This window comes from Psychromonas sp. SR45-3 (genome assembly GCF_014163575.1).
GTDB classification, from domain to species: domain Bacteria; phylum Pseudomonadota; class Gammaproteobacteria; order Enterobacterales; family Psychromonadaceae; genus Psychromonas; species Psychromonas arctica.
This window is the reverse complement of the sequence record NZ_JACJDP010000009.1, coordinates 1-57,671: the sequence shown is the minus strand read 5'-3', so window position 1 is coordinate 57,671 and position 57,671 is coordinate 1. Positions and strand designations below refer to the sequence as shown.

The following is a 57,671-nucleotide window of genomic DNA, read 5'->3' as shown; positions in this document are numbered from 1 at the left end:
GTTTTAGTGGGCGCAGAAGATGGTGTTAAAACTCTAAAATAGTTAAATATATTGCTCTCTTTTGCTGAAAAATCAAAACAGAGAGCAGTAATGATCTAAATAGTAATAAGTTGTTTCAATTTTTCATATACGAAATAACAGTCTCAGATTCACAATTACAACTATTTTTGCTATTTTACGAACACTAAAATTATTCTTTATATTGCTGTTCCACATACCTCCATAAGGCCCAAGGAAATACAATGACCAAGTTTTCACTCAACAAAGATAAAATTAAAATTCTTCTTCTAGAAGGTTTACACCAAAGTTCAGTTGATACTTTTACTCAAGCTGGTTACAACAACATCGAAAGTATTAAAACGTCATTAAGTGAAGAAGACTTAATCGAGAAAATTAAAGATGCACATTTTATCGGGATTCGTTCTCGCTCTAACCTATCTGCAAAAGTATTAGACGCAGCAGAAAAATTAGTCGCGATTGGTTGTTTTTGTATTGGTACAAACCAAGTTGATTTAGACGCAGCACAAGCAAAAGGAATCGCAGTTTTTAATGCACCTTTCTCAAACACTCGCAGTGTAGCTGAGTTAGTACTTGGACAAGCTTTATTATTATTACGTGGCGTTCCTGAGCGTAATGCTAAAGCGCACCGCGGTGAATGGGATAAATCAGCAACGGCTTCATACGAAGCGCGTGGCAAAAACTTAGGTATCATTGGTTACGGCCATATCGGTACACAGTTTGGTATTCTTGCAGAAGGCCTAGGCTTTAACGTTTCTTTCTATGATATTGAAAGTAAACTAACATTAGGAAATGCAACTCAAGTTGCTACTTTAAAAGAGCTATTAGAAAAATCTGATGTTATTAGCTTGCATGTACCTGAAGTTGATTCAACTAAAAACATGATGGGTGCAAATGAATTTGCTCAAATGAAAGATGGCGCCATCTTTATGAATGCAGCACGAGGCACTGTGGTTGATATTCCTGCTTTATGTGATGCATTACGTAGCAAAAAATTATCAGGCGCGGCAGTGGATGTATTCCCTACTGAGCCAAAATCAAACAATGAAGAATTTGAATCTCCATTACGTGAATTTGACAACGTTATTTTGACTCCACATGTTGGTGGCAGCACACAAGAAGCACAGGAAAATATTGGCTACGAAGTAGCAGGCAAATTAGTGAAGTACTCTGATAACGGTTCTACACTGTCATCTAAAAACTTCCCTGAAGTATCTTTACCGCTTCATAAAGATGCAAGTCGTCTGTTACACATTCACCGTAACCAACCAGGTATTCTTACTAAAATAAACTTGGCATTTGCTGATAACAATATCAACATTGCAGCACAATACTTACAAACAAATGAAAATATTGGTTATGTAGTTATTGATGTAAACAGTGAAGATGCAGATACAGCCTTAGACAAGTTAAAAGAGATTGAAGGTACTATTCGAGCGCGTTTATTAAAATAATAACGCTATCAAACACTAAAATAGGACTCATTGAGTCCTATTTTTTTGTCTTATTTTTCATATAATGAATTCTGCTAAATACCAATATCATTCTTGTTGGTTAAAATACATCACTTCTGCGTTAGCAATAATGATATTGGTATAAATCATGTTTACAAGACGCCCTACTTCTAATGTTAAGCTTATTACTACACTCTTATTAGTTAAAGCTATCTACCGATTTGCGCTAAGTGCTCCATCTAAATATATACCCGTTACCATTCAAGATGCAAAGTTCAGCAAGTTGTGAGGTGAGTAGCTTCTAGGCAGGAAGTTGAAGATCTAACTAGTTCAATCAATACTTTCTAACAACGAAGATGCTTGCCTCACAACTTGCCCTGTGGGTCGTTAGCTCGAAAAGCAATTCAGCGTTGCAACATTCGATAAGGACTAGCCATTGTCATCATCTTACGCCTTGCCTTGCTGTCCAAGCTAATGACTGAATAAAGCATCTCGATTGATAACGGGTATAACGAGCTTTAGTGAGTTAATTTAGTGGGAGCTGTCCATTAGCCTTTCGTTTTACCCACCTAAATGTTTAATCAAGACCGCTAATATCTACCACTTTATTGATATACAACAATAAAGTGATAGTCAAGCCACGCAAACATTAATTCCCTATCTATAGTTAATTAACTTTAACCAAAAGATCCTAGGAAATGCCAATGGCCATTAAATTTACTATCAAAGCAAAACTGATCACCACCTTATGTGTACCACTACTCATTATGGCCTCATTTTTTATCTATTCACTAATAAAAACTGAAAATGTTGTACTTGAAAAAGAAAAAGAAAATATTCAAGCACAACTAGCTGAAATGCTCGATCAAAACCTCAGAGGCCAAGTTGATACCATCGCCTTCGCCATTTCAGATTATTATGAATCTTCTAAAATTGAAAATATAAAGAAAAACTTGGCCACTGAAATGTCTGATTTCAAGACTACTGTGACAAAGATATATGAAAATAGCACTTCATATAGAGAAGCAGAAATGAGTGTTTATGCTTTTCTACAGCAGCATCGTTGGAATAACGGGCGCTATTTTTTTGCCTATGACGCAACCTCATTTATCAATAAAGCTTATGGTAGCGATGTTACACAGATTGAAGACAATGGTTACGACAAAGTCGATGCTAACGGTAAATTTTTTGTAAGAGATGTTGTTGCTGCGGCGCAAAAGGAAGATATAGGGTTTAGTGAATACTCATTTTTAAACCCAACCACCGAAACTGTAGAAGACAAAATTACAGCTTCATTTTATTTCAAGCCATTAAATTTAGTGATAGCCAGTGGTGAATACGTTAGCACACTGAGAAAAGATAATATTGAGGCAGCTATAAATGCAGTTACCGTGGCTAAATATGGGCTTAATGGCTATTTTTGGATCCAAGATGAGGAGGGAACCTTTATCGCTCATCCAAAAACAGAACTCATTGGCACTAAAATCGACAATACGAAATTGATAGCCAAACACATTCAAGGAAAACAAGAGTCAACGGTTGACATCGTTTATGAAAACCCGGTCACCAAAAAAAGTGAAAATAAAATAGCTTATAGCCGAAAAATATTCCCAGAGTGGGGCTGGATACTTTCTACCGGCGCTTATGAAAACGATATTATTGCTGTTCAAGACAATTTAACAGACGCCACTCAGCTTATTTTTGATGACCAAGTAGCCTCAATGATCACTTCTTCAGCAGTATTAATCATAGTATCGCTCATACTCATTATTTGGATCATTACAGCGATAGTTAAAAACCTATACACTTTGAAACAACGTATTGATACTTTATCTACAGGTGAAGCAGATTTAACATCACGCCTCACTATTACTAACGATGATGAGCTAGGTGATATTAGTCATTCAGTGAACAACTTTATTATGTACTTACAATCTATGATGCTTGATATTTCGCAGGCATCAGCGCATATAACCACCAGCACGGAGCAACTTAATCAGCAATCGATGCAGGCAAATAGTGCTTTAATTGCACATGCGAGCGAAACAGAGCAAGTTGTAAGTGCAATAACAGAAATGAGCAGTACATCTGAAACGGTAGCTCAAAATGCTGCTGATACTGCATTTAATACCCAACAAGCAAATGATGAAGCCATTTTATCAAAAACCATTGTGAGTGAGGCATCGAACAGTGTTTTAGCCTTAGTAGATGAAGTCGATTCGGCATCCGCAAGTATTAATACCATGAGTAATAATACGCAAGAAATTATTAAAGCACTGAGTGTTATTGGTGATATAGCAGACCAAACTAATTTATTAGCATTAAATGCGGCAATAGAAGCAGCGCGAGCAGGCGAACAAGGTAGAGGCTTTTCTGTGGTAGCAGATGAAGTGCGTTCACTTGCTGCGCGTACACAAACCAGTACGGCAGAAATTAATCAAATATTAAACACCTTAAGCAGTGATGCGACCAACGCAGTATCTACAATGGATGCCACAAGAACAAGCTGTCAACTTGCTGCTGAAAACACCGCACGAGTTACCGATAGCTTGGATAATATGACTAACTTTATTATTCAAATTAACGATCTAAGTACGCAGATTGCAACAGCATCTGAAGAGCAAAGTAGTGTCACCGAAGAGGTGAGTCGAAATATGACCAACATAAATGAAATGGTACAAGAGCTAACTAAAAATGGTCAAGCAACAGTGGATAGTACACAAACGCTGGCATCTGCTAATACACAATTAGATGCATTGGTGAAAAAGTTTAAATTACAATAAAAGTAATAATCATCTTAATCTCAAGGTTTGATTAAGATGATTTAAATTCTGCTGTTAATTCAATACTTATGACTTTTACTATGCAATAACAAAAAGAAGAATAAAAATAGAAAGTATTTTGATCCGCAACGGGATTGTATAACTTATCACTGAGTTTTTACTTTTTATTAGAGTGAGAGAGTTGTAATAACAAGACATTACAACTCTCTTTTTATGATAGCTATTTAGCTTCAGTATTTTACTTACCCGTACAATATTGAGTTCACTAATTACTGAACTAATATCATTTAAATAGATTTAAATTACCGTCAGCTCTTTAGCAATATTGCCACGTGTTGCATTTGAATACGGGCAAACCAAATCAGCTTTTTCAACTAAAGCCTGTGCCTGCGCTTTATCCATATCACCCAGTGATACAGCAAGTTTAACAGCTATCCCAAAACCACCTTCAATTGGGCCGATAGCAACTTCAGAGTTAATGTAGATATCACTTGAAAGTTTTACTTTTTCAGACGCTGCAACATGTTTCAATGCACCGATAAAACAGGCTGCATAACCTGCAGCAAATAATTGTTCAGGATTAGTCCCCTGCCCATCATCACCGCCTAAGGCTTTAGGTGTAGACAATTTAATATCTAAACGAGCATCATCAGATTTAGCGATACCTTCACGGCCACCAGTTGCTGTTGCTTTAGCTGTGTAAGCGATTTCTTGTAATACATTCATAGTAAACTCCAAAGTTAGATCAAAAAAAATATTTTATTTTGCATGCAAAATAATAGTAACGAAGGTAAATAACAATTGCAAATACTTTGCGTGCAAATTAAAATCATAAAAAAGCAAGGAGTGACAATGTCATTTGAACAATTAAAGCTAAAAAATCAGTTATGCCACCGTTTATACATGGCTTCAAACAGTATTGCTCGATCCTATAGAGCCCCATTAGCTGAAATAAACTTAACCTACCCTCAGTATGTAGTGATGATGGCCTTATGGGAAAAGGATAAGATAACTATTGCAGAACTCATTGATAAAACAGCAATTGATGGCAGTGCTTTGACGCAAATTTTAAAGAAAATGACAGATAAAAAACTACTTGCAGTGATTAAGGGTGAACAAGACAAACGTAAGCGTCACATCCAACTTACTCATGATGGACAAGCATTAAAACTAAAAGCAGCACATATTCCAACCGAAATTCGCTGTAAGTTTGATAGTATCGATGCAACTCACTCATTACAACTAATGCAAGCTTTAGACTTAGTCATTAACGATTTAAAATCAGATAATAAAAAATGAAGCATAGGGAGTATTAAAAGTACTAAGTAGATAGTTAAGTAAATGGTTAAGTAGATGAAGTAACTAAATAGCTAATTAAGAGCCTAAAACCCTAAATAACTAGGTGACTGAGCAGATAAGTGTGCGGTTACGTAGTTAACCGGCAATATGTAATACTAGATAATAATAAAAGTGCCACTAAAAGCTTTAAAATAAGCGCTTTGAACTAACGATTTAACAACCACCTTGACTCACTGATTACATAACTAAGTATTTAATACTACATAACAGAATACTTAAAGTTACATGGATTTATTTTTAGTAAGCACATACTGTTCAAATTCATCTGCAGGTAGCGGTTTACTAAAATAAAAACCTTGTATCACATCACATCCAATTCCCTTAAGAAATTCTAACTGCTCACTATTTTCGATGCCTTCTGCAACAACAGATAATTCGAGACTATGTGCCATGGCAACAATCGCTCTAACAATGGCACAGTCATCTCGCTTCTCAGGGACATCGATGATAAATGCCCGATCCACTTTTAGCTCATTTAAAGGGAAGCGTTTTAAGTAACTTAATGAAGAGTAACCAGTACCAAAATCATCAATGGATAACAACGGCCCTTGTTTTCTAATTTCTTTCATTACCTCAATAGCACGTTCTTCATCGCCCATTAACATACCTTCGGTAATTTCTATAATAAGATACTGCATATCCATACCTGAAGAAATTGCAGCTTCCATGGTCTTTTCAATATGCTTTGCATTAAACTGTTGAGGCGATACATTGACTGATATTGTAAAGTGCCCTAGACCTTGATCTTGCCACTCTTTATTTTGTCGACAGGCTTCATGAATAACCCATTCACCGATCGCAGGGATTAGTCCAGATTTCTCTGCAATTTCAATAAAGTAAAAAGGAGATAACAAACCTTTTACTGGATGTTGCCAGCGCACCAATGCTTCCATTCCTGTAACGAGAGCGGTTTGTGTATTTATTTTTGGTTGATAATGAACAACAAACTCTTCTTTTTCAATCGCTCGCCTAAGCTCAGACTCTATCAGCAAACGTTCCTTAGCTTTGTTATTAATATCTTTTGAATAAAATTGGTAATTATCTCGTCCTTTATGCTTAGCGTACTCAGTGGCCGCACTCGTATTCTTCATCAAAGTATCTGCCGTTTCTGCATCATTGGGATAAACAGCAATACCAATACTAGCCGTCACAAAGATATCATGGCCATTGATAAAAAAGACGTCTTTCATGACCTCCAATAAGCGCTTCGCAATATAAGCTGCATCTTCAGCGACTGAGCCACCTGGTAACAATAAGGTAAACTCATCGCCACTAATTCGCGCCATATTCTGCCATAAGTCATCCCGCCCAGTATGACTAATAACGTCACTAAACCGAACTGCACCCGATAACCTATCTGCAACCTGCTGCAGTAATAAATCACCTGATTTTGGCCCTAAAGTATCATTAATTTCTTTAAAACGATCCACACTTAAATTCATCACGGCTACTGAATGCTTGTAGCGAATAGCATTCATTAAAGCCCAATCTAAACGGTCCATAAATCGTGCGCGATTAGGTAAACCCGTTAACGTATCATAAAATGCGAGCTGATCTTGATATGCCTTTACAGTCAGAGTGTTACGCAAACGTAACCCTAACTCACTAGCATCGACTGGTTTTGCTAAAAAATCCGTAGCTCCCAACTCAAGCGCTTTTAACTTTGTTGCCGCATCAGATGCAGAGGTCAGGACAATAACGGGGATACGTTTCAATAAATCATGGGCACGCACTTCTTTTAAAATATCAAACCCATTCACAATCGGCATTTTAAGGTCAAGCAATAAAATATCAGGTTGATCGAGTTTCAACCGTTCCATTGCTAATGTTGAATCTTCAATATTAATAAAATTCTGATAGCCTTCATCTTCAAGAAAACTTTGTAGGATTTCCATCAAAATAGGCTCATCATCAACCATCATAATCACAGCATTTTTTAGCTGTGTATGAAGGTTATCAACGCAAGCGCTTGGCTTACCGAGTTTATCTGTACTCAGATTGTTCAATTTTTTCCCCTAAGCTTATTTTGCCCATGCCTAACAACTACTTAAAAATTTCACGAGTATTATTTTTATCGGGTGTATCGGACAAGTCTATGTTATTTGCCATCTGCCTTATCGCTTCAAGTAAATGCTTTGCATTATCGGTATTATTTTCATTTGCCGATGCTTCAAGTTTTATTGCAGGTTCGGTAAAATCATGAAAGCCTATCGTACCCGCGGAGCCCTTAAGCCAGTGTGCTAAATCAGCTAGTGTTGCAAAATCTTCCTGACTTAATGAATCATTCATCAATATAATCTTTTCATCTAGTCTCAATACAAACTTTTCAGCAATCGGCTTTAATTTAGGTGTACTCGCTAGTAGCGTTGACCGGATTACTGCTCCAGAAAATATTGTATCCTGTTCGATAGCTAGTTGCTCAGTTTCTTGCTTAATCTTTTCTTCCGTAAGTGTTTCTAGCTTAACTGTTTCTTGCTTAATCTTTTCTTCCGTAAGTGTTTCTAGCTTAACTGTTTCTTGCTTAATAGTTTGGTGATCATTACTGATTTCTATACGTGAAATTAAATCTTTAATTTCTTCGACTTTTTTATCTATAGCGGCTCGATCTTTTGCTATTGCATAGGTCTCTAGCGATTCTGCTGGCTCAGTAAAATCATGAAAACCGACAGAACCTGCTGAGCCTTTTAACCAATGAGCTAAGTCAGCTAATTGTTCATAATTAGCAATTGAAGCAGCTTGCTCTATGAGGATAAACTGTTCATGTAAACGAAGAATGAAACGTTCTATCAAGCTTTGATATTTCTTAGCACCACTAGGTAAAGATGAATAAATAGCAGGTTTAGGAGCTTTGCTGATTTGCTTTTTATCGTTCACCGCTTCTTCTACCATCAGTGATGTTTTACTTACTTCTATTGCTTCGTGCGTAGTGGTTGCAATTTTTCCACCCAACTCATTTGCTAAGCATTTAAGTAATTTATCAATATCGATTGGTTTAGTCATATAACCTGAATAGCCGGCAGCTAAACACTGACTTTCAACTCCCTTCATCGCATGAGCGGTCAAGGCGATAACAGGAATGGTAATACCATTTTCACGCATCAAACGAACTGCAGTGTAACCATCCATTAAAGGCATCTGAACATCCATTAAAATAAGATCATAAGACCTAGCTAATGCCATATCTAGACCTTGCTTACCATTCACTCCAGTCTCAATACTCAAGCCGGCATCACTCAATACCACTTCTAGTAAATCTCTATTTTCATCACCATCATCAATTACTAAGATATTAGCTTCAGGGAAAACCCAGGTAATTTGCTGTTCAGAAACATTGGATGTTACTTCTTGCATTACTTCAGTTGCAGAAAGTAGCTTTGCTTGAGGTGCTGCTTCAACTTCAATATCAACGATAAAACAACTACCTTTACCCGTTTCACTGGTCACCATAATGTCACCACCCAAAGCTTCAGCAAAACGTTTACTAATAGTGAGACCCAAACCGGTACCGCCAAAACGTCGAGTTATCGAACTATCTGCTTGCACAAAAGGTTTAAAAATCGTTTCAGCTTGGTCTTGTGTCATCCCAATGCCGGTATCTGACACCTCAATAACCAACCTCGATTTATTCTTTTCTGACTGATATCGCGTTGTCAGTTTAACACTACCTATTTCAGTAAATTTTATCGAGTTACCCACTAAGTTCGTTAATATTTGTCTAATTTTACCCGCATCTGTTAACACAAGATCCGGCATACTATCAATAGCGATAAATTCAAGACTGATACCTTTTTCTTTCGCTTTTACCCCCATCACTTTCACTACTTCCTGAACGATTTGATGCGCGGCACAAGGTAAGGTTTCAATTTCAATTTTTCCCGCTTCAACCTTTGATAAATCTAAAATATCATTAATCAAACCCAGTAGGTGTTTACCGCTAGAAGCAATCGTCCCTAAGTAACGTTTACTTTCCACAGGGTCATTACCATGACCACGCATAAGTACTTCAGTAAAACCTAGAATAGCATTCATTGGTGTACGTATTTCGTGACTCATATTGGATAAAAAATCACTTTTTGCACGGTTTGCCGTTTCTGCTTCTTCCTTAGAGCGACGTAACTCAATCTCTTTTTCTTCTAACGCAGTAATATCATCAAAGCTCACCATCATACCGGCTACTTTGCCATTTTGGCCCAATACAGGCGAACAGTTAACCATGAAGGTATATCGCGTATTCTCATCTATTTCCAAATACAACATATGGCTCATTTGTAACGAACTAGATGCTAAGGCGATTTCCCATGGATACTTTTGTTGAACATTTAAAAGAGTATTTTTCTCCCTGTTAAGATCTGTCACTTGATTCCAGGAAAACTTTCCGATACTTCGCCCCATTAATGCTTCCGGTGTTTCGCCGACTAAAACAGAAAAGGCTTCATTTGCTAAAACAATATTTTGTTTAGTATCGAGTACTAATAATCCCTCGGCCATGGTATCTAATGCAGAACGCACTCGGCCAGGAATTGCTTGTGAAGGGTCCAGCTGTTTAAGCACTTTTCCTAAGTAGAATTTGAAAAAAATAAAACTAAAAAAGGAAACAAACATAATAAACTGAGCTAAAGGCTCAAAGAAAAAAGCGAACAGGCCCGGATGCTTTAAAGGCTTAAATCTAAGCTCAATATGCCCCCATTGTGTATTACCTTCCCATATTGGCACCACTAGCTGTGATTCAGTAGATGTCCCTTCTTCCATCGGCAACCATTGAGACTCATGCTCTCCAATAATAGCAACAGCCTTGCCTTCCAGAGGTTTAACGGCAGCAGACAAGATTTCATCATTTCGAGAGACTAAAATATTTAAGTTAGCTTCCATTCGACGAATATCACGTCGAGTAATAAAAACCGAGCTATTAACAGCGACTATTTCAGCAATTGCAGCTCTGCCCGCTAATATCGCTCCATACCTGTCCGGGAATAATCCTAGAAAAGAAGCGCCGATGCTAACGCAGACCACTATACTGACGAGCCCTAATGCGATTCGAGTCTTTGCACTTTGTCCTTTAAATATTCTACCTATCAAATTGCATTCCTTTAATTTATAACATCACGACAATAAGCTCGTTGTTTTATTCATTTTTATGACCGGCTCTATTCTTGCTCGGCTTCCGTACCATCAGCAACAATCGACTCTAAAGATTCACTATCTTCACCTAAAACACCTCTAGCTTGATTTAGCACCGGAAGCGGATCAACAAAGCGCCACACAGGTAAGGTTCCCATAACACTACCTAATAGCACCCCACTTCGTGCTAACCAAGCGACATATCCAGCAGAAACTCCCGCAGAAACAGCTAAAGTACTCCCAACGGTCGTTTTATTAAAAACAATATCGTGGTCAAGCTCTTGTCGCATCTCATTCAATCCGCTAATAAAATTATTTGTCTGTATTAACAAGAGAGGATCATCTTTCATTAAAAAACTATCAATATCACTTTGAAGCTGAGATTGTTGCTCCTCGATCGTATTTTTTTGCAATGTTTTCAATACAGTGGCGGTATTAATATTATTGGAGGTTTGATTTTTCTCCTCAAGAGAAGTATTAGCAGGGTTGATTACTTGCTGTTGTTCCTGAAATACATTTTGTTCAAGGTTTCTAATCTGTTCGGGCTCCCCACCTTCCAAGTCTTCTTCAGTGCTTTCTTCTATTTCCTCTTGTATTGCTTCTTCAACTCCTTCTTCTAGCGTTACTTCAAGCTCTGAAGCGTCTGGTTCTGACTCAATACTCTCGAGTGGAATAAAAATCGGGGCATCAACGACACTAACTCTTTCTTCAGTAATCTCTGTATTATCTACAATATCTACTTTTATGGTAGGTACTTTTTGAGGCTGGCTATTAACGCTCTCAAGCGTTCCTTGACTATCAATATAGCTCACATTGACTGAAATATTAGTACCGATGTCACCCGCTTGTAGCACATAAGTTGAAGTCGTGGCGGCAGGTATTTCATTACCATTTTGCAGCCACTGAAAAGCAAACTCACCAAGGCCATCTTCATCAGAAATTAATGAAGTATCTGCGACCAATACTTCACCATCACTTAAAGTACCAGTTACTACAACTTTACCGAGTGCAAGGTCATTAACATTAGTGACCAACAAATTAAAACTATCGACAGCATTTGAGCCACCATTGCCATCACCAGCTATAACTTCAACCGTTATTGAACCGACATCAGCATTTAAAGGTGTTCCGGTAAAGGTACGCGTTGCCGTATCAAAACTTAACCAAGAGGGTAATGCTAAGCCATTAGTCAACTGTGCGCTATAGGTTAAGCTATCACCACTATCGACATCGCCAAATGTATTCGCTGCTAAGGTGAAATTGAACGCGCTATCTTCGATAGCTGATTGATCTGCTATTGCATTGTTTAAAGTGGGATCGTCATTGGTATTCGTGATCACCAGCTCAAAACTGGCAGTTGCAGGGATGCCACCTTGACCATCATCAGCAGTGACTTCAATGTTGATTGTTCCCACATCACTATTCAAAGGTGTGCCAGTAAATGTGCGAGTATTCGCATCAAAACTTAACCAAGTTGGTAATGCTGAACCAGTAGTCAACTCTGCACTGTAGGTTAAGCTATCACCACTATCGACATCGCCAAATGTAGTCGCTGCTAAGGTGAAATTGAAAACTACGTCTTCCGTCGCAGATTGGTCTGCAATCACATTGTTTAAAGTCGGATCATTATTAATATTCGATATCACCAGCTCAAAACTAGCAGTTGCAGGGATGCCACCTTGGCCATCATCAGCAGTAACTTCGATGTTGATCGTTCCTATATCCCCATTCAAAGGCGTTCCACTAAATGTGCGAGTATTTGCATCAAAACTTAACCACGAAGGTAGTATATCGCCACTTAGTAATTGTACGCTGTAGTTTAAGCTATCACCGCTATCCACATCGCCAAATGTAGTCGCTGCGAAGGTGAAATTGAACCCATTACCTTCGGTTGCTGATTGATTTACTATTGCATTGTTTAAAGTGGGATCATCATTGGTATTCGTGATCACCAGCTCAAAGCGGTCTGTTGCAGGAATGCCGCCTTGGCCATCATCAGCAGTGACTTCAATGTTGATCGCCCCCACATCACCATTCAACGGAGTGCCGCTAAATGTGCGAGTATTCGCATCAAAACTTAACCACGAAGGTAATGCATCGCCACCTACTAATTGTGCACTGTAGGTTAAGCTATCACCGTTATCCACATCGCCAAATGTAGTCGCTGCTAAGGTGAAATTAAACGCGCTATCTTCGATAGTTGATTGATCTGCTATTGCATTGTTTAAAGTGGGATCGTCATTGGTATTCGTGATCACCAGCTCAAAACTGGCAGTTGCAGGGATGCCACCTTGTCCATCATCAGCAGTGACTTCGATATTGATCACCCCCACATCACCATTCAACGGTGTACCACTAAATGTGCGACTACTCGCATCAAAATTTAACCAAGTTGGTAACGGTATGCTTCCTACTAACTGTGCGCTATAAGTTAAACTTGCCCCATTATCAACATCATTAAAACTGTTTTCATTGAAGGTGAAATTAAACGTAGTATCCTCAATCGCCACTTGGTCTAGTAAAAGGTTATCTAATGTTGGGTCATCATTCACTGCGTTGACAACTAAGTTAATAATCCCATCACTCGGTCCAGCACCGAGTGCATCTTGTATATGTGTTGTCACATTAACATCGCGATCATTGTTTGTACTTGGGAGGAATTCAACATTGGCCAACGCGTCATTCACATCAGTTACTGAACCACTCACCGTCCATATACCCGATACACTGTTGTAAATGCTAGCTGAATTCCCAAACAGCCCTGTGCTCAATGAACCTGATGTGATATCCGATAAAACCAGTGTTGCGGTGATAGTCTCACCCATATCTACATCTGTTACCACGATATTATCGAAGGCAACACTGCTGTCTCCTTCATTATAACTTTTAACTTGGGTTTGATTAGTTGCAGTAGGCGCATCATTAATATTAATCACTTCTGCTGTTTCAGCACTGGTTATACTTTCGTTAGTGCCTCGTGCATCAGTAAAACTGATCATGACACTTACCTTACTACCAATATCTTCCTCTGAAAGGATAAAAGTATTACTCGTTTCACCACTAATATTGGTCCCATCTCTTAACCATTGATAATTGAATACACCGAGCCCATCTTGATCTGTGATGCTACTCGTATCAGCGGATAATAGATCCCCTTCGGCGGTGGTTCCACTAATAATGACACTGCCCACAGGAGCATCATTGATATTATTTGTAGTCAAAGTAAAACTGTCGCTGGCGGTCGTACCTCCTTGTCCATCATCAGCACTAACTCTGATATCGAGACTACCAACGTTGTCGTTGAGTGGTGTGCCGCTGAAAGTACGTGTCTCACTATTGAACGTCAACCAACTTGGTAATGCATCTCCCCCCACAAGCTGTGCTGAATAAACTAACGAAGAGCCCGCTTCCAAGTCATTAAATGTATTGGCAGCAAAGGTAAAACTAAACACAGTATCTTCAGCACTAAACTGATCGGGTATTCCATATTCCAGTGTTGGGTCATCATTAATTGCGGTGACCATTAGGGCAATAGAGCCATCAGTTGGGCCAGCTGATGATGCATCTTCAATATGTGTTGTAATAGAAGTATCAATATCGTAATGACTTGACGGGGTAAAAGCGGTAGCAGCTAATGCCGCATTAACGTCACCCACAGTCCCTGTTACCATCCACTCCCCCGTTATGGCATTGTATGAGCTCGTCGCAGCGCCAAATACTCCCGTCGTCAGTACACCTGCATTAGGATCTATTAAGGTTAGATTTGCAGTGATAATATCGCCAAGATCGACGTCACTCACCACAATATCGTTTAAAGCAACATTAATGTCACCTTCAGTATAGCTTTGTACTTGATTCATTTGCGTTGCAGTGGCTGCATCATTAACATTAACCACCGCAGCAGTGGCAGTACTGGTCACGCTTTCTGTTGTCCCTTCAGGCAGTCCATTATCCAAGTAACTCACGACAACGGTCATGATTTTATCAACATCATCATTTCCGAGCGTATAACTGACATCGTTAGCACCCGCAATATTGATGCTATTACGTTGCCATTGATAACTAAAAGTACCTAATCCATCTACATCAGCCAATGTTGAGGTATCTGCAATAAGGCTTTCACCTTGTCGCACGAGACCATTTATAACAATATTACCGGTCGGCATATAATTAGTACCAGTAACCGTGGCAGTCGCTTCACTGCTAACCACCTCTGCGCTACCATTTAAATCGCTATAACGCGCAACGACATTAATAGTTTGGTTATCATCATCAACAGTAATGGTATAGGTATTAGCCGTTGCTCCTACTATGTCAACACCATTACGCTGCCATTGATAGCTAATTGCCCCTAAACCATCATCATCAAGTAAGTCATTATTAACCGTTAACGTATTACCAACAGTCGTTGTACCAGTGATTGAAATAGATCCGATAGGCAGGTCATTAATATTAGCAACCGCAAGGGTTGACTCACTGGTGATGTTTTCTAATGTACCTTGCGCATCGGTATAGCTCACTCGATATGAAATAACGGTACCAACGTCGGCATCCCCCAACGTATAAGTACTAACAGTTGCACCACTGATAGCCACACTATCCCGTAACCATTGATAACTAAATGCCCCTAACCCATCATCATCAGCTAACGAATCGGTATTGATTGTGAGTACTTGGTCTTCTACCGCAGAGCCAGTGATGGTAAGGATACCGGTCGGTAAATCATTACTGCTGGCAATGACTAAATTAAAATTATCTGTGGCTGGAGTACCACCATGACCATCGTTAGCAATCACTTCGATAGAAAGTGTGCCAATATCATCATTACTCGGTGTCCCGCTAAACGTCCGTGTATTTGAATCAAAACTTAACCAAGTGGGTAAAGCCGCTCCGCCTACTAATTGAGTTGAATAACTGATACTGTCTCCGCTATCAACATCACTGAAAGTATTTACTACAAAAGTAAAGGTGAATGGCGAGTCTTCAATTGCAACCTGATCGTTAATATCATTATCAAGGCTTGGATCATCATTACTATTTGTCACTATGATATCAAAGCTTTCTGTTGCAGGCGTACCGCCATTGCCATCATCAGCAATCACCTCAACCGAAACCGTTCCTACATCATCATTCAGTGGTGTACCGCTAAATGTACGAGAACTCGCATTAAATGTTAACCAGCTTGGTAGTACACCTCCTCCCAACAATTGCGCACTATAAGTGAGGTTGTTATCGGTATCAATATCATTAAAAGTATTGGCAGCAAAAACAAAGTTGAACAAACTATCTTCGGTAACAGTTTGGTCAGTAATACTACTCACCAATGTAGGATCATCGTTCTGAGGGGTTACTGTTAGTATGATCAAACCATCACTAGGGCCAGTCATCGCAACATCTTCAATATGGCTGACAATACTGGTATCAACATCATTATCGGTTGTTGGTATAAAAACAACAGCGGCTAACGCTGCATTGACATTACTAACCGAGCCCGTAACAGACCACACACCGGTACTACTGATATAACTACTGGTTGCAGCACCAAATGTGCCGGTCGTTAAAACACCTGCCGTTACATTCGCTAAGGTTAAACTCGCGGTAACCGTATCATTACTATCAAGCTCGGTGATCACAATATCATCCAGCGCAACACTCGTATCGCCTTCCGTATAATTTTGTACTTGAGTAAGATTGGTGGCCGTGGGGACATCATTGTCAGCTGTGACATTAAGATTAATAATGCCATCGTTTGGCCCGGTGCTGGCCGAATCTTCGATATGAGTAATAATGTGGGTATTAAGCTCATAATTTGCTGTTGGTGTGAACGTCACGGCAGCTAAAGCGGCATTAACGTCACTAACCGAACCAGAAACGATCCAAATACCTGAAGCGTGATTATAGGAACTAGTCGATGAACCAAAAGTGCCTGTTGATAAACTACCTGCATTAATATCAACAAGGGTCAATTGTGCCGAAACAACTTCGTTTGAATTGCTATCGGTAACCACAATATCATCTAAGTCGACACTGATTGCATCTTCATCGTAAGAAACAGTGCTTGTCATGTTAGTTGCAGTAGGTGCGGAGTTTGTAATTAAGGTCAATCCATTAATATCTCCAGAAAAAGATAGATCACTGCCATCAAATAATAATGTTGCAGAGGCATTAGTTGCTGAAGTTGCATCCAAAATAAAAACATCATTTTCAGTAACTGTTAATTCGTTATCACCCACTTCCTCGTCGTCATCATCGCCAATCGTTATAAGGATATTACCCGCATTCAAAGTAGTACCAGCGATCACTGTTGTTTTTTCAATCAGTTCTAGCCCATAAATTTTTTCTTCTATTCCAACGTCATCTCCATCTATAAATATCTCTACTGTTCCTGCAGTACTACTCCCCGTTCCAGTAATGACAGCATGGAAAATTTGATTATCAAAAACATTAGCCCCAAAAACGAGTGAAGTATTTTTTTGTTGAGTGTATAAAATATCACCAGCGTTTAACGTGGTTGTTCCTACAACGGTTTGTTGCTCAACTAAGGTCACGCCGTATAATTTTTTAGCCGCTAAACCCTCGATTAAAATACTGAATTCCCCGGCACTATAATCATTGAGCCCATTTGGTCGAAAAACAATTAAATCATTTTTCTTAACATCTAATCTATTCGTACTTTCTAACGTTTCATTATCATCAACCGAAAATAGAATATCACCTTTCTTAAGGTCAAAAGTAACGTCTGTACCAATGGTTATATCAACGGATACATAGTGCAACGCATTGATGTCGACTTGATCGTCACCACCAACACTTGAAGGATTAAAAGCATCAAAATCAATGGCAGCCGAAAGCGTGCCATCGGTAGTATCAGCAGGCGCGCCCTCAGGATCAAGTGTCAAGTTAGGATCTGCAATGCCCACAACCTGCCCCGATGTCCAATCGCTTAAGCCAGTCGTGTCGGAATCAGAAACATCATCCTTAGTGGTAAACCATAAAGCATTACCTTTAGCGATAGCATTTAAGCTGATTATACCGTCCGTTTGAGCGGAGACTTCTGCATCTTCAATATGAGTAGTAATGATTATAGTTTGTTCACTATTGATGGCAGGTGCAAAGCTGACAGCGGCCAGAGCAGCATTCACATCGCTGACAGAGCCAGACGCAGTCCAAACACCCGTACTACTATTATAGCTACTGCTCGTGGTTCCAAAAGTACCGGTAGTCAAAGTACCTGCGGATGTATTAGCCAGCGTTAACGTAGCCGTTACATTATCACCGGCATCCTGGTCAAAAATAACGATATCATCTAACGCAACAAGCGCAGTGCCTTCAATATAATTGACAGTTTGTGTGAGATTAGTAGCTTCAGGTATATTATTTAAAGAATGAGAAAATAACGATAATCCATTTATTTCCCCATCATTGCTAATTTGCAGATTGATGTCTGACCCATCAAATAGAATTTGTGCATCAACATCAGTATTTGGAATACTATCCTGCTCAGACTCATTAACCGTCAATGCAACAATATCAACTTGCTGAACATCAACGCTTGTGCCACCAGAAGAACCGACAGTAACAGGGTCATTAACCGTCACCAATATAGTGCCAGCAGCAACACTTTGCCCACCAATAACCATATCGGACTCAATCAACTCAAGCCCCTGAACTTGCTTATCGGAATCACTCAAATACTCACTGCCAGACAGTAGTTTTTGAAGGCCCGCGGCATCAGTATAGGTAGAAATATCAGCCTGGACCGAAGTACCAGAACGCGCTATAAGATAGGTTCCAGCCGTTAGTGTTGTACCATCACCAATCGTTGTGTCGCTTTCAACTATTGATACCGCATGGATATTCGAGAGTGTATTACCGTCGGGTTCCAAAAAAGCATCTTTAAGCAAAAACTCAAAAGTGTAGGCTGAAGGGGTATAAACAAGAAGATCGTTGTTATTGACATCAATAGTCCCACCTCCCACCGTTTGAACTGACTTGTCTGGATTACCATTATCAGCACTGACTAACGAAACAACTATCTGCCCAACTTGGAGGTTATAACTTCCTGAAACACCGTTAACATAGGTATCAACAGTGACATCGGCACTAACATAATGCATCGCCATCAGGTTGGCAGGTAAAGTATTATCTTCCGTGTAGAAGGTACCATCGGTTTCCCCGGTCGTACCATCTCCTGATTCAAGTGTTAATGAGGGGTCAGAAAAAGATAAAATATCATGATTAACACCACCTCCACCATCACTTGATGCATTACCATTGGTGCTTAACCATAAACTGCCACTGGTCGCTAACACATGTTGCCATGCCCCCTGTGTATCTTGAGTGAATGCAATCTGAGTATTAATTTCACCGGTCTGATACTCAAGCTCCCAATTTCCACCTAACTCACTTGAGCCTGTCGCATCAGTACTCGCGGCGACATCCGCGCCAGTGAGCTCAGCCAACGAATTAATTAATAGTTCGCCACTTAAATTACCCGCTAAATCACAGCCATAAATAAGGATGTCGGCATCCTCATCAAAAACACCTTGCCAAGTTTCAATTTGCTCTGAGTATTGGTCGAGGTTATCAGTACTTAACCAGCTACTGCCTAATTGAATCCCACCTTCATTACCATGGCTAATGACGTGCACCGCATCTAAATCACTATGCGTCGCTAACAAGTCAGTGATTTGTTGCACGCCATCCTGTTCTGCATCAAGCATATAAACTAAATAGTCACTGCCACTTTCCGTTGATATTCCCTCCATCAACTCTAGATAGTCAGGCGTTCGAGGATCAACAATAATTAACTCTAATGGTTGATCATTTGCTTGTGATGCGTTCACTGCAGCATCAGCCAGTAATTGTCCTAAATCATCACTGTCACTTTGTGCTTGCTGATCGGCAAAAAAAGTTGCTAACCCGTCCAAAGCAAAATTCGGAGAAGAGTTAGCAACGCTTGGCTCTTCACTTGAGGTGTTACTCGTCACTTGATTAATAAATTGACTAGTCCATTGATCTAATTCAGCTTGAGAGGTGAACTGTTCGTCATCCTGTTCAGTAGTAAATGAGGTACCATCAATCATTCCACCAACTAATTCAGCAGACAATAAAATTTTCGGCTCAAGTGCTTCAAGACTAAAAGGCGGCGTCACCTTTTTATTCTTTGTCAAAGCATGCTTTAAGTGAGTGGCTTTAAAAAAACTCAAGCAAATTGGTTTCAGCCAATTCATAGTCTACTTCCTGTAAAAATAGCGATACGACCAATGAGAGTTAACCGTAAACAATGCATCATTAGTTTGTACTTGCCACATCAACAGCGTTAAATTTCATCTCACACTTTAAACCAGCGGGGATTTTAAAATCGGGATTGGGTAATTCTAACCGAACCCCAAAAGTACGACTTGCAGCATCACCCATTCGATCTACGGCGACAACCTGTGCTTGTTTTGGATCATCTGAATATAATTCTGGATAAACTAAACCGACCATACCAATCTCTATTTTTCCAAATAATTCCATAGGTACAATGGCTTCAATCAGTAACGGGTCAAACTGTGCAATACGAACAATAGGGAGATCTTCCACATATTCACCTTCTGCCTTGAACTTCTGAATCACAAAACCATCAAATGGCGCGCGAATAGTTTTTTGTTTTACTTGTTCCTTGGCCCGTTGCAATTCAAGTTTTCGAACTTTTTTCATATCTTTTGCTTGTTGCACTTCCCAATTAGATAACTCAACTTCTCGATCGGCTTCATCTTTAATTTTGTAGGACACAACGTTACGTTCATACAGTTTGCCAATACGAGCTTGATATTTTTCATCAAAGGCCAGGTTTACTTTGCTTAAGTTAATTTCTGAGTCTATATCTGCACGGACTTTAGCTAAGGCTAATGAAGCTCGTTCAATGCCACTCTCCAAGGTAGCAATAACTTGCCCTTTCTTAACCCAGTCACTACGCTCAACTTTTACAGTATCAAGCACACCAGAAACAGCGCTACTCACATCTACAACTTTGTAAGGATTAATCACACAATCTACCGGTTGAAATTCCTCTGCAACGGCTAAATCAGCCGCGATAACAGAGGCAAAACCGATGACAACAAAGCGGACTGAAGCTAACCTCGCTGCTAAATCGGTAAGGGTATAGTTTAAATACTGATTACTTTTTAAATTCATACTGTTATCCATGTATGCGGAAATTTGTTTATATAAAACTAGTGTAGTTTAAAACACAAAAAATACTCAAAAGGTAGTAATGTTTATTTTAAGTCAGATGGGAATTACAAATATGATGGAGAGCAAATCCATAGTGTTGACTTCTTAACGAAGTACTTAGTCTTTATTCTATTGAAAATGAGCGGAGAAGAAGAGTGTAAGTATTCGAGATAGATAAGCAGCGAAGCTTTCTGGTTGATGATTAACTTTTACAATAACTTTAGCGGCTAAATAATGCTCAGTATAATTTACAAATATCAATTCAACTTGATACACGGCCTCAAGTACAGTGCGCCCCTCTTTATCTCGGGCATCAACGATTATTGCACCGCCACCAGCAGTCCCTAATTTAGCACTCGGTAATTGGAATGATGCCTGCGGAATTTCTTGTCCGGTTGTGGCATTGAAGGTAGACATAGGCTGGCTATTTAATTTAACCAGCCAATTGATCTGCTTCATTTTAAGCTGCTCAAACTTATTCTGAGGGATAATGGCTTTGATGGACACTTTATTCAGGTCAATAACATAACCTAAAATATCTCCTTTACGATAAAAACGACCTGGCATATCCAGAGCTTTGGGGATAGATATCACTCCGGCTAATTTACTCTTTACAGCTAAGCTATCAATTCCAACTTGTATATCCGATAAAGTTGCTTGTGCATGTTGAATTTCTAATTTGAGAACCTGAGTTGCCGAAGGCCCTTCCATAAATGCTTGATTTTCTCGAATTTCAAGTTCCGCTATTTGTGCTTTAATTAATTGTTTTTTAGTTACTAATTCTGGGTTTTCAAGCTCAAATAAAATATCTCCGACCTTCACTTGCTCATTATTATTTTTCAATACTGCTTTCATAAAACCGTCACTTTTCACTCGTATTGAAGCGGCTTCTGGTAAGGTTGCAATCCCTTCAATATGTGAGCTCCAATGTAAAGGATAAAAAAACAACAACGAAAACAATAAAATGATCGGTAAAGTCGTTAAGGTTAATCGCTTAAATCGACCGTGCTCTTTGGCTAACATAAATAAGGTTTTAAGCGCGGAAAAAGTGGGTAATAAAAGTTGCTGCAACAAGTACCATAAAGCTAATATAACACCAATAATAAAATAATGACTGGCCACAAAAAAAGCGATACTAAAGCTTATGATCAGTTTATAAATACCAGCAGCAATCCCATAAAAAAGAAACCATGAGCGTTCTCCATCAGCAGTTATTGGGGAAGAGTTGGGTAAAGTATGACGATCCAATCCTAATAGAAACCGCTGACACAGATAAGCAAGATATTTACTTGAGCGACTAGCAAGATTGGGAATCTCAATAGCATCAGAAAACACATAATAACCATCAAAACGCAGTAAAGGATTACCGTTAACAAACAGTGTAGAAAGCCCGGCAACAACGGCAATATTAAAGGCAATATCACGCGCAATACCATCATCCATCACAGACCAGCAAAGAATACTCAAAGCGGCCAGTAATAACTCAATAAAAATACCCGCCGCAGCGACCATCATACGTTGATTTTTATCGCTGAATTGATGGCTGGTTGATGCATCGACATAGGGAACGGGCATAAATACAATAAACAATACCCCCATATCATGGACTTCGCCCCCCCAATATTTAGTTGAAATTGCGTGCCCTAGCTCATGAAAAAATTTAACCAATGGGTATAACAGCCAGATGAGAACTAGATTTTGAGGCCCCATAAAGCGTACCGAAAAATGCTCAGCCAATGCTTGCCAATGACCTACAGCAACACTGCTACCCAACATAATTAAGCATGCGCTTAATATCAATACCCAGCGATTAAATACACCTGCAAATAAAGGCGTTATCTTCTCAAGCCAAAGGTCAGGATCCCACAACGATAACTTAAATGATAAAGGGCGCGACCAAATACGCATTTTTTGTTGCCGTTGATGTTGACTATAACGTTGATAAAGATCCTCTACAGAAACAGGAATGTCACCTTGCAGTAAACCTTTTAGCTGAAGCGTAGCAATGACGTTAATAATATCGATGTGTTCAAGCGCCTGCTCCCCCTCGAGGTCAAGACAATGTTGATAGGCTTGTTCAATACTATGTGAGCCGTCAAGGCATTGAATAAACTGAAACACCAATTCAGTACAACGAAAATGCGAACTCGACAGCGTATCTGCAACAATATGCCATATTCGTTGACGATACACATGTTGGTAAAAAGTCACATGCGACCGAAGTTTAGGTTTAAGCTGGGCAATTGAATCCCATGTCTGTTGGTCAACTATCATGGTTTAAGGCGTCCATGACCAAAACCACAAACGTAACCAGTCAGTTAAACGGTGCAGTCCTATCCAAGCTAGACTTTTTTGACCCACTTCTATTTTTCCTAACCCAGCCATGCCAGGACGTAATAATATGCCGTTAGGTAAATGCAAAGAGGAAAGGCTGGCTTCGGTTCGATACCAAGTGTAATCCCCTTCTTGCTCGTAGACGATAGCCACTTGCTCGATAGTTAACGGTATCGAATGATTAGGGTAAGCAGTTAACATCAATGAACCTTTTTGCCCTGTTTGCAAGTATGCGATATCACGTTCATGAATTTTTAATACTACACGGTAATCATCTAGTGGGGCGACCTCAAAAAGTACCTGCCCTTGTTCAACGGGCGCACCTAATGAACGAGATAAATCCCCCTCAATAATAATGCCAGATAATGGAGAAAGTAACTTGGCGCGCTGTAGACGACTATCAGCCTGAGCAATATGAATGTCTGCTTGGGCGATTTGGGCTTTAATGATGCGTGATTTAGCATGGCTTAATGTCGCAAGTTCCTGTCGATATTGCTTTTTATATTCTTCTTTTTTACTCAACCAACCGCGCTTTTCTAACTGTAAAGGACGATCGTCCAGTTGAGCCAATAGCGTCCCCTTTTGTACTTGTTCTCCTGCACGCGAAAAAGCGCTGTCGATATACCCGTCAAATGGGGCAACCACCGCTCGCTGTATACGCCCCTCAAGCGTTGCCTCGGAACTAACTCTGAAATCCTTATCAACAACAAAGGTCATCAACAATAACAAAATCACACCAACCGATAAGGGTAATTTACCAAACCTACCTTGATTCATTCGCGTTAAGTAAGCACGGGAGCGCCCCATTATGTGCTCAGGAATACTTTGACTACCGCGCTGATGTAACCCTACTAAGGGCCCTAACAAGCGAGTTAACAGAGTAAGCTCAGTTAAATATTTAGAAGCCATAAGCTCGGTATTAGTATTATCATCTATTGCATGTTGATCAAGCGGTTCTATGTTGGATAGCTTTTGGGTAGGCAGTTTTTTGGTAGAAACGGCTTTGGCAGTTAGTTCGTTAGTAGAAACCGATAACGTTGGGTCTTCTTGAGCTTGTGATTGAAATTCACATAATAATATCGCAATCGTTTGTTCATTATTTTTAAGCGGTATAGATATTAAGGCGTTATTCTCATGCTGTAAGAGTAATCGCTGATGTTCTGGATAATCAATAAGATCTTCAACCTCAGCACTTAGAAAATATCGCCCTTCAGCGCTATCTTTCATTTCCATCATCGCCTGTTGTAAACCAACAACTAGGTTACTACGCTGATCAAAATGAGCACTGTGCGATAACGCTTTTACTTCAACTTCATTGCCATTAACAATACCCAATGAAACTCGATCAAATAGCCAACAACGTGAAACTTCATTGACTAATGTCATGTTAGCTTGTTGCGTTTCAGAGCAAGACAAAATAGCCTGAATAATCGCTAAATAATTTAAAGGGGTTTGCTTAGTCTGGTCTTGATTACTTTTCTCTGGCTTTTCTTTTAATGCATCCTGTGATGGTCTGACTGTATCGCCTGTTTTTTTAATATTGTTTAATAATAATTGTAACCAACTTTGCCCCCATTTCAGCATCTGTAACAACACCGCTTGTTGAGTGATTTTAGCTTCGACCTCAAGGATCACTGCACCAGATGAATCAGCACAAAAGGACAGCGGATAAGCGATGATCAGTGTGTCATTAGATTTTTTAGAAGTGTTGTTATCAGCAGGCAACTGTTTACCCATGGTCACCACTGGCGATAATTGTACTTTCAATAAAGGTAAACTCTGCAATAACCTATCGCAATCAATCGATGAGTTCGGCCAGTACGCTATCGGTTTAGCATCACTACCTTCATGCAAATGCTTAACAACTATCGATGCCTGAACATTTGGAATCATCAAACACAGTTGTTCAAGCCAATTTTGAACTATCACTTATATCAACTTCCTGTAGATAAATTTATGTTCGCAGTGACGAACTAAAGTGCATAGCCATTTGACTGGCCTCGAAAGAGTGAGCAAAAAATATTCAGAATAAAATATCAATACAGAACAATCGTTAAATAAAAGGTTTAATATTTAGAAAATAGGTAAATGTCTATACCGAAACACCGCATTTAATACTCAAATAGGGTTAATAAAAGAGAGTATATACCCGTTATCATTCAAGGTGTAAAAATCTAAGCATTTATACAATAAGCGATATCAGCATAGACCATTGAAAAGCGATTGCATCATGGGTGAAGAAAATATAGTGCTAGATAGTATCTACTTTCAAATAGTTAACAATTCGAAAGTAGTATTAATAAATGTCTAATATCACTTTTACAGTAACATCAATAAAAATGTATTGTGATTAAAGGCCATAATCACGCTCTACTTTTGAAATACGTACTTTAAAACTATCGTACCAAGATTTACGCCCTGATTTTTGGGCTTGTAGATGCTCGCTGTTAACTTTCCATTTTTTAATTGCCTCTAAATCCCTCCAGTAAGAGACGGTAATTCCTACCTCTTCTCTTGCTGATTCAATTCCTAAAAAGCCAGGTTGCTGCTGAGCAAGTTCAACCATCCTATCAGCCATCTCTACATAACCGTCCTCTTTTTCAGTCCGAATAGAAGTAAAAATTACTGCGTAATAAGGCGGGGTAGGTGTATTCGCGATTGCTGACATAATGGCTCCAGAGAATTAAATGTACGCATTAAAAACATACAATAAGAGTGGAAAAATAAATATTTTGTTATCTTATATCTCCTTGGGTAGTGACATAATGACTAATCAAGACACGCTTTTATTCGTTTTACGATCAATACTGCCTAAGTCTTTATCTGGGGGGATAACATCTCTGACCAACTGCTTTAATTCGGTTATTTCGGGGAAGCCACCTTCTCCGGATAATAATGACACCTCATCTAACTCGTTTGTCAAAAGTGCTTAGTAACCTTGGGTCATCCACGATGGCTCGCATTAACCAGCGACATTTTTTACAGTATTTAACTTCTATTTTGTGCATGGGTGTAACGCTCCAAAGAAAGATTCAATCATTGAAAATAAATAATACTTCAACATCAAGTTTATTGCTTGAATTTAAGGAATAAGTCACCAATATTATCGTTCAGTCAGCGGATTAAACCTTGAAATACCTACTTTCTTTGTCTCATTTACTCACTGAAATAGAGCGTCGGAATAATGCCAAACTAGCAGATAAGAAAATCGCCCCAAGGCCAATAATAATCAGTAGCTCAGACCAAATAATATTCAACCCTGCTCCTCGAAAAGCGACCGCTTGAAAGAAAGCCATATAATGACGAGAAGGAAAAAACCAAGTTAAAGGTTGTATGATCATCGGTTGGCTTTCAATCGGAGTCAATCCCCCCGAAAGCATCATAATAGGCATGATCACCATCATCAGTAATAATGCAAACTGCGCCATTGTTCGTGCAATCGTCCCCAAAAAAATGCCAATAGCAGCGGAAGCAAATAGGTAGATCCCCGTTCCGCCAAGCAATAACCATCGTGAGCCTGCAACCGGTACATCGAGTAGACCTTCGACAACAAACAACATCGATAACATGAACGCGACAAGTATAATTAACCCATTGGCCCAGACTTTGGCAATCGCAATTTGAAATGAAGTTAACGGCATAACCAAGAGATGTTCGATAGTCCCATGTTCACGTTCACGCAATAAAGCCGCCCCAGTCAATATAATGGTCAGCAAGGTTATCTGATTAAGTAACGCATTAATCGCACCAAACCACATCCCCGTACCATTTGGATTAAAAGCACGTCGCTGAACCAGTGTCACAGGGTAAGTAGTGACCTTATCGGAACGATTTATAAAAGTATTTACCTCGCTAGTCACGATACTCTGAATATAGCTATTACCAAGACTTGCCTGCGAAACAGCAGTGGCATCAATATCTATTTGCACACTGGGTTGATTGCCTTCTCGCACCTGTTTTTCAAAATTAGGTGGGATACTCACCACAAACATAAAGCGGTCGTGATCCATGGATTGATCAACTTGATCTGGGCTAATTAACACGGGTACTTTAAAATAAGGAGGATAAAGTGCACTGGCAATACTGCGAGAGAGTTCAGAGTGATCTTCATCAACAATCGCAACCGATGCATTATTTACCGACTCACTCATTGCAGTAGCCTGCGAATAGATGTCTAACGTAAATGCAAATACGATAAATCCAACCACAAAAACATCAGCAAAAACACTACGCAGCTCTTTAACTCCAAGCCAGAAGATATTAATCCAAACTTTGAACATTTAGGTCTCCTGTTTTTTCAAAATAGCAGCTGCAATTAGTAAAAATATCGGTCCGAAAAGGGTCAATATAAGCAAGTCGCTTATTAGGTCAGAGAAGCCTAACCCTTTGGTGAAGGCAGCGACGCTCAAATGCATATAATAGGTTGCAGGCCAAATAGAGCCAATGAAATTACCAGCCCCTTCTAAGGTGGAGGTCGGTTGAATCATTCCCGAAAACTGAATCGTCGGCATCAATGACAAAATAGAGGTCGCAAATATGGCGGCAACTTGAGATTTAGTCAAAGAAGAAATGAGCAACCCAAAACTGGTCGAAGCGCAAACATACAAAAAAGCACCTAACGTTAATCCCAATAAACTTCCTTTTAAAGGGACCTGTAACAGAAAGACAACTAGCAGCGTCAAAACCACAAAATTAACCATTCCTATCGCAATATAAGGAAGTTGCTTACCAATCAAATATTCAAACCGATTGGTTGGAGTAACATAAAAGTTGGTAATTGTTCCAATCTCTTTTTCTCGCGAAATGCTAACGGCCATCAAGATCGCCGGGAATAAAAGTAATAACAGAGCAGGTGTTTTAGGGCCAATTGAATAGATAGTTTCAAAGGACGGGTTATAACGATAACGAGATTCGATTAAAACATGTGAAGCAGCACTCGCGTCAATACCTGCGTTGGTTGCCAGTGTTGTAAGATAATGAAGATGGCTGCCAGCCACATAACCGGCGATAGTACTTGCACGGGTGGTATTCGCACCGTCTATCCATGTGGATATGGTTGTGTTTTCACCCTTTTTAAGACTACGTCCAAAGTTCGGAGGTATTTCAATAGCAAGAGTAATATCATTAGACTTTAAGCGCTGTTCAAGTTGGTCTTTGCTGTATAAGACTGGTTGCTCGAGAAAATATCGTGAGCCTTCAAAATTACTTAAATATTGTCGACTTTCAGGTGAATGATCCAAGTCTAATGCCGCATAACGTAAATCTTCAACATCGAGAGAAACACCATAAGCAATAACGACCAGTAAAATCGCACTCCCAAAAAAGGCAAAGGCTAAACGCACTGAGTCTCGCATCACTTCCATTGTTTCAAGATAACTGTAAGCCAAAAGGCGTTTAAGGCTAAACTGAGGAGTAGCAGACAAGCCCTTTTTTGATTTTGTATTAGATGTTGTATTTGATGCAATACTGACTAAGTGAGAAGGCACTTTCGTTGTGTTAGAATTTTTATCGGCTGTTTCAGCAATACCTTCCTCAATATAACTAATAAAAGCAGCTTCTAGAGAAGCCACCCCCTTCGCTTCAATTAAATGTTGTGGAGTGTCACAAACAAGCACTTGGCCTGCATTCATTAATGAAATTCGATCACAACGTAATGCTTCATTCATAAAATGTGTTGAAATAAAAATAGTAACTTTATCGTGGCGGGATAATTCAACTAATAGTTGCCAAAAACTATCCCTTGCAACGGGATCCACACCCGAGGTTGGTTCATCGAGGATCAGCATTTCAGGCTCATGAATAACCGCGACCGCAAGGGAAAGACGTTGACGCATACCAAGTGGGAGCGATGAAGCAAGGGAGTTCATTTGCTTACGTAAATCAAAACGATCCACCAAGGTAGTAATACGCTCAATAGTTTTTTCAGGACTGAGATGAAATAGGCGAGCATGTAATGTTAAATTTTGCTCAACGGTTAACTCGCCGTAAAGTGAAAAGGCTTGTGACATAAAACCTACACGATGCCTGATCGCTAAGTCATTCGCATCGACTCGTTTACCAAACAAGAAAGCTTCTCCCTCTGAAACGGGCAACAAGCCAGTTAACATTTTCATGGTGGTCGTTTTTCCACACCCATTCGATCCAAGAAAACCAAAAATCTCGCCAACCTGAATTTCAAAACTAACATTATTAACGGCAACAAAATCACCAAAACGTCGTGTTAATCCCTGCGCTTTAATGGCTGCAACGCCTTGTGCGTTGTCTAAAGGAGGGATCACCAGTTTGCTCGCTTTACCACGTTTTTCTTTAGGTAACAAACAAACAAATGCAGCCTCGATATCTTTTGTGCCTGTTTTAGCTTTTAGTGCCAGTGGAGTACCCGTATCAAGAATTTTTCCATCATCCATGGCGACTAACCAATCAAAACCTTCCGCTTCATCCATATAGGCAGTGGAAACAAGTACACTCATAGTGGGACGTTCTCTACGAATATCTGTAATTAACTGCCAAAACTGGCGTCGAGAAAGTGGATCAACCCCCGTGGTTGGTTCGTCTAATATCAATAAATCAGGATCGTGGATAAGTGCACAACAAAGCCCTAATTTTTGTTTCATCCCGCCTGAGAGTTTACCCGCAGGTCGAGATAGGAAAGCACCAAGCCCCGTTGCTTTAGTGAGCCTGTCGATACGCGTTTTGCGTTCAATACTGCCTTGCCCAAAAAGCTTACCAAAAAAATCAAGATTCTCCTCAACACTCAGCTCAGCATAAAGATTTTTTCCAAGCCCCTGTGGCATATAAGCAATGCGCGGGCCGACATTGTTTCGATGTTGCACAGAGGACATATCGCCACCAAGTACTTCGAGGTGACCTAACTGCAACTTACGAGCGCCTGAAATCAACCCCATCAAGGTAGACTTACCTACACCATCGGGCCCAAGTAACCCAACCATTAAGCCCGCAGGTACATCTAGTGTGAGATCATTAACAGCAGATCTATTTTTATAGCAATGTGTTATCCCCTTAAGACAAATAACGGGATGATTTTGCGCAACCATAATGACTCCACCAATTTATAACTAATTGACATTTATTTTTGTGGCCAATCAACATTTACTGTAGTTGTCAAATCAACATTTGGGGGTAATTTCTGAAGAAACTCAGGCCATATTGATGGCACTTCGCCGGGTAATGTAGTCAATCGAATATAAGCAACGCCACGAATACCCGTTTTCACCCGTTCAATGTAATTTAAGACCAATTGTTCAGGGACCCGTACTTTGACACGAAACATTAGCTTTTCTCGTTCACTTTGTGTTTCAACCTGTTTAGGGGTAAATTGCGCCTCCGGTGAAACAAAACTCACAGTTGCTGGAATAGCAACATCAAGCACATCTAACTTAATTCTAGCTTCGGCACCAATGGCAATACGATGGGCTTGCGCGGTGGGCAAAAAAACCTCCATATAAACATCAGCAAGATTGATCAGCGTCAGCACTTTGCCTCCACTGCCTAACACTTCGCCGGGTTCTGAAAGACGATATAACACTCGACCAATCGTTGGTGAAATCAGTGTTGCATCATCAAGTTGGGTTTGAATTTCAGTGACATTTGCATTGGTAGCATCGACATTACGTTGTCGTGAAATAAGCATCGCTTGAGCGGCATCTAGATTTGCTTTAGCCACCGACACATTACTGACCCTAAGGTCATAATTTTCTTTGCTGGTATGACCTTTATCAATCAACGCTTTAACACGAGCAAGCTCTTGTTTTGCAAGAAGCTGTTGAGCTTTGTTCATTGAGATCGATGCTTGCGCGGAAGCAACAAGGCTTTTAGCACTCGCAACATCGGCTTCTGCACGAAGTTTCTGAGCATATAATTGAGCAGTATCAATCTGAGCCAGCGTTTGTTCTGCTTGAACAAGATCCCCTTCTTTGACCAGCACCGTTTTAACACGCCCTGCAATTTTAGTGGATATATCAACCTGAACGGCTTCAATTCGTCCATTACCCACCGCAAAATCAGAGGCTAATTGTGGCGTTTGAAATGATTGCCACAACCACCAGCCTGATATAACGATCACTACTAATACAGAGCCACTTATTACTTGTTTCACACTTTTATTCATGTGCTATAACCCCGCTATGTTTTTGTTCTTCATTGTCTCTGAATTGTAGCCTTCTCATCGCTAAATAAAAACCAATACGCTCACAAATAAAAATATAAATTTCATTTTAATTTTATGTGTTTACAAGCATTAATTGAAGAGGATAATAGGAAATTAACAGCCCTAAATAAATATACAAAATAAGAAAAAAAGAGCCAAAAAATTGAGCACCGAGTACTTATTGACTATTTTAAATCTCGATCTATTAATACGCTTTTATTGATAACGGACATAACAAAATGATTGATAAAATTTGAATAATTAGTCATGGCCTCAAGTGCAGAGCAATAGCAAAATAATAGCGAAGTAATATTCAGATACTGCTAGATTGTTTATCTGAATGGGTAGGTAATAAAAACGCAGCGTCTATCGAAAAATCAACCATAAACAAAAAATATTATCGGTTAAACTTACTATGGCAATCTCGTCTAAACGAGCTTGTACTTATTTGAACTAATAATTGCTATTAACAGCAGTATAAGTTGTCGCTTTTAATAAGTCAGTGTCCAATATTAATTTATGAAGTACAGTTGGTTTTCCTGTTTTCAGAGAGGATCTCATTCTATCTCTGGCTTGGTTCGTATCGACAGGCCAATAATGATCATTTTCATACACCTCTAAGCTCGGCCATTGCGCATAGGCGATAAATTTTCCGTTCTCTGAATGATGTAACCTTGAGCCAAGACTACCAAAGTGCTGATAAATCAATTCCGTTGTTTCAGTCCATGCCGCTTTAAATTGATCTTCCATACCATCAATAACATCAAACTCTAGAATCACTGCTAACATCGAACTTCCTTTTAATACTTACTATCTCGGAGTCATTAAAAGACTTAACTTAATTGTAACTACTCAGCACTCATTAAAACTGAGTGCTTTTTACCAAAATAAAAACGTAAATGCTCAGGGCTAAGCTATTTATGCTTAGTTCAAGGCGAAAAAGCGCAGTTTAGTGGTTTAAATGAGCATTTTTCAACGAAGAAATAGGCTTAAATAGCGACGGCCTGAGTAGTTACACTTAATTAACCTCAGTTATGGGTAAGCAAAGCGATACAACACCGCTATTTCCGCGGATTTTTTCGTTAAATTATCTTTCAATAACCAGTTATCGCTTCAATAATTCGCTTTGAGCTACGCAAAACTAACGGCGCTGTATAGTCAAAGAATATAATTTTATGATTTTAAATATAATTCTGCTTTCATTAACCAGAATTGAGGTTAGTTAAAAGAGGGTTTATCCACGCACTATTCAAAAAATTAAATAAATCAGTTAGAAAAAGTGATTCCTTTGTTGTAGGTCTAAATAAGTCCATGCAATAAAACGGCTTATTTTATGCCCCTGAGACATCTCAATCACTTTCACTTGTTGAGGATTATGCTTTTCCAGTGCTTTTTTCAAAGGGTTCACATTTTCACTTTTAGAAAGTAAACAAGTGAACCAACCAACTTGCTCTTTGATCTGCGCACTTTCAATGATCATCTGTTTCACAAAAGCAATTTCACCACCAGCACAACTTAACTCATGCGCTTGCCCAGAAAAATTTAAGTCAGCATCACTGTTAATTGTTTTATTCGCGTTAGACAGTGCATGCTTACCAAGATTTTTTTGTTTTAATAAGCTACCTGCAGCTGCTGCCTGCATTGAGGCATGAAAAGGAGGGTTACACATAGAAAAAGCAAATTTATCCGACTTCTTCACCACACCTAATAAAATCTGTTGTGCGTTTTTTTGTTCACGAATGGTGATTTTTTTACTGATATTTTTGTTTGCATTGACTAACAAGGTCGCCGTTTTCACGGCCAACTTATCAATATCAACGCCGACAAAAGACCAATCGTAACTACGACTGCCTAGAATAGGATAAATACAGTTTGCACCACAGCCTATGTCTAATCCTTTAATATGAGAACCAGTAGGAATGCCTCCTACAAGGTCTTCACTTAATAAATCAGCAATGTAATGTACATAATCAACTCGCCCAGGAATAGGCGGACATAAATAACCTGGGGGTATTTGCCAAAAATTAATTTGATAAAAATGCGTTAATAATGCTTTATTCAACAATAAGACAGATTGTGCATCACTAAAGTTGATACTTAAGTCGCCTTTAGGGTTTTGTATTAAACAAGCTGCGAGTTCAGGGCATGACTTAACCAAAGCCGTAAAATCATATCGACCTATATGCTTATTACGAGGATGCAACGCCCCTTTACTGATTTTATTCTTTTTCACTTTTATCCTATTTCATTGCTATCATTTTTATTACGGAGCCTGTATCAAATTAAAAGTCAGTGCCATGCTCAACTAGCTCTCCGTGGATATCTAACACTTTTCTTTGATATTCAAATTTAACCATTTGATAATCAAAATGAGGGGCAAACCAAGCGATAAACGTACGATCTTTCTTTCGGGTTTGTTGTACTCGATATACTTCCATTTCCCCGAACTTAGTTTTAATCACTTCCGTCCCTTTTAGCTGGAAGAAATAATGGGCAATATCGTCAGATGTTTGCATATAAAACTCGAAATCCGTTTGTCCTTTTTTTAACCCTTCCCCAATTTGTAAGGTCACGGTATTAAAGTCAACAATGGGTCCTTCTTGGTTTGAGTATTCAGCGCTTTCCCCATTATTTACAACTTCTGAATGATGGCCTGTTGGGTCAAATTTAGCGGTCATTTCGACCGTACTAAAGCCAACACTTTCTCTAACAAATGAACGACTTAAAAATAGTTTTTTTGTGTCGTCCCAAACAATGTCTGATTGTTGGCTACCACCAAATGAAAAATATAAAAAAGAAAAATCAGCAACTGAATTAACCGCAACATTTTTTCCTTTCCAACGGTACTCTTGAGTCATGTCACCAATCGATATACTTTTATAATAAACATCATAAACATAACGGTGGTTACTATTAGCGGCTGCTGAATCAGTTCCACTGTTTATTTCAACATCAATAGATGTATCAGTAGCGGCGCTTACTTGTTGTGCAGACACCTCATTTGCTGTCGCAAAAATAGACTGAGTTAGTAAAAATAAACTGGATAAAACAATTTTAAGTTGAATATTAGTCAATAGAATTGACTCCTTTAATAGTATTTATAATGGCAAATAAACCATTGGCTCGAGATGGACTCAAATGATTTAACAACCCTAATTGAGCAAACAGATCCTGATAATCAATATCCTCTATTTGCGGTTTGGTTTTCCCTTGAAAAATTAACCAAATAATTTTCATTAACCCTTTGACCACGCGAGTGTCACTGTCCATTTTGAAATCATAAACGCCATTTTCTTCGATGATCACTAACCACGCTAAACTCTCACAACCTTTTACTTGATGTTGTTCTAATTTTAGCTGTTCAGGAAAAGCATCTAATTTTTTACCTAATTGAATAATAAGCCGATATTGTGCATCCCAACTTTTATTATGAGAAAATGCTTCCTGTAACTGCTCGACATTAGTTATTGGTGTTAATTGTTGCACTTTAGTTCCCTACTTTTGCTTTCATATAGTCGGAGAACAAGACTAATGCCCCGCTACTGCCTGTTAATTCTGCACTTTTATTATTGTCTTTCCCAACCCATGTGGTGACCACTTCATCTTTATCAAACCCAACAAACCAGCTATCGTTAAGATTATTAGTGGTTCCCGTTTTACCAGCAAAGTCTTGCCTGGGATTGCGCCAACGTAAACTGCGAGCGGTCCCCTCAGTAGTCACTTTATGTAACGCATTAGATAATTGTGACACCGATTGTGATGAAAATATTTGCTGCGCATGTTGACTACGTTGATAAACTACCTCACCTTGACTCGATACGATAGAACGAATCATTGTTAACGGCTTATACACTCCTTTCATGCTAATCGGTTGATACATCTGCGCGACTTGAAAAGGAGATAATGACACACTGCCTAACACTAAAGATGGATAAGCAGGTATTTTTTCATTAACCCCCATTTTATGCAAACTATCAATAACATTGCCTAAGCCTACTTGCATGCCTAGGTTTACGGTCGGAACATTCAATGAGTGCACTAGCGCATACTCAACGGTCACTTCTCCACGGAATTTTCTATCGTAATTTTTAGGGCGCCAGCGTTGGCCGGTGCTATTTTTGAGGATAATCGCCTTGTCATTTAATGTATCAGTTAATGCATAACCTTGATCTAGTGCCGTTAAATAAACTGCTGGTTTAACCAAAGAACCAATTGGTCGACTTGCGTCTAATGCACGATTAAAACCACTAAACTTAACATTCTTTCCGGAAACAATCGCACGTACTTCAGCATATTCGCGGTCAGTGATAACCATCGCCCCCTGTAAGTCGTGTTGCCCCTCTTTTTGTACTTTTGGCACCCCGTTTTGTATCGCTATTTCTGCATTTTTTTGTGCTAAAGGAGAAATTGATGTAAAGATCGATAAACCACTTTTTTTACGTACACTTGCTGGCACATCACTTTGCAACTCTCGGTTTAACAAACTCACAAAAGCTGGATTTGCACGGTTATTTAACGCCTTCGCATTACTTAGATTAAGGTTTCCCTTGGCGGCTATTCGATATTGTGCGGTATTAATATAGTTATGCTCAAGCATTAAACGTAACACTAAATCTCGACGCGCCAGTGCTCGTTCAGGGTTCCTTCTTGGGTTGTAGTAGGAAGGACCTTTGATAATTGCCACCAATAATGCAATTTGCTCAACGCGTAACTCATCAACGGGACGTGCAAAATAAAAGTCGCTAGCTAGCTCGATGCCATAAATACCCGTCGCACCATTTTGCGCTAAATACACTTCATTTAAGTAAGCTTCTAATATTTTGTCTTTACTGTATTTATGATCAATTAACACCGCCATATACGCTTCTTGAAACTTACGCCATAAGCTACGCTCTTGTGATAGAAACAGGTTTTTTGCTAATTGCTGCGTTAATGTACTACCTCCTTGTACCGTTCTCCCCGCTTTAAAATTCACAATAAACGCGCGTAAGATGGCAAAAGGTGAGACACCTTGATGATGATAAAAATTACGATCTTCCATTAATAGCAATGTATTAATAAAGAGATCTGGTATTTTCTCAAAAGGTACAAAGACTCTGTCTTGAATTTGCTTGCTATTCAGCCTGTCTAATAACAAAGGATCTAAACGAAATTGTTGTAGATGGCTTTGCTGTCTGGTTTTAAGGCTACTCACTCCTTGCCAATTGAAACTCACCTCGGCTAATTGAGCAGGCTCTGATTTATCAGGAAAATCGAATGCACGACGATAAATAATGACACGCTTACCCGCCGTTGAGAACTGACCGGGGCTTTGTACGCTTTTCACTGCACGATAATTCAATAATTTGAGTTCACTGACCAAGGCGTGTTGAGTTAATGGCGATGCAACCTGTAATGTGAGAGGCCGTGCATATAATGCAGCAGGCAGAGTCCATGTAGATCCATCTAAACGACGCTCTATTTTTTTATCAAAATAGATCCCGCAAATAATAATAAAGGCAATAAAAGCAAGACTCGCTTTCCATGTAATTGACCATAACCCTCTAAAAAAACGTTGTTTAAAGGAAGGTGTCTGCGATTTACTCGTACTTTTTTTAGTATTTTTTCTTGCTGTGGGTTTACGAGTTGTTTTGGGGTTTTTAGCAGTGCTTTTTTCCCCACTTTCTTTTTTAGCGCCTTGTTTGAGTTTACCTTTTGTCGTTTCTTTCGGTTTGCTCTTAGCGCTTTCATTTTTAGGTGTTTTTGCCATAACAGATTTAGTTAACTCATTTTTTAATAAATTTTAGGTATGTATTAGCCATATTAAGCACGATCAGCGCGCACCATAACATTATCTAGATAAATGTTTTTTAGTTTTACGTGTTGCTAATGCATTCGCGGGGTCGTCGGGCCAAAAATGTTTTGGGTAACGCCCTTTCATCTCTTTTTGTACTTCTTTGTAAGCGCCAGACCAAAATGAATGCAAATTTTGAGTCACTTGTAATGGTTTCATCGCCGGTGATAACAAGGCTAATTGAATCTCGATGCGCCCATCGAAAATACTCGGTGTTTGTGCCTGACCATATAATTCCTGCATTTTAACCGACAATAACGGAATTTGTTGCTCTCGATATTGTAATTTAATCGCCGAGCCCGTAGCCACGGTAATCGTTTGTGGAAACTGTACCTCTAATTTTTGTTGCTGTGACCAAGTTAAACGAGATAATAACGCAGCTTTCAAATCAATTTTTTTAAATTGTTCAGGTTGTGTAATACCAGTGCAAAAAGGGGCTAGCCATAACTCTAATTGTTCAATTAATGCCGCCTCACTGAAGTCTACGACGTCTTTTTCGCTTGCCAACTTATACTGTTCAGTTGCATAACGTAAACGGGTTAATAAGGCTTTATTCGCATCACTCCAATGTAAAATAGACAGTCCTGCTTGCCTTAAACCATTGAGTAATGCACTTAACTTTTGTTGCTTCGATACCTTAGCAAGTGGTAAACGGCTAATTGTAATTTTACCTAACATCAAGCGTTGCTCAGCAATCAATTTATTTTCTTTTAACGACCAACATAAGTAATCAACAGACATTAAGTAATGTGGAAGGTAAGCTTTTATGGTCTCTAAATTGATACTACATGCTTTAAAAATAAGGCTATTAGTTTTTTGTTCCGACAGCGCGAGATCTGCAACCACCAGCATTTTTTCATTTAATAATGCAGAATGATTAACTAAACACGCACCGGCTCCATTACTCAGTAAATAGTCAAGAGATTGCCCGTTACCACGGCTCATTGCAATACGATCGGGAAAAGCAATCGCTAATAGCAGCCCACAATATTGCATTGGTAAACTGCTAGGCATTTTCTGCGAACATTTTTTAAGCAATATTTGATATTGTTTTTTCACCTGATAAGAAACAGAATTTAACTGTGCTTCAATATCATCGTTACCTTTTTCATTTGCTTCTAAAAATGCGGCGATTAAACAGCCCAATGCCACCACCCCAGGCTGCTTTAAGTTGCTTTCTAATGTTTTAGCGGTGATCAGCATATGTCCTAATCGAGGTGTTAAGGCAAGATCAATGATCTGCTCACCATGGGCAGTACAACGACCACGAGAATCTATTGCGTTAATACTTTGCAATAACTGTAGCGCGACCTGAATATTATTTTCGTTGGGCTGGGTTAAAAAAGGTAATTGTTGAGGATGAGTAACTCCCCAGGCACTTACTTCAAGCATTAAAGCCGTTAATTCACTTTGTAATATAGGAGCTTCATTTTGTGTCCTTAAACGCTTTTCTTTAGCCCAAAGTCGATAGCAGGTGCCCGCACTTAAACGCCCGGCTCGACCCGCGCGTTGAGTAGCGCTTGCCTCGCTGATGGTCTGGCTTCTCAACTTGCCAATCCCCGTTTGAGCTTGAAAGTGAAAACTACGCTCAACACCGGAGTCAACCACTACAGTAATGCCATCAATGGTTAAACTGGTTTCTGCAATATTAGTCGAGACCACTATTTTACGCATATTATTAGGGGGGGATTGAATCGCTAATTGCTGCTCATCTAAACTTAATTTACCGTATAAAGGGGCTAATAAAATGGGTAGCTGTTGAGTATCAATCCAATGTTGTAAATCTCGGCAACAGCGAAGAATTTCTTTTACCCCTGCAACGAACACCAACATATTGCCCGCTTGTTGCTGATAAGCCATTTTAATTAATGCGACTAATGCTTGTTGCTGAGCAATGCTTCCTTCCTGCCCTGTAACAGGTTGATAAACATACTCAATAGGGTAACTCCGCCCTTCACAACTGACGTAAGCCGCAGCGGGTAAATGTTGTTGTAATGCTTGATTGTCTAGAGTTGCAGACATCACCAATAAGGTTAAATCTTCACGCAAACTTGCCTGGGCATCTAAACATAAAGCCAAGCCTAAATCAGCTTGCAGATTTCGCTCATGAAACTCATCAAAGATTACTAAATCAATTCCCGTTAGTTCAGGATCCTGCTGCAATAATCGAATCAAAATACCTTCAGTAACGATTTCAAGCTGTGTCTCAGCGCTAACCTTAGATTCACCACGTAATCGATATCCAACTTGCTGGCCAATTGGTTGACCTAATTGTTTAGCAAGATAGTGAGCAATATTTCGCGCCGCTAAACGACGAGGCTCTAACATAATAATTTTGCCGCTAAACCATCGTTGCTTTAACAAAACTAATGGAAGGCAGGTAGATTTACCCGCGCCGGGGGGGGCTTGAAGGATCACTTGTGGGCACAAATTAAGTTGTTGTTTAAGTTCAGTGAGAACCGCTTGAATAGGTAACATTGAAGATAAAATCCTTTAAAAATATAACAACATGCAAAAGGCAAAACAGCACAGAGAATAATCAAATATGATAAAAAAAAGGTCATAGCGTCACAATTAGTAACTCATTATTTGACTCTGATAGCAATTATTGCTATAGATAGCCGCCGAAAAAAACTGATGTCTCTATGTTAGCAAAGTTTGTTCGACCTACTACTTATATTTATCACCGTTTTGATGCGTCTAAAGCGTATTTACACTGCATCGGAAGAAGGAAAATTTATGCCCGCTAATAAAAGCAAAAAAACACTCGGTATTTTAGCCATTGCTGGAGTAGAGCCATACCAAGAAAAAGCTGGTGAGGAATACATGGGTAAACCTCAACGTGATCATTTCACCAGTATTCTTAAAGCATGGACAACTCAGCTACGCGAAGAAGTCGACCGCACTGTTGATCATATGAAAGATGAAGCATCAAATTTCCCGGATCCTGTTGACCGCGCAACTCAAGAAGAAGAGTTCAGCTTGGAATTACGTGCACGTGATCGTGAACGTCAGTTAATCACTAAAATCGCAAAAACACTGAAAAAAATCGAAGCTGATGATTTCGGTTTTTGTGAATCTTGTGGTGTTGAAATCGGCATTCGCCGTTTAGAAGCACGTCCAACTGCAGATTTATGTATCGACTGTAAAACACTTGCAGAAATAAAAGAAAAACAAAGTATTGGTTAATCCTAGTGATTAAGCGAATTAAAAAACGGTTAGCATTTGCTAGCCGTTTTTGTTTTTAGAGAAAATAATTTGTTATTAAAAGAGAACAAAAAATATATTGGGCGATTTGCTCCTTCACCTTCAGGACCATTACATTTTGGCTCTTTAGTGGCTGCGGTTGGCAGTTATTTGCAAGCCAAATCTCAGCAAGGAATTTGGCAAGTTCGTATTGAAGATATCGACCCGCCTCGAGAAATTATCGGTGCTAGTGAAGATATATTACAAACACTCCAAGCTTATGGTTTATTATGGGATGGCGATGTCATTTATCAACATCAAAGAAGCCAAGCCTATGAAACCGTATTAGCCACATTGACTCAGCAAAACCTCTGCTATGCATGCAGTTGCACACGTAAAATAATCAAGCAACAAGGCGGTTTTTATCAAGGTCAATGTCGAGATAAACAGCACTCCCCGATTGCTAACGCATTACGTATTAACTTGTCATCTATCCGTCATAAAACCACCCATTTTAACGATAAGTTACAAGGCTTGATTGAACTAGATGCCACTCAAGTGGACGATGATTTTATTATTAAACGTAAAGATGGCTTATATGCTTATAATCTTGCCGTGGTGATAGATGATATTGAGCAAGGCGTGACAGAAGTGGTAAGAGGCGCAGACTTAATTAGCACAACCGGTAAACAAATAAACCTTTACCGCCTACTTGATGCTAAAGTGCCCAGTTATATTCATTTACCTTTAGCGGTGACAGCGCCTGGGTTTAAACTATCGAAACAAAACCATGCGACGGCAGTAGATAAAAAAAATCCGGAGCCTACCTTGATACAAGTGTTGGCTTTTTTAGGTCATCCAGTGCCAAACAACATAGCACAATCAAACTGTGCAGAAATTTTACTATGGGCACAGCAGCATTGGTGTTTGAACAATGTGCCTAAGCAGCTAGAAATTCAACTGCCTGTCACGCATTAATAAAGGTCTTTATTAAAGCACTGTAGTGATACATAAAATGCCTACTTTAATAAAGCGAAATACAGAGAAGCAAATTTAATTTGTTTTTAATAACTTGCGCACATAAAATGAGCGCATTATTTTCAGACTAATTCCATCTAAGTAGATGCAAAGGATAGAGCTATTAAACGCTTAAGCAAACTTGTAAAAAAAGTATTTCAAAAGAAAAAAACGCCACAAGCCGCAGTATCGCTTGATCAATATAAGATCCCACGCGCGGAACATTCAATTTCTCGTTCGGATATTGATGAAAATGCTCTGAAGGTTTTGTATCGTTTACATAATGCAGGTTACCGTGCTTTATTGGTTGGCGGTGGTGTGCGTGACTTATTATTAGGCTTAAAACCTAAAGATTTTGATATTACGACAAATGCTACCCCTGAAGAAGTTAAAGCTTTATTTAGAAATTGCCGCTTAATTGGTCGCCGTTTCCGTCTTGCACACATTTTGTTTGGTCGTGAAATCATTGAAGTTGCCACTTTCCGAGGCCATCACGATGAAGCAGAGCAAGACAAACAAAAGGTCAAACAATCACAAGAAGGCATGTTGTTACGCGATAATGTTTATGGATCTTTAGAAGAAGACGCAGAACGTCGTGACTTTACTGTTAATGCCCTATATTACGATATCGCTGATTACTCTTTATATGACTTCTGCGGTGGCATGAACGATTTAGCAAAACGCCGTTTAACCTTAATCGGTGAGGCAGAGGTTCGTTACCGTGAAGATCCTGTGCGTATGTTGCGCGCGATCCGATTTGCAGCAAAATTAGATTTATCGATCAGTGATGAATGTGCTGAGCCTATTCGTCGTTTAGCTTCTTTATTACAAGATATTCCTGCGGCTCGCCATTTTGACGAAGTGATAAAATTGCTGTTATCAGGCCAAGGTTTAGCAACTTATCGATTATTAAAAGAATATAAATTACTAGCGGTTCTCTTCCCTATTTTATTTAAAGATGGCGAAGATGACAAAGCCACTAAAATGATCGAACAAGCTTTAATGGATACTGATAAGCGTATCTCTGAAGGCAAGCGAGTGACCCCTGCTTACATCTATGCCGTAATGTTATGGTACCCGCTTGAGCAACGAGCATTAGAGATGAGCTTTGAAAGTGGCATCGAATTACACGATGCATTTATGTTAGCGATGAATGAAGTGTTAACCATTCAAGTTAAAACCATTGCTATTCCTAAGCGCTTCACAGCAGCTATTCGTGATATTTGGATCTTACAGCATCGTCTACCCCGCTTTGGTGGTAAACGTGCACAGCGTGTTTACGCGCATGAGAAATTCCGAGCGGCCTTTGACTTTTTAGCATTAAGAGCACGTGTTGAACAAAGTCGCGAACTAGCCGAACTAACGGCATGGTGGGAAGAATATCAATTGCACAATAAATTGCCTGAGCACCAATATGCTCGTCAAAATGTCAACAAAGCAAAAGAATACAAACCAGAAGCAAATCAACCCACTAAAAAGCGTCGCTATAGCAAAGCCAAACGCAAACCTGCACCGAGTAAGATCAATGATTAGTTATATTGGTATTGGCAGTAACCAAGCACAGCCAATTGAACAAGCAAAACAAGCCATGACAGCACTTTCTAATATAAAAGACACACAATTACTAATGTGTTCATCTTTATACCGAAGTGCGCCTATGGGCCCGCAGGATCAACCAGATTATATCAATGCTGTTGCTAAACTAGAGACAACCCTATCTGCGCTTGAACTACTCGATGCATTACAGGTCATTGAACAGGAACAAGGACGAGAGCGCAAAGCATTGCGTTGGGGCCCGCGAACTTTAGATTTAGATATTCTTTTGTATGCCGATCAAGTGATAGAAAACGAGCGTTTAACCGTCCCTCATTATGGAATGAAAGAGCGTGAGTTTGTGCTTTACCCACTATTTGAAATAGCACCAACATTAAAAATGCCCAATGGCACTTCTTTGATCGAGATACTTAAACATTGTGATAAAAATGGTTTGACCGCTATTACAGGTTGAATTAATTAATCACCTCAGTAAAATCATGCAACCATTCCCCCACTGCTAGTTAGGAGCAATAATGGCTAAAGTAAACGTTTCGCGTTTAGCTAAAATGAAACAAGAGCAAGAAAAAATTACTTGTATCACCGCATATGATGCGAGTTTTGCAGCTATTTTTGATCAAGCAGGTATTCAAGTTTTATTAGTAGGAGACTCATTAGGCATGGTATTGCAAGGGCATGACTCTACCTTACCAGTGACTGTAGAGCATATTGCCTATCACACATCAGCCGTGGCTAGTACAACAGAGAAATCTTTAATCATTGCCGACTTACCGTTTATGTCTTACGCAACACCAGAACAAACTTATACCAATGCAGCAACGTTAATGCGCGCAGGTGCCAATATGGTCAAGCTTGAAGGTGGAACTTGGTTAACAGCATCTGTAAAAGGTTTGATCGAACGCGGTACTCCTGTTTGTGGGCATTTAGGGTTAACACCGCAATCAGTGAATGTTTTTGGTGGTTATAAAGTCCAAGGCAGAGCCAATGAACAGGCAGATAAATTACTTGAAGATGCCCTCGCATTACAAACAGCAGGCATTCAATTGTTAGTGCTTGAATGTGTGCCTGTTGCTTTAGCTGAGCGAGTGACTAAAGCGTTACATATTCCTGTTATCGGCATTGGCGCAGGAACTGAAACAGACGGTCAAATATTAGTAATGCACGATGCCTTTGGTATCTCAGCTGGTTTTTGTCCTAAATTTTCTAAAAACTTTTTAGTAGAGACCGGTGATATTCGTCGTGCTGTTGTGCTTTATAAAGAACAAGTAGAAAATAAAATTTTCCCAGGCGCTGAGCATAGCTTTTATTAACGCCAACAACCGCTATTATTAGCAACTTTTTTTGTTAAGAGTTAACCATGCAAATAATTAAAGATCCAACTTTACTGCGTAATGAAATAAAAAAAATGAAGCAGCAAGGTGCTCAAATTGGTTTTGTACCTACCATGGGCAATTTACATCAAGGGCACTTAACCCTTGTTAAAGAAGCTCAACAGCATGCCAATGTTACTGTTGTCAGTATTTTTGTTAACCCAATGCAGTTTAACAATGCAAATGACCTTGCTAACTATCCTAAAACATTAGATGCCGATTGTGCCAAGCTTGAACAAGCTGGGGTTGATATTGTATTTATCCCCTCTGCGCAGGCCATTTATCCAAATGGACTAAATTCACAAACGGTTGTTGAAGTACCTGGTATTTCGGATTGTTTAGAGGGTGAATTACGTCCAGGACATTTTCGCGGTGTAAGCACCATTGTTGCTAAACTATTTAATTTAGTACAGCCCGATGTTGCCTGCTTTGGAGAAAAAGATTTTCAACAACTGTGTGTAATAAAGCAAATGGTTATTGATTTAGCTATGCCTATTGAAATTATTGCAGTTGCTACCGTTAGAGAAACTTCGGGTTTAGCGATGAGTTCTCGCAATAATAAGTTATCAGTCGATCAAAAAATAATTGCACCAAAAATTTCAGAAGTGATGCATGACCTTGGACAAAAAGTACAAGTAACCCCTGAAAATAGTAAGCAATTGATTGAAGATGCAAGCCTATCTTTAAACAAAGTAGGCTTTAAAACTGATAAAATTCATGTGGTTGACCCACTTACATTGGCACCTTTAAACTCAGACAGTAAACAAGCTGTGGTGTTAATGGCCGCTTTCTTAGGAGAGACTCGCTTAATTGATAACTTAGTTGTTAATTTGCACCAATAAAGTTTTTACTTTATAGTCGCCCCTGTTGAAAAAACAAACATTTTAAATTTTTTAGAATCAAAGGTTTTGTATGAAAAAGACACTGCTAACAGGCAAATTGCACCAAGCGCGCGTTACCCATGCTGAATTAAACTACGAGGGTTCATGTGCAATCGATCAAGACCTCCTAGAGCAATCGGGTATTTTAGAATACGAACAGATTGAAATTTACAATATTGATAATGGCGCTCGTTTTTCAACGTATGCAATCGTTGGTGAACGTGGTTCAAAAATAATTTCTGTTAACGGTGCTGCAGCGCGTCAAGCTGCTGTAGGTGACCGTGTGATTATCTGTACTTACGCAAGTTTTGAAGCTGAAGAAATTAAAGGCCATAAACCAAGCCTAGTATATTTAGATAAAGATAATAACATTGTTCGTACAAGTAAAGATGTTCCAATCCAAGTAGCGTAGTCAACACTCAAATGCTCGACTAGATTGCAAAAGCCGCTCATATTTATTATTAGCGGCTTTTTTGTTTCTCTCCTCCCTGATAACGTCACATAACAAATACATTCCCATCTATTTTTAATCATTGATTGTTACTATAAGCCATTAATATTAAATGTTAGGAATTATCTGTGTTTCTTTTAGAGAATAATTTAGCACAACAAATCGTTGACCGTACAATGAAAATTATTGGGAACAATATTAATGTAATGAGTCATAGAGGCGTTATTATTGGTAGCGGAGACCCATTACGTATTGGTCAAACTCACGATGCAGCTTTACTCGCATTACAACATTCAACTACCATCGAGGTCACCAAAGAAAGTAGCCTTTCTCTAAAAGGAGTATTACCAGGTATCAACCTCGTCTTACAAGTTAATGGGCAAGTCATTGGTGTAGTCGGGATCACTGGCGATCCTGATGAATGTAGAAAATATGCTGATTTAGTTAAAATGACAGCGGAAATGATAGTAGAACATGCCGGCTTAACAGAGCAATTACAATGGGATAGAAGACATAGAGAAGAGTTTATAACTACTTGGATCAATGCAAAAACAAATGACCCCAAATTATTAGGTTGGGCAAAAAAAATTGATATCGATATTTCTGCTCCTCGTATTGCCGTCTTGATCCGCTTTCGAGAAACTCACCAACCTATTAGTTTGCAAGGTATACGTAAGATAGTTGAATTATTAGAATATCCGATACGAGATAATCTTGTCGCCGTTGTCTCCCTTAATGAAATAGTGGTATTAAAACCAGCAACGTTTTCCCATGGCCAATGGGATTGCCATGATGAAAATAGACGTATAGATTCATTATTTGCACGCTTAAAAGAATACGAGATAACAGATGTTGATATCGCTTTAGGACATTATTTTGATGGTGAGGGGGCTATTGCACGTTCCTATGAAAGTGCACAACTAACATTAGAATGGGGACTAATACATCAGCCAGAAAGACATAAACATCTTTATGAAGAACTCCGCTTGCCTGTATTGCTTTCACCATTACATAAAAGTTGGCAGGGTGCTCACTTATGTCAACCTTATCAAGTATTGGTACAAGAAGATAAAAATGGACAGCTGGCCAAAACACTCATTGCTTTATTTCAACATCGCTCTTTAACGGAATGTGCAAACAGCCTATATATCCATAGAAATACATTACGATACCGAATAAATCGTATTCACAGCATTACTAATGTTGATCCGGAAACAGTAAGCGGTTTATTAGAGCTATATCTAGGATATTTACTCGAAAGGTGAAATAGAACCAATACTATTGTGCAATTGCACAAAGTAACCATCGATTTGTAAGAAAAATTTGTCACCAAAGCCTAAAGACTTTAGTTGATTGAAGCTCAATAATAACTCCACTAAATAAACTAGCTGTTCAACTAAACAACGGAGTTATGATGAGCTTAATACTAATTTTAATAGGCGTTATCGCCTTTATAGTAGTGACCACTACAAAATATAAACTACATCCCTTTTTGGCGTTACTATTATCAGCTTTTATCGCCGCTTTTGCTTATGGCTTACCTTCGTCAGAAATAGCAAAAACAATCGCAAGTGGCTTCGGCGGTATACTGGGCTATATTGGATTAGTCATTGTTTTAGGCACGATCATAGGGGTTATTCTAGAAAAAAGTGGTGCAGCTATTACCATGGCTGAATATGTGATTAAAGTACTTGGAGAACGCTTTCCAACGTTAACCATGACAATCATCGGTTATATTGTTTCTATTCCTGTATTTTGTGACTCTGGTTTTGTCATACTCAATTCGTTAAAAGAATCATTAGCAAATCGTTTACAAACATCAAGCGTTGCCATGAGTGTCGCATTAGCAACGGGCTTATACGCAACTCACACGTTTATCCCACCGACCCCAGGCCCCATTGCAGCCGCAGGTAACCTAGGTTTAGAGTCAAACTTGGGATTAGTAATTGCTGTTGGTATTGTTGTCGCAGCAGTTGCTGCATTAGCAGGTACATTATGGGCAAACAGATTTAAAGATGTTGAACCAGATGCAATACCTGATGAAACACAGGCAACGCAACAATCATGGACAGAACTTAAAGCATCCTACGGCGTATTGCCTACAGCTGCACAAGCTTTCGCACCTATATTTATTCCTATTCTATTAATATGTGGCTCATCAATTGCTAAATTCCCAAGCCAACCATTAGGCAATGGCATCATCTTCGATATATTGGTCTTTTTAGGTGCCCCAATTAGTGCCCTGTTGATTGGTTTGGGCTTTGCATTACGGTTATTAAAATCTGAGAAGAAGTCAATTGAACTCGGTGAACATATTAGTAAAGGGATCACGGTAGCAGCACCGATTCTTTTAATCACCGGTGCCGGTGGTGCATTCGGAGCGGTGTTAAAAGCCACGCCTTTAGGCGAGTATTTAGGGGTTACGTTAACCGGATTAGGGATCGGGATTTTTATGCCATTTATCGTTGCAGCTGCATTAAAATCGGCACAAGGATCCTCAACGGTCGCTTTAGTAACAACTTCAGCTCTTGTTGCACCATTATTACCACAGTTGGGGTTAGATTCCGAAATGGGTAGAGTATTAACAGTGATGGCGATTGGTGCCGGTGCAATGACAGTTTCACATGCCAATGATAGTTTTTTCTGGGTGGTTTCTCAGTTCAGTAAAATGTCCGTAGGCTTAGCTTACCGGGCACAAACAATGGCGACGTTGGTACAAGGTATTACCGCAATTATCTGTGTTTATTTATTAAGTTTAATATTGTTATAAATAAGAGGTTGATATGAAAATAGTCATTGCTCCAGATTCATTTAAAGAAAGTTTAACCGCCAAGCAAGTCTGTCGTGCAATTGAAACTGGCTTTAAACGTGTTTTCCCAGATGCGAGCTATGACTTAATACCTGTCGCTGACGGTGGTGAAGGTACCGTACAATCTTTGGTTGATGCTACAAATGGTCAGCTAATCCACCTTAAAGTTACAGGGCCTATAGCACAGCCTGTGGATGCCTTTTATGGGTGGTTAGGAGATGACAGCAATACGGCGATTATTGAAATGGCCGCTGCAAGTGGCTTACATCATGTTCCAGCTTCCTTACGAGATCCTAAAAAAACGTCCAGTTACGGTACAGGAGAATTAATAAAAGCAGCATTAGATCAAGGTGCGAAGAAAATTATTATTGGGTTAGGAGGCAGTGCGACTAATGACGGTGGTATCGGTATGTTAAGCGCACTCGGCATACAGTTTATAGATAAGCATGGGCAACTGATAGAAACTAATGGTGCAGGCTTACATCACATTGACGCTATCGATATTAACGGGTTAGATAAACGGTTAACGAGTTGCGAAATATTGGTAGCTTGTGATGTAGATAACCCTCTTTGTGGGGAACACGGTGCAAGCCATGTATTTGGCCCTCAAAAAGGGGCTACAGATGAAGATATTCAATATTTAGATGTTGGCTTAAAACATTATGGACAGTGTATTAAACAACAATTTAATATTGATGTGCTTAACCAAGCAGGATCTGGTGCTGCAGGCGGAATGGGTGCTGGATTAATAGCATTCACCAATGCGACGTTAAAACCGGGTATTGATTTAGTATTGGATGCAGTTCAATTGAGTCAATATATGCCTAATACAAATCTAGTGATCACTGGTGAAGGCCGTATTGATAACCAAACGATTTATGGCAAAACACCGATGGGGGTTGCTAAAATAGCAAAAAAATTTGATATCCCGGTGATTGGTGTTGCGGGTAGTTTAGGCAAGCATCATCAAGCAGTTTATTCATGTGGAATAGATGCGGTATTTGCTTGTATTCCAGGGGTAATGCCTTTAGAGCAAGCATTTGCAGAAGCGCAAACTAATCTTGAAAATTTATCTGAAAATATTGCTAAATGTTGGTCTATCAACTCCTTGTAATGGCACGCTAACTAAATATTATAGCTAATCTTAAAGCCATATTAAACAAAGATAAAAGTGTTATTGAAGGTTGCACACGCAACGGCTCTAGTAGCCATTACTTTAATAACAGCCACTATGAAAATAAGGGGGCTTTTTTGATAAACGTTATTAACTTTTTAAATTGCGCTTTAAAATAACTACTACGCTCTCTAAGTAGAATGAAACAAATAACAAAGTAAATACTTGGCTCGATTAAGCCCGACTTTACTGACCAGTAATAATGTACTGTGCCCAGTAAAACTGCGATGTAAACCCAACGGTGTAAACTAAACCAAGCCTGTTTCATTTTACGCTTAATTGAAGTGATTGAAGTAATACTAAGTAACAACAAAATGATCCAAGCTAACATGCCTAAACTTAAGTATGGTCGTTTAATTACTTCATCAAATAATAAAAATACTTCCCAATTTAACTCTAACCATAAAAATGCAATTAAGTGCAAGCATAGCCAAGCAAACGAATATAAGCCTAAAACACGCTTTATACGCCCTAATAGAGGCTGTTTAAAGCGTTTACTAATGGGGGTTATCGCAAGCGTTATTAACAAGTAATTTAAACCTGTTTTCCCCAAGAAATGGATCATCTCTTTAACAGGGTCTGCACCTAACTGATTACTATCAATTAACAGGTAGAAATACAATAACACCGATAGCGAAGCGATATGAATAATCGCTTTTATGAATGTTATCGCCAAAGGTGGTATTTTGTTCATGATTAATGCGCTCTGGTATAAGTTTATAAGGTTAACGAGATCAGGTTTAAAAATTACGTAGAAGATCCATACCTTTATACAGATGGCCCACTTCTTCCTCATAACCGTTAAACATTAATGTTTTTTGTCGAGTTTGTTGGAATACGTTTCCTTCACCGATAAAGCGTTCGTTTGCTTGGCTCCAACGAGGGTGATCAGCTCGCGGATTAACATTAGCAAAAAAACCATACTCATCAGGGCCAAGCGCTTGCCATGTATTAATGGGTGCTTTATCTGTTAGCGTTATTTTTACAATTGATTTAATGCTTTTAAAACCATACTTCCAGGGCACAACCAAGCGAATAGGCGCTCCATTTTGCGGTGCTAATGTTTTGCCATAGAGACCAACAGAAAGCAATGCAAGCGGGTTCATAGCTTCTCCAATGGTTAAACCTTCCACATATGGAAAGTTAATACTGCCCCCGACGAACCTAGAAGCTTGCCCACGCATTTGGTCTGGGTCAAACACAGTTTCAAAGCGCACATACTTAGCATCGGACTTAACACCCGCTTGCTTTAATAGCGTTGCCAAAGTAAAACCTAACCAAGGAATATTCATAGACCAAGCTTCAACACAACGCATGCGATATAAACGTTCTTCGATATCGAATTTTTTCAGTAAGTCTTCGTAGTTTAATGTTTGTGGGTTATCCACTAAGCCATCAATAGTTAATGACCAAGGATCAACTTGAAATTGCTGACTATATTGAGCGGGATCCCCCTTCCCAGTGCCAAATTCGTAAAAGTTATTATATTGAATAACTTTATCTTCAGGCGTCAGTGATGTGAGCGATTGGTAATTAGTATTTTTAGTAAATGATAATGCAGAGCGTTGGAATAATGCATTTTTATCCTGATCATTGCCACTAGAAAAAATATCGAAAACACTGGCACTAGCAGGTTTAATAAAAGGGATAGTTAAAGCAGCAAGGCCTAGACCTTTGATAATATGGCGGCGCTCTTTATAGACTGACTCGCCAGTTAATTGTGATTCTTTTAATTGCGACTTTTTAGTGTGTTTTATTAGCATCTTTTATCCTCACTCAGTTTTCACTTCGACTGTATAAAAAAATAGACCGCTAAAACACACTTTATATTTCATGTGATTAAAAAATAGTGAAAGTTTATAGGCCTCCCCTATTTATAAATCACAGGTTATAAATCACAGGTTAAACGCAAAGACTGCTGACCGCTTGCCCAATATTTACGTTCAAAAGGTGTAATTGCTTGTTCTGCAGTATAAATTTCAGTCTTACTATCAACGTTAGCTAATTGTAATGCCCGTTGAAACTCTTCAACATAAGTAAACCAATTGCTGCGCAAATCAAGTTGACCACCTAATTTAATTATCGATGGAAAAACCGCACTTCCATGCCAACGACGTTGTAAATGTTTAGATTTAGGCCATGGGTTAGGATAGAGCAAATAATGATGTGAAAGAGTCCAATTTGCTTCCACCGCTAGACGCCAAAAATCATTTAAATTAACTTGCAATAAACGATAATTATCTAAGTCTTCAATAGAAGATTCTCCATCACTAGGATGTTTTGATAACCGGTCTGCAGATTTATCCATTCCCAATACAATCGCCTCGGGATGTGCTTTTGCAATATGGTAAGTACTTTCACCAACACCACAGCAAGAGTCGAATATAATCGGTTTAGCTTGTTGCTCAACCCACTTTTCAACTTCCTTAAACGCTTCTAGAGTATGCGTTTGGTAAGGCTTTTTAAAGTCATGCTGTAAATGCTTTAACACCACTTCATCTAATTTCTCGTGTAACCCCACTTGATTAGACGTAATAATTCTTGAGTCACCAGTAATGTCATTCATGAACGAATACCTGCGCCTTTTTTAAGTAATACGGCAGCTAACGTGTAACCGATAATGATAAAAGTAAATATCACGGTAAATGACCAAATTACAGGCACATCAGAGATGCCTAGAAACCCATAACGGAAAGCGTTGATCATGTAAAAAACCGGATTAAAATGAGACACGCCTTGCCAAAAATCAGGAAGCAGTGAAATAGAATAAAAAACACCACCAAGATACGTTAAAGGTGTTAACACAAAGGTAGGAATAATACTAATATCATCAAAGGTTTTAGCGAAAATTGCATTCAATAAACCACCGATAGAAAAAAGAATAGAAGTACAAAGTACACTCGCTATCAATACCAATACATTATGGATATGTAAATCAACGAAGAACAAAGAAACTAAAGTAACAATAAACCCAACCATCAAACCTCGCGCAACACCGCCTCCAACATATCCCCAAATAATAAGATAGTTTGGAACCGGTGCGACTAGCAATTCTTCAATATTACGCTGGAATTTAGCACTAAAGAATGACGAAGCTACATTTGAGTAAGAGTTGGTGATCACTGACATCATGATCAAACCGGGAACGATAAAGGCCATATAGCTAAACCCATTCATTTCACCAATTCTTGCCCCAATAAGGTTACCAAAAATAACAAAATATAAAGACATAGTAATAGCAGGTGGGACTAGTGTTTGCACCCATATACGCAAGAAGCGATTAACTTCTTTAGTCCAGATACTTTTAACTGCTATCACATATTGTTTATTTAGCATCAATAACTCCATTTTTAACTAACTCTAAAAATAATTCTTCTAAGCGATTGGATTTGTTTCTAAGGCTTTTGACTTCAATACCTTGCTTTGTTAATAATTCAAAAACATGGTTCAATGAATGGGCTTTAGCTAACTCTAATTCGACAGTCCGATCATCGATTATGGTTAGTTTGTAATCTTTAGTTTCTGGCAAATGTGCGGTAGAGTTAACATCTAAAATGAAAGTCTCATTCTCTAAACGACCAATTAACTCCTTCATGCTGGTATTAATTACTAATTCGCCTTTATTAATTATACCAATGTTACGGCATAAACTTTCCGCTTCTTCTAAATAGTGAGTTGTTAAAATAATAGTCACCCCCTGTTTATTGAGTTGAGTTAAAAACTCCCACATCGAGCGACGTAATTCAATATCAACACCTGCAGTCGGTTCATCGAGGATCAATAATTTTGGTTCATGCATTAATGCTCTGGCAATCATCAGACGTCGTTTCATCCCCCCAGATAACTCTCTTGCAGGTTCATTGCGTTTTTCCCATAAGTCGAGTTGCTTTAGATACTTTTCTGCTCTGATAAAAGCTTCTTTTCGCGGCGTACCATAAAAGCCCGCTTGATTAACTAATATCTGTAATGGCGGTTCGAATGGATTGAAGTTAAATTCCTGTGGTACTAAACCAATTTGGCTTTTGGCAGCTTCAAGTTGTGTATCGATGTCATAGCCGAATACGCGTACCTGGCCTGAGCTTTTATTCACTAACGATGAAATAATACCTATAGTTGTTGATTTACCCGCACCATTTGGCCCTAACAGAGCATAAAAGTCGCCTTCAGCAACTTCTAGAGAAACACCTTTTAGGGCGACAACACCGCCTCTATAGGTTTTAGTTATATTTTGAAGTTCGATTGCATTCATTACAATATAAGCCTTAGTGATTGATCGTTCATGCGTTGCAATAATGAAATTGGAGCGATGATTGAAAATATGGAATAACAGTAAATTGTAACATTAATAGCTAATAAAAATAGGATTAACAAATACTGAAAAATTGTAAGGGTTTATTAATATAAAGTTTAATGAGAGTGTTCAATTAGCCAGTATTATATAATTTATTAATAATGAACCGAGATGTTAAAGGCGCATAAAAACGTCCAAATCAATATTCAACTTAAAGCAAAGACCCTTTCAAATAATACTAAAATCGATAAAGCAAAAAAATTCAGAAAAATATTCCACTAAAAAACTTCTTTACTAAGCTGTCACGGTTGATTTATGACAAACACCTCTTAATGAGTAAATTTTTAATTATATTTACTAAAGATAATGTAACATCTGCCGATACATTTTTTTGTAACTTTGTAAGTTTTAGTAAAAAAACACAAAAAAATGAACAAGTTAAAAAAATAGTAACGCGCATGGCGCATGAGATGGCCCCAAAAAATCAATTCGCACTGAAAGCCTAATATTGGCGATGACCGTTGCATTTAAAAAAGTGCTTCATGGAGAAGATATGAAAGAAGTTAGATTCCGTAATGTAGATAAACTATTTATAAAGATGTCTATTAATGACAAGTTTTGGATCATTTTAGGTTTATTTTTAATTGTGTTAACAGCGCTGTCATTTAGTCGATACCAAAATGATTTACAACAAATCGAAAAACAATCAATGCTTGCCTTAGAAGGTGAGTTGTCAGGTATAGTTTTAGCATTGGAGTCTAGTAAACAACTAAGCAAGTTGAACTCATTTAATATAACAGAATCCAGTTCAAAAAAAGTATCTTCCCGAAGTAAAGAAAAATTAACAGCCGTTATTCAAATTAATTCCGAAAAATATGTTTCATTAACTAAAGCGGTATCATCACAAGAAAAAGCAGCAAAACAACAAGCCTTAAATTCTTTGTACTTATCATACCTTTGGATACTCCCCTTTGCTCTTGTTCTGTATTGGACCGCAACTTTTCTCGGAGGCGCATTATGGGTATTATGGAATACGACTGAAAATATTTCCAAAGGTGACCTAACTTCTCGTTTAGGCTTTCACCCTGGTAGAGATGAGTTTGGCACCATTGGCTGTGCACTTGACGATGCGATGGACACTTTAACTGAATTAGTAGAGATAGTTAAAGAGAATGCAGAAACACTTCATCACGCTTCATCTTCTTTTGCGAATGAAACACGTCAAAGCGAAGAACATATCAACAATCAACATGTTTCGCTCGATGCGATAGCTACAGCTATGGAAGAAATGACAGCATCATCACAAGAAGTCACCGACGTTTCTAAAAAAGCATCACATCAGATTGAAAATAATTCAGAATATATTAAACAAAGTGACAACCGCGTGCAGCATGCAGTGAAAGAGATCCAACAATTATCTTCTTATATCGAGCAAACATCTGACTCAGTGATCACTTTGCAAGAGAATACGATAAAAATTAATGACGTAGTCACAACCATCAACTCTATTTCAGAACAAACTAATTTACTTGCGCTTAATGCAGCAATTGAAGCAGCCCGAGCAGGAGAAATGGGGAGAGGTTTTGCAGTTGTTGCCGATGAGGTTAGAACCTTAGCGGGTCGGACTCAATCTGCAACACTTGAAATTCAATCAATGATTGAGAACTTACAGTTAGAAACCAATAACATTTCAAATATGACTCAAAATACTGTCAAACAAGCACAAATAAGCCGAGAATTGATTGTAGAGATTGGCAGCGATGTTAATTCTATTAAAGAATCTTCACAAACGATCAATGACATGAGCTATCAAATATCTGTTTCTTCGGAAGAGCAAAGCTCAGTCTCTAATAATATTTCAGAGGAACTGAGTGGTATTCGCTTACAATCTAATACAGTTAAAGACTTAGTAAGTCAGTCTGCGAAAGGCGTAGTTAAATTATCTAGCGCATCGGAAAATTTAGGAAAAATTCTAGCTCGCTATCAAACTAAATAGATAATTTACGTTATCTATTTAGCGATATATACCCGTTATCTTTCAATTTCTAAAAGTCAGTAAACCGCAAGGTAGACCGATAATGGATAATATTGACAACGGGTATGCATCGCACAAGGATTAAAATAAATAATTATAAATATGAAAAACGCTGCTTAATCGGTGAATCTAACTTATTTGATGATACGTTAAATGTTTTATCTGCAATGGTCTGATCATTCAATGTTATAGTCATACGCCACGGGCCACATTTATCTTCAATGGGAGCCCAAATAGTATCTCCCAGATAAAAGTCCCAATCATTATTGGTAATATGTACTTCTCCAGTAAATGCAGGTCGAACATTTCCTTTAACATCATAAATACCAGGATGATCGATACAGTAAAAAGCTTTTTTACCGCGAGCATTTTTCACATTAATGATAAATCCAAACTCAATATCAATTTCCGCAGGAATATCAGTTGTAAATTCAAGTACTTTAGGTAAAGCTTTAGATTTAGCTTCCCATTTAGAATGAATACCATAGGTTTGCATCTTGATCTCAGGCTTTTTCTTGGCCATATTTTCCCGCTCATTAATAACTATATGAAGAATTATAGCCAATAAAGAACTTATAAAATAGAGACTTGTGCGGAAGTACTTATAAGCCTAAGTCTTCTTTACACACAAAACCTACTATTCTAAACAACAATTAATATGAAGAGCTTCACACTCATAAAACGATACTGTGCATCATTCACCGTATCAATGGCATTGAAGGATTGCTATTACGTACGCTTTGCCCATCTCATGCTCGAGGTCTCCAGAGCTCTAAACGAAAAGCCCCTGCTGACATCAGTCAACAGGGATTGTTCTGAATACTATGCAAGCTTGGCGATGGGTGGAGATTGCTCATTACCCATCGCTGTCGCGATATCACCAGGGCACACAGAGCTTAGCCCGCTCATAAGACGATGCTGACCGCATCATTCACCCCTATCTATCGCACTAAAGGATGGCCACTGTGTTGCTACCCGTCACCTTTCCATGTTCAAGTAGGTTATTATTCAAAAGCCCTAACGAAAAAAACCCTGTAGACAGAGTCTACAGGGTTTGTTCTGAATACTATGCCAGCTTGGCGATGGAACGGTCGTCGCAGAGCTCCTCCGCTCGTCAACCTTGCCTGTCGGCAAGCTCGCCCTACTTTCTGCGTAGCTCATAAATCAACACAATTAAAAAAGCCCCACCGGAACTAACCAGTGGAGCTATTTTAAATTAGGCGCTTGGCGATGGGTGGAGATTGCTCATGACCCATCGCTATCGAGATATTCGCCCTACTGTCGCATAAAAGGCAAGCAACTGCGTTGCTACCCTTCACCTTTCCATGTTCAAGTAGGTTATTATTCAAAAGCCCTAAACGAAAAAAAACCTGTAGACAGAGTCTACAGGGATTGTTCTGAATACTATGCCAGCTTGACGATGGAACGGTCGTCGCAGAGCTCCTCCGCTCGTCAACCTTGCCTGTCGGCAAACTCGTCCTACTTTCTGCGTAGCTCATAAATCAACACAATTAAAAAAGCCCCACCGGAACTAACCAGTGGGGCTATTTTAAATTAGGCGCTTGGCGATGACCTACTTTCGCATGGGGAGACCCCACACTATCATCGGCGCAGCT

40 protein-coding genes (1 of these 40 running past the window's edge) are annotated in these 57,671 nt (G+C 39.0%); 15 read left to right on the top strand and 25 right to left on the bottom strand.

Translation table 11 applies throughout. The annotated features are described in order from the left end of the window. The 3 genes from rpiA to H5084_RS07210 all read left to right on the top strand — a co-directional run. Positions 1–42: the 3' end of a ribose-5-phosphate isomerase RpiA gene (gene rpiA / locus H5084_RS07220; RefSeq protein ID WP_028869246.1), read on the top strand. The gene continues 615 nt to the left of window position 1, outside the view; 42 of the gene's 657 nt are visible here — the last part of the coding sequence; the start codon falls outside the window, past its left edge; its stop codon occupies positions 40–42. Positions 43–242: 200 nt separating this feature from the next. Continuing rightward, positions 243–1,472, top strand: a complete 1,230-nt coding sequence (gene serA / locus H5084_RS07215; protein WP_182690053.1) for a phosphoglycerate dehydrogenase — start codon at positions 243–245, stop codon at positions 1,470–1,472. Between the two features lie 704 nt (positions 1,473–2,176). Next, positions 2,177–4,255, top strand: coding sequence for a methyl-accepting chemotaxis protein (locus H5084_RS07210; RefSeq protein ID WP_220485917.1), 2,079 nt, complete (start codon positions 2,177–2,179; stop codon positions 4,253–4,255). A gap of 297 nt (positions 4,256–4,552) precedes the next feature. Here H5084_RS07210 and H5084_RS07205 read toward each other — a convergent pair whose 3' ends face one another. Next, complete coding sequence (locus H5084_RS07205) at positions 4,553–4,981, bottom strand: organic hydroperoxide resistance protein (protein WP_182690052.1); 429 nt, start codon at positions 4,979–4,981, stop codon at positions 4,553–4,555. Between the two features lie 126 nt (positions 4,982–5,107). Between H5084_RS07205 and H5084_RS07200 the strand changes: the two genes are divergently transcribed. Next, positions 5,108–5,554: a MarR family winged helix-turn-helix transcriptional regulator gene (locus H5084_RS07200; RefSeq protein WP_182690051.1), complete on the top strand. Its 447-nt coding sequence runs from the start codon at positions 5,108–5,110 to the stop codon at positions 5,552–5,554. Positions 5,555–5,835: 281 nt separating this feature from the next. On the opposite strand, the gene H5084_RS07195 is transcribed toward H5084_RS07200, so the two are convergent. The 18 genes from H5084_RS07195 to hrpB form a co-directional block, all read right to left on the bottom strand. Continuing rightward, a complete protein-coding gene (locus tag H5084_RS07195; RefSeq protein WP_220485916.1) occupies positions 5,836–7,620 on the bottom strand; it encodes an EAL domain-containing protein in 1,785 nt (594 codons plus the stop codon). Between the two features lie 37 nt (positions 7,621–7,657). Continuing rightward, complete coding sequence (locus tag H5084_RS07190; protein ID WP_182690050.1) at positions 7,658–10,690, bottom strand: ATP-binding protein; 3,033 nt, start codon at positions 10,688–10,690, stop codon at positions 7,658–7,660. A gap of 68 nt (positions 10,691–10,758) precedes the next feature. After that, positions 10,759–19,965, bottom strand: a complete 9,207-nt coding sequence (locus H5084_RS07185; RefSeq protein ID WP_182690049.1) for a putative Ig domain-containing protein — start codon at positions 19,963–19,965, stop codon at positions 10,759–10,761. Positions 19,966–20,026: 61 nt separating this feature from the next. Next, positions 20,027–20,914 carry an efflux RND transporter periplasmic adaptor subunit gene (locus H5084_RS07180; RefSeq protein ID WP_182690048.1) on the bottom strand — a complete coding sequence of 296 codons (888 nt, stop codon included), beginning with the start codon at positions 20,912–20,914 and terminating at the stop codon, positions 20,027–20,029. Between the two features lie 168 nt (positions 20,915–21,082). Then, positions 21,083–23,227, bottom strand: coding sequence for an efflux RND transporter periplasmic adaptor subunit (locus tag H5084_RS07175; protein ID WP_182690047.1), 2,145 nt, complete (start codon positions 23,225–23,227; stop codon positions 21,083–21,085). 3 nt (positions 23,228–23,230) lie between these two features. Continuing rightward, on the bottom strand, positions 23,231–25,216 hold the full coding sequence (locus tag H5084_RS19935; RefSeq protein WP_182690046.1) for an efflux RND transporter periplasmic adaptor subunit: 1,986 nt from the start codon (positions 25,214–25,216) through the stop codon (positions 23,231–23,233). 421 nt (positions 25,217–25,637) lie between these two features. Further along, a complete protein-coding gene (locus tag H5084_RS07165; protein ID WP_182690045.1) occupies positions 25,638–25,955 on the bottom strand; it encodes an antibiotic biosynthesis monooxygenase in 318 nt (105 codons plus the stop codon). A 105-nt stretch (positions 25,956–26,060) separates the two neighbouring features. Further along, positions 26,061–26,210, bottom strand: a complete 150-nt coding sequence (locus H5084_RS19705) for a hypothetical protein (RefSeq protein ID WP_259396697.1) — start codon at positions 26,208–26,210, stop codon at positions 26,061–26,063. After that, on the bottom strand, positions 26,191–26,250 hold the full coding sequence (locus H5084_RS19930; RefSeq protein ID WP_310735741.1) for a hypothetical protein: 60 nt from the start codon (positions 26,248–26,250) through the stop codon (positions 26,191–26,193). The genes H5084_RS19705 and H5084_RS19930 overlap by 20 nt, the downstream gene beginning before the upstream one ends. Positions 26,251–26,439: 189 nt before the next feature. Further along, a complete protein-coding gene (locus H5084_RS07155) occupies positions 26,440–27,567 on the bottom strand; it encodes an ABC transporter permease (RefSeq protein WP_182690044.1) in 1,128 nt (375 codons plus the stop codon). Beyond that, on the bottom strand, positions 27,568–30,342 hold the full coding sequence (gene rbbA / locus H5084_RS07150; protein WP_182690043.1) for a ribosome-associated ATPase/putative transporter RbbA: 2,775 nt from the start codon (positions 30,340–30,342) through the stop codon (positions 27,568–27,570). It lies immediately after the preceding gene. 32 nt (positions 30,343–30,374) lie between these two features. Continuing rightward, positions 30,375–31,415 carry an HlyD family secretion protein gene (locus H5084_RS07145; RefSeq protein WP_182690042.1) on the bottom strand — a complete coding sequence of 347 codons (1,041 nt, stop codon included), beginning with the start codon at positions 31,413–31,415 and terminating at the stop codon, positions 30,375–30,377. Positions 31,416–31,907: 492 nt separating this feature from the next. Beyond that, the gene (locus H5084_RS07140; protein ID WP_182690041.1) at positions 31,908–32,243 is read right to left on the bottom strand and encodes an antibiotic biosynthesis monooxygenase; all 336 of its coding nucleotides are present in this window, start codon (positions 32,241–32,243) and stop codon (positions 31,908–31,910) included. Between the two features lie 481 nt (positions 32,244–32,724). Continuing rightward, on the bottom strand, positions 32,725–33,687 hold the full coding sequence (gene rlmF, locus H5084_RS07135) for a 23S rRNA (adenine(1618)-N(6))-methyltransferase RlmF (RefSeq protein WP_182690040.1): 963 nt from the start codon (positions 33,685–33,687) through the stop codon (positions 32,725–32,727). Between the two features lie 49 nt (positions 33,688–33,736). Further along, positions 33,737–34,528 carry a DUF3108 domain-containing protein gene (locus tag H5084_RS07130; protein ID WP_182690039.1) on the bottom strand — a complete coding sequence of 264 codons (792 nt, stop codon included), beginning with the start codon at positions 34,526–34,528 and terminating at the stop codon, positions 33,737–33,739. Beyond that, entirely contained in the window at positions 34,521–34,940 is a 420-nt protein-coding gene (locus H5084_RS07125) for a SufE family protein (RefSeq protein WP_182690038.1), read from the bottom strand. The genes H5084_RS07130 and H5084_RS07125 overlap by 8 nt, the downstream gene beginning before the upstream one ends. Position 34,941: 1 nt before the next feature. Then, complete coding sequence (gene mrcB, locus H5084_RS07120; RefSeq protein ID WP_182690037.1) at positions 34,942–37,203, bottom strand: penicillin-binding protein 1B; 2,262 nt, start codon at positions 37,201–37,203, stop codon at positions 34,942–34,944. 81 nt (positions 37,204–37,284) lie between these two features. Next, complete coding sequence (gene hrpB, locus H5084_RS07115) at positions 37,285–39,765, bottom strand: ATP-dependent helicase HrpB (RefSeq protein WP_182690036.1); 2,481 nt, start codon at positions 39,763–39,765, stop codon at positions 37,285–37,287. A 261-nt stretch (positions 39,766–40,026) separates the two neighbouring features. On the opposite strand from hrpB, the gene dksA reads away from it, so the two are divergent. The 10 genes from dksA to H5084_RS07065 all read left to right on the top strand — a co-directional run bounded on the left by dksA (position 40,027) and on the right by H5084_RS07065 (position 49,669). Next, the gene (gene dksA / locus H5084_RS07110; RefSeq protein ID WP_028868497.1) at positions 40,027–40,476 is read left to right on the top strand and encodes an RNA polymerase-binding protein DksA; all 450 of its coding nucleotides are present in this window, start codon (positions 40,027–40,029) and stop codon (positions 40,474–40,476) included. Positions 40,477–40,545: 69 nt separating this feature from the next. Continuing rightward, entirely contained in the window at positions 40,546–41,451 is a 906-nt protein-coding gene (gene gluQRS, locus H5084_RS07105) for a tRNA glutamyl-Q(34) synthetase GluQRS (protein ID WP_182690035.1), read from the top strand. A gap of 246 nt (positions 41,452–41,697) precedes the next feature. Beyond that, entirely contained in the window at positions 41,698–43,023 is a 1,326-nt protein-coding gene (gene pcnB / locus H5084_RS07100) for a polynucleotide adenylyltransferase PcnB (protein ID WP_409077630.1), read from the top strand. After that, positions 43,016–43,498 (top strand): 2-amino-4-hydroxy-6-hydroxymethyldihydropteridine diphosphokinase, encoded by a 483-nt coding sequence (gene folK, locus H5084_RS07095; protein ID WP_182690034.1) that lies wholly within the window; start codon positions 43,016–43,018, stop codon positions 43,496–43,498. The genes pcnB and folK overlap by 8 nt, the downstream gene beginning before the upstream one ends. Positions 43,499–43,559: 61 nt before the next feature. Then, a complete protein-coding gene (panB, locus tag H5084_RS07090; RefSeq protein ID WP_182690033.1) occupies positions 43,560–44,354 on the top strand; it encodes a 3-methyl-2-oxobutanoate hydroxymethyltransferase in 795 nt (264 codons plus the stop codon). 47 nt (positions 44,355–44,401) lie between these two features. Further along, the gene (gene panC / locus H5084_RS07085; RefSeq protein WP_182690032.1) at positions 44,402–45,256 is read left to right on the top strand and encodes a pantoate--beta-alanine ligase; all 855 of its coding nucleotides are present in this window, start codon (positions 44,402–44,404) and stop codon (positions 45,254–45,256) included. A 70-nt stretch (positions 45,257–45,326) separates the two neighbouring features. Next, positions 45,327–45,707: an aspartate 1-decarboxylase gene (gene panD, locus H5084_RS07080; RefSeq protein ID WP_028868503.1), complete on the top strand. Its 381-nt coding sequence runs from the start codon at positions 45,327–45,329 to the stop codon at positions 45,705–45,707. A gap of 167 nt (positions 45,708–45,874) precedes the next feature. Next, the gene (locus H5084_RS07075) at positions 45,875–47,011 is read left to right on the top strand and encodes a sugar diacid recognition domain-containing protein (RefSeq protein WP_028868504.1); all 1,137 of its coding nucleotides are present in this window, start codon (positions 45,875–45,877) and stop codon (positions 47,009–47,011) included. A gap of 149 nt (positions 47,012–47,160) precedes the next feature. Continuing rightward, positions 47,161–48,516: a GntP family permease gene (locus H5084_RS07070; RefSeq protein ID WP_028868505.1), complete on the top strand. Its 1,356-nt coding sequence runs from the start codon at positions 47,161–47,163 to the stop codon at positions 48,514–48,516. 13 nt (positions 48,517–48,529) lie between these two features. Continuing rightward, positions 48,530–49,669 carry a glycerate kinase gene (locus H5084_RS07065; RefSeq protein ID WP_182690031.1) on the top strand — a complete coding sequence of 380 codons (1,140 nt, stop codon included), beginning with the start codon at positions 48,530–48,532 and terminating at the stop codon, positions 49,667–49,669. A 115-nt stretch (positions 49,670–49,784) separates the two neighbouring features. Here H5084_RS07065 and msrQ read toward each other — a convergent pair whose 3' ends face one another. From msrQ to H5084_RS07040, 5 genes are all read right to left on the bottom strand, one after another. After that, entirely contained in the window at positions 49,785–50,423 is a 639-nt protein-coding gene (msrQ, locus tag H5084_RS07060) for a protein-methionine-sulfoxide reductase heme-binding subunit MsrQ (RefSeq protein ID WP_182690030.1), read from the bottom strand. Between the two features lie 46 nt (positions 50,424–50,469). Next, a complete protein-coding gene (gene msrP / locus H5084_RS07055) occupies positions 50,470–51,492 on the bottom strand; it encodes a protein-methionine-sulfoxide reductase catalytic subunit MsrP (protein WP_182690029.1) in 1,023 nt (340 codons plus the stop codon). Between the two features lie 125 nt (positions 51,493–51,617). Continuing rightward, positions 51,618–52,295 (bottom strand): tRNA (guanosine(46)-N(7))-methyltransferase TrmB, encoded by a 678-nt coding sequence (locus H5084_RS07050; RefSeq protein ID WP_182690028.1) that lies wholly within the window; start codon positions 52,293–52,295, stop codon positions 51,618–51,620. Then, positions 52,292–53,065: an ABC transporter permease gene (locus H5084_RS07045; RefSeq protein ID WP_182690027.1), complete on the bottom strand. Its 774-nt coding sequence runs from the start codon at positions 53,063–53,065 to the stop codon at positions 52,292–52,294. Before H5084_RS07045 ends, H5084_RS07050 begins: the two co-directional genes overlap by 4 nt. After that, positions 53,055–53,978, bottom strand: coding sequence for an ABC transporter ATP-binding protein (locus H5084_RS07040; RefSeq protein ID WP_182690026.1), 924 nt, complete (start codon positions 53,976–53,978; stop codon positions 53,055–53,057). The genes H5084_RS07045 and H5084_RS07040 overlap by 11 nt, the downstream gene beginning before the upstream one ends. Positions 53,979–54,573: 595 nt before the next feature. Here H5084_RS07040 and H5084_RS07035 point away from each other — a divergent pair. Continuing rightward, positions 54,574–56,016, top strand: a complete 1,443-nt coding sequence (locus H5084_RS07035) for a methyl-accepting chemotaxis protein (protein WP_028868511.1) — start codon at positions 54,574–54,576, stop codon at positions 56,014–56,016. A 133-nt stretch (positions 56,017–56,149) separates the two neighbouring features. On the opposite strand, the gene H5084_RS07030 is transcribed toward H5084_RS07035, so the two are convergent. Beyond that, positions 56,150–56,578: a DUF3859 domain-containing protein gene (locus tag H5084_RS07030; protein ID WP_182690025.1), complete on the bottom strand. Its 429-nt coding sequence runs from the start codon at positions 56,576–56,578 to the stop codon at positions 56,150–56,152. Positions 56,579–57,671 lie beyond the last annotated feature (1,093 nt).

What these genes read in the sequence shown, in the direction of transcription:
- H5084_RS07185 (WP_182690049.1), bottom strand. Translation starts at nt 19,965, where the DNA reads ATGAATTGGCTGAAACCAATTTGCTTGAGTTTTTTTAAAGCCACTCAC.
- H5084_RS07210 (WP_220485917.1), top strand. Translation starts at nt 2,177, where the DNA reads ATGGCCATTAAATTTACTATCAAAGCAAAACTGATCACCACCTTATGT.
- H5084_RS07050 (WP_182690028.1), bottom strand. Translation starts at nt 52,295, where the DNA reads ATGAATGACATTACTGGTGACTCAAGAATTATTACGTCTAATCAAGTG.
- H5084_RS07165 (WP_182690045.1), bottom strand. Translation starts at nt 25,955, where the DNA reads ATGTCAGCAATCGCGAATACACCTACCCCGCCTTATTACGCAGTAATT.
- folK (WP_182690034.1), top strand. Translation starts at nt 43,016, where the DNA reads ATGATTAGTTATATTGGTATTGGCAGTAACCAAGCACAGCCAATTGAA.
- H5084_RS07140 (WP_182690041.1), bottom strand. Translation starts at nt 32,243, where the DNA reads ATGTTAGCAGTGATTCTAGAGTTTGATGTTATTGATGGTATGGAAGAT.
- H5084_RS07180 (WP_182690048.1), bottom strand. Translation starts at nt 20,914, where the DNA reads ATGAATTTAAAAAGTAATCAGTATTTAAACTATACCCTTACCGATTTA.
- serA (WP_182690053.1), top strand. Translation starts at nt 243, where the DNA reads ATGACCAAGTTTTCACTCAACAAAGATAAAATTAAAATTCTTCTTCTA.
- panC (WP_182690032.1), top strand. Translation starts at nt 44,402, where the DNA reads ATGCAAATAATTAAAGATCCAACTTTACTGCGTAATGAAATAAAAAAA.
- hrpB (WP_182690036.1), bottom strand. Translation starts at nt 39,765, where the DNA reads ATGTTACCTATTCAAGCGGTTCTCACTGAACTTAAACAACAACTTAAT.
- H5084_RS07030 (WP_182690025.1), bottom strand. Translation starts at nt 56,578, where the DNA reads ATGGCCAAGAAAAAGCCTGAGATCAAGATGCAAACCTATGGTATTCAT.
- rbbA (WP_182690043.1), bottom strand. Translation starts at nt 30,342, where the DNA reads ATGGTTGCGCAAAATCATCCCGTTATTTGTCTTAAGGGGATAACACAT.
- H5084_RS07065 (WP_182690031.1), top strand. Translation starts at nt 48,530, where the DNA reads ATGAAAATAGTCATTGCTCCAGATTCATTTAAAGAAAGTTTAACCGCC.
- H5084_RS07070 (WP_028868505.1), top strand. Translation starts at nt 47,161, where the DNA reads ATGAGCTTAATACTAATTTTAATAGGCGTTATCGCCTTTATAGTAGTG.
- H5084_RS07145 (WP_182690042.1), bottom strand. Translation starts at nt 31,415, where the DNA reads ATGAATAAAAGTGTGAAACAAGTAATAAGTGGCTCTGTATTAGTAGTG.
- msrP (WP_182690029.1), bottom strand. Translation starts at nt 51,492, where the DNA reads ATGCTAATAAAACACACTAAAAAGTCGCAATTAAAAGAATCACAATTA.
- dksA (WP_028868497.1), top strand. Translation starts at nt 40,027, where the DNA reads ATGCCCGCTAATAAAAGCAAAAAAACACTCGGTATTTTAGCCATTGCT.
- panD (WP_028868503.1), top strand. Translation starts at nt 45,327, where the DNA reads ATGAAAAAGACACTGCTAACAGGCAAATTGCACCAAGCGCGCGTTACC.
- mrcB (WP_182690037.1), bottom strand. Translation starts at nt 37,203, where the DNA reads ATGGCAAAAACACCTAAAAATGAAAGCGCTAAGAGCAAACCGAAAGAA.
- H5084_RS07045 (WP_182690027.1), bottom strand. Translation starts at nt 53,065, where the DNA reads ATGCTAAATAAACAATATGTGATAGCAGTTAAAAGTATCTGGACTAAA.
- H5084_RS07155 (WP_182690044.1), bottom strand. Translation starts at nt 27,567, where the DNA reads ATGTTCAAAGTTTGGATTAATATCTTCTGGCTTGGAGTTAAAGAGCTG.
- H5084_RS07200 (WP_182690051.1), top strand. Translation starts at nt 5,108, where the DNA reads ATGTCATTTGAACAATTAAAGCTAAAAAATCAGTTATGCCACCGTTTA.
- H5084_RS07205 (WP_182690052.1), bottom strand. Translation starts at nt 4,981, where the DNA reads ATGAATGTATTACAAGAAATCGCTTACACAGCTAAAGCAACAGCAACT.
- msrQ (WP_182690030.1), bottom strand. Translation starts at nt 50,423, where the DNA reads ATGAACAAAATACCACCTTTGGCGATAACATTCATAAAAGCGATTATT.
- H5084_RS07040 (WP_182690026.1), bottom strand. Translation starts at nt 53,978, where the DNA reads ATGAATGCAATCGAACTTCAAAATATAACTAAAACCTATAGAGGCGGT.
- H5084_RS07175 (WP_182690047.1), bottom strand. Translation starts at nt 23,227, where the DNA reads ATGATAGTTGACCAACAGACATGGGATTCAATTGCCCAGCTTAAACCT.
- H5084_RS07035 (WP_028868511.1), top strand. Translation starts at nt 54,574, where the DNA reads ATGAAAGAAGTTAGATTCCGTAATGTAGATAAACTATTTATAAAGATG.
- panB (WP_182690033.1), top strand. Translation starts at nt 43,560, where the DNA reads ATGGCTAAAGTAAACGTTTCGCGTTTAGCTAAAATGAAACAAGAGCAA.